Origin of the sequence: Streptococcus agalactiae (assembly GCF_949788565.1) — a bacterium.
Classification (GTDB): Bacteria; Bacillota; Bacilli; order Lactobacillales; family Streptococcaceae; genus Streptococcus; species Streptococcus agalactiae.
The window spans coordinates 635687-693357 of sequence record NZ_OX460931.1 but is presented as its reverse complement, the minus strand read 5'-3'; the positions used below and the strand labels follow the sequence as shown (position 1 = coordinate 693357).

Annotated in this window: 54 protein-coding genes, 1 pseudogene and 1 riboswitch (2 of these 56 running past the window's edge); of the genes and pseudogenes, 10 read left to right on the top strand and 45 right to left on the bottom strand. The window is 35.1% G+C overall.

The genetic code is table 11. From position 1 onward, the window contains the following. From QOR44_RS03705 to ppc, 17 genes are all read right to left on the bottom strand, one after another. Nucleotides 1-660: the 5' portion of a MetQ/NlpA family ABC transporter substrate-binding protein gene (locus QOR44_RS03705; protein WP_000735512.1), read on the bottom strand. It extends 171 nt beyond the left edge of the window; 660 of the gene's 831 nt are visible here — the first part of the coding sequence; it begins with the start codon at nt 658-660; the stop codon falls past the left edge of the window. Between the two features lie 15 nt (nt 661-675). After that, nucleotides 676-1338: a methionine ABC transporter permease gene (locus QOR44_RS03700; RefSeq protein WP_000565394.1), complete on the bottom strand. Its 663-nt coding sequence runs from the start codon at nt 1336-1338 to the stop codon at nt 676-678. Then, a complete protein-coding gene (locus QOR44_RS03695; RefSeq protein ID WP_000582850.1) occupies nt 1331-2065 on the bottom strand; it encodes an ATP-binding cassette domain-containing protein in 735 nt (244 codons plus the stop codon). Before QOR44_RS03695 ends, QOR44_RS03700 begins: the two co-directional genes overlap by 8 nt. 192 nt (nt 2066-2257) lie before the next feature. Next, the gene (locus QOR44_RS03690; RefSeq protein WP_000510899.1) at nt 2258-2638 is read right to left on the bottom strand and encodes a PH domain-containing protein; all 381 of its coding nucleotides are present in this window, start codon (nt 2636-2638) and stop codon (nt 2258-2260) included. Nucleotides 2639-2723: 85 nt separating this feature from the next. Next, entirely contained in the window at nt 2724-4268 is a 1545-nt protein-coding gene (locus tag QOR44_RS03685) for a peptide chain release factor 3 (protein ID WP_000174824.1), read from the bottom strand. Between the two features lie 176 nt (nt 4269-4444). Then, the gene (locus QOR44_RS03680) at nt 4445-5983 is read right to left on the bottom strand and encodes an LPXTG cell wall anchor domain-containing protein (RefSeq protein WP_001043080.1); all 1539 of its coding nucleotides are present in this window, start codon (nt 5981-5983) and stop codon (nt 4445-4447) included. Between the two features lie 178 nt (nt 5984-6161). After that, entirely contained in the window at nt 6162-6848 is a 687-nt protein-coding gene (locus QOR44_RS03675; RefSeq protein ID WP_000569011.1) for a YwaF family protein, read from the bottom strand. 128 nt (nt 6849-6976) lie between these two features. After that, a complete protein-coding gene (locus QOR44_RS03670; protein WP_000793484.1) occupies nt 6977-8197 on the bottom strand; it encodes an L-lactate MFS transporter in 1221 nt (406 codons plus the stop codon). Nucleotides 8198-8382: 185 nt separating this feature from the next. Further along, nucleotides 8383-9750: a UDP-N-acetylmuramoyl-tripeptide--D-alanyl-D-alanine ligase gene (locus QOR44_RS03665; protein ID WP_000777520.1), complete on the bottom strand. Its 1368-nt coding sequence runs from the start codon at nt 9748-9750 to the stop codon at nt 8383-8385. A gap of 146 nt (nt 9751-9896) precedes the next feature. Next, nucleotides 9897-10943, bottom strand: coding sequence for a D-alanine--D-alanine ligase (locus QOR44_RS03660; protein ID WP_000032516.1), 1047 nt, complete (start codon nt 10941-10943; stop codon nt 9897-9899). 140 nt (nt 10944-11083) lie between these two features. Next, nucleotides 11084-11680: a recombination mediator RecR gene (gene recR / locus QOR44_RS03655; protein ID WP_000966735.1), complete on the bottom strand. Its 597-nt coding sequence runs from the start codon at nt 11678-11680 to the stop codon at nt 11084-11086. Nucleotides 11681-11694: 14 nt separating this feature from the next. Further along, a complete protein-coding gene (gene pbp2b / locus QOR44_RS03650; protein WP_000934656.1) occupies nt 11695-13740 on the bottom strand; it encodes a penicillin-binding protein PBP2B in 2046 nt (681 codons plus the stop codon). A 128-nt stretch (nt 13741-13868) separates the two neighbouring features. Further along, a complete protein-coding gene (locus QOR44_RS03645; protein ID WP_000240135.1) occupies nt 13869-14561 on the bottom strand; it encodes a phosphoglycerate mutase in 693 nt (230 codons plus the stop codon). Nucleotides 14562-14737: 176 nt separating this feature from the next. Next, on the bottom strand, nt 14738-15496 hold the full coding sequence (gene tpiA / locus QOR44_RS03640; protein WP_000087883.1) for a triose-phosphate isomerase: 759 nt from the start codon (nt 15494-15496) through the stop codon (nt 14738-14740). A 180-nt stretch (nt 15497-15676) separates the two neighbouring features. Continuing rightward, nucleotides 15677-16873 carry an elongation factor Tu gene (tuf, locus tag QOR44_RS03635; RefSeq protein ID WP_001040730.1) on the bottom strand — a complete coding sequence of 399 codons (1197 nt, stop codon included), beginning with the start codon at nt 16871-16873 and terminating at the stop codon, nt 15677-15679. Nucleotides 16874-17224: 351 nt separating this feature from the next. Next, on the bottom strand, nt 17225-18493 hold the full coding sequence (gene ftsW / locus QOR44_RS03630) for a cell division peptidoglycan polymerase FtsW (protein ID WP_000687014.1): 1269 nt from the start codon (nt 18491-18493) through the stop codon (nt 17225-17227). A 105-nt stretch (nt 18494-18598) separates the two neighbouring features. Continuing rightward, nucleotides 18599-21394, bottom strand: a complete 2796-nt coding sequence (gene ppc, locus QOR44_RS03625; RefSeq protein ID WP_000019271.1) for a phosphoenolpyruvate carboxylase — start codon at nt 21392-21394, stop codon at nt 18599-18601. 208 nt (nt 21395-21602) lie between these two features. On the opposite strand from ppc, the gene pepF reads away from it, so the two are divergent. Next, nucleotides 21603-23402, top strand: coding sequence for an oligoendopeptidase F (gene pepF, locus QOR44_RS03620; RefSeq protein ID WP_000421049.1), 1800 nt, complete (start codon nt 21603-21605; stop codon nt 23400-23402). Between the two features lie 58 nt (nt 23403-23460). Here pepF and QOR44_RS03615 read toward each other — a convergent pair whose 3' ends face one another. Beyond that, complete coding sequence (locus QOR44_RS03615; RefSeq protein WP_000759944.1) at nt 23461-23850, bottom strand: DUF4430 domain-containing protein; 390 nt, start codon at nt 23848-23850, stop codon at nt 23461-23463. Beyond that, a complete protein-coding gene (locus tag QOR44_RS03610; RefSeq protein WP_000594802.1) occupies nt 23834-24358 on the bottom strand; it encodes an ECF transporter S component in 525 nt (174 codons plus the stop codon). Before QOR44_RS03610 ends, QOR44_RS03615 begins: the two co-directional genes overlap by 17 nt. A 156-nt stretch (nt 24359-24514) precedes the next feature. Between QOR44_RS03610 and QOR44_RS03605 the strand changes: the two genes are divergently transcribed. Next, a complete protein-coding gene (locus QOR44_RS03605; RefSeq protein WP_001254338.1) occupies nt 24515-25363 on the top strand; it encodes a glycoside hydrolase family 25 protein in 849 nt (282 codons plus the stop codon). 32 nt (nt 25364-25395) lie between these two features. On the opposite strand, the gene QOR44_RS03600 is transcribed toward QOR44_RS03605, so the two are convergent. Further along, nucleotides 25396-26013, bottom strand: a complete 618-nt coding sequence (locus tag QOR44_RS03600) for an SDR family oxidoreductase (RefSeq protein WP_000404302.1) — start codon at nt 26011-26013, stop codon at nt 25396-25398. A gap of 294 nt (nt 26014-26307) precedes the next feature. Between QOR44_RS03600 and QOR44_RS03595 the strand changes: the two genes are divergently transcribed. Together QOR44_RS03595 and QOR44_RS03590 are read left to right on the top strand one after the other, a co-directional pair. Beyond that, entirely contained in the window at nt 26308-26781 is a 474-nt protein-coding gene (locus QOR44_RS03595) for an aminoacyl-tRNA deacylase (protein WP_000038843.1), read from the top strand. A 21-nt stretch (nt 26782-26802) separates the two neighbouring features. Then, the gene (locus QOR44_RS03590; RefSeq protein ID WP_000675283.1) at nt 26803-27444 is read left to right on the top strand and encodes a histidine phosphatase family protein; all 642 of its coding nucleotides are present in this window, start codon (nt 26803-26805) and stop codon (nt 27442-27444) included. Nucleotides 27445-27479: 35 nt separating this feature from the next. Here QOR44_RS03590 and QOR44_RS03585 read toward each other — a convergent pair whose 3' ends face one another. Continuing rightward, the gene (locus tag QOR44_RS03585) at nt 27480-28382 is read right to left on the bottom strand and encodes an HAD family hydrolase (protein WP_000633102.1); all 903 of its coding nucleotides are present in this window, start codon (nt 28380-28382) and stop codon (nt 27480-27482) included. Between the two features lie 174 nt (nt 28383-28556). Here QOR44_RS03585 and lysS point away from each other — a divergent pair, with 174 nt between their 5' ends. Further along, on the top strand, nt 28557-30047 hold the full coding sequence (gene lysS, locus QOR44_RS03580; protein WP_000070708.1) for a lysine--tRNA ligase: 1491 nt from the start codon (nt 28557-28559) through the stop codon (nt 30045-30047). Between the two features lie 74 nt (nt 30048-30121). Here the strand turns inward: lysS and ribH are convergent, their stop codons facing one another. From ribH to ribD, 4 genes and pseudogenes are all read right to left on the bottom strand, one after another. After that, nucleotides 30122-30592, bottom strand: a complete 471-nt coding sequence (ribH, locus tag QOR44_RS03575) for a 6,7-dimethyl-8-ribityllumazine synthase (RefSeq protein ID WP_000152414.1) — start codon at nt 30590-30592, stop codon at nt 30122-30124. A gap of 14 nt (nt 30593-30606) precedes the next feature. Continuing rightward, nucleotides 30607-31800 (bottom strand): bifunctional 3,4-dihydroxy-2-butanone-4-phosphate synthase/GTP cyclohydrolase II, encoded by a 1194-nt coding sequence (locus QOR44_RS03570; RefSeq protein WP_000885818.1) that lies wholly within the window; start codon nt 31798-31800, stop codon nt 30607-30609. Nucleotides 31801-31817: 17 nt separating this feature from the next. Beyond that, entirely contained in the window at nt 31818-32468 is a 651-nt protein-coding gene (locus QOR44_RS03565) for a riboflavin synthase (RefSeq protein WP_016480625.1), read from the bottom strand. Then, nucleotides 32449-33379 (bottom strand): annotated as a pseudogene (ribD, locus tag QOR44_RS03560) (bifunctional diaminohydroxyphosphoribosylaminopyrimidine deaminase/5-amino-6-(5-phosphoribosylamino)uracil reductase RibD). The gene QOR44_RS03565 and the pseudogene ribD overlap by 20 nt, the downstream one beginning before the upstream one ends. A 193-nt stretch (nt 33380-33572) precedes the next feature. Continuing rightward, nucleotides 33573-33687: riboswitch (FMN riboswitch) on the bottom strand. A 419-nt stretch (nt 33688-34106) separates the two neighbouring features. Here ribD and QOR44_RS03555 point away from each other — a divergent pair. Continuing rightward, a complete protein-coding gene (locus QOR44_RS03555; RefSeq protein WP_001073014.1) occupies nt 34107-35447 on the top strand; it encodes an Nramp family divalent metal transporter in 1341 nt (446 codons plus the stop codon). Between the two features lie 100 nt (nt 35448-35547). Here the strand turns inward: QOR44_RS03555 and QOR44_RS03550 are convergent, their stop codons facing one another. From QOR44_RS03550 to QOR44_RS03535, 4 genes are all read right to left on the bottom strand, one after another. Further along, entirely contained in the window at nt 35548-36345 is a 798-nt protein-coding gene (locus QOR44_RS03550) for a TspO-related membrane protein (protein ID WP_000618022.1), read from the bottom strand. Between the two features lie 123 nt (nt 36346-36468). Then, nucleotides 36469-36681 carry a YdbC family protein gene (locus QOR44_RS03545; protein WP_001288869.1) on the bottom strand — a complete coding sequence of 71 codons (213 nt, stop codon included), beginning with the start codon at nt 36679-36681 and terminating at the stop codon, nt 36469-36471. A gap of 126 nt (nt 36682-36807) precedes the next feature. Then, nucleotides 36808-38094, bottom strand: coding sequence for a peptidase U32 family protein (locus QOR44_RS03540; protein WP_000073153.1), 1287 nt, complete (start codon nt 38092-38094; stop codon nt 36808-36810). 129 nt (nt 38095-38223) lie between these two features. Then, the gene (locus QOR44_RS03535) at nt 38224-39150 is read right to left on the bottom strand and encodes a peptidase U32 family protein (protein WP_017647155.1); all 927 of its coding nucleotides are present in this window, start codon (nt 39148-39150) and stop codon (nt 38224-38226) included. Nucleotides 39151-39476: 326 nt separating this feature from the next. Here QOR44_RS03535 and QOR44_RS03530 point away from each other — a divergent pair, with 326 nt between their 5' ends. Then, nucleotides 39477-39752 (top strand): DUF3270 domain-containing protein, encoded by a 276-nt coding sequence (locus QOR44_RS03530; protein WP_000097986.1) that lies wholly within the window; start codon nt 39477-39479, stop codon nt 39750-39752. A 40-nt stretch (nt 39753-39792) separates the two neighbouring features. Here QOR44_RS03530 and QOR44_RS03525 read toward each other — a convergent pair whose 3' ends face one another. From QOR44_RS03525 to QOR44_RS03490, 8 genes are all read right to left on the bottom strand, one after another. After that, a complete protein-coding gene (locus tag QOR44_RS03525) occupies nt 39793-40224 on the bottom strand; it encodes a YtxH domain-containing protein (RefSeq protein ID WP_000039971.1) in 432 nt (143 codons plus the stop codon). Further along, a complete protein-coding gene (locus tag QOR44_RS03520; RefSeq protein ID WP_000569599.1) occupies nt 40221-40619 on the bottom strand; it encodes a DUF948 domain-containing protein in 399 nt (132 codons plus the stop codon). Before QOR44_RS03520 ends, QOR44_RS03525 begins: the two co-directional genes overlap by 4 nt. Nucleotides 40620-40633: 14 nt before the next feature. After that, nucleotides 40634-41407, bottom strand: a complete 774-nt coding sequence (lgt, locus tag QOR44_RS03515; protein WP_000609727.1) for a prolipoprotein diacylglyceryl transferase — start codon at nt 41405-41407, stop codon at nt 40634-40636. Continuing rightward, on the bottom strand, nt 41400-42335 hold the full coding sequence (gene hprK, locus QOR44_RS03510; protein ID WP_000301753.1) for an HPr(Ser) kinase/phosphatase: 936 nt from the start codon (nt 42333-42335) through the stop codon (nt 41400-41402). Before hprK ends, lgt begins: the two co-directional genes overlap by 8 nt. A gap of 227 nt (nt 42336-42562) precedes the next feature. Continuing rightward, entirely contained in the window at nt 42563-42826 is a 264-nt protein-coding gene (locus tag QOR44_RS03505) for a PspC domain-containing protein (protein ID WP_000842478.1), read from the bottom strand. An 80-nt stretch (nt 42827-42906) separates the two neighbouring features. Next, nucleotides 42907-43365 carry a SprT family protein gene (locus tag QOR44_RS03500; protein WP_000366646.1) on the bottom strand — a complete coding sequence of 153 codons (459 nt, stop codon included), beginning with the start codon at nt 43363-43365 and terminating at the stop codon, nt 42907-42909. Further along, entirely contained in the window at nt 43328-45490 is a 2163-nt protein-coding gene (locus QOR44_RS03495) for a Tex family protein (protein ID WP_141444571.1), read from the bottom strand. Before QOR44_RS03495 ends, QOR44_RS03500 begins: the two co-directional genes overlap by 38 nt. Before the next feature lie 103 nt (nt 45491-45593). Next, nucleotides 45594-46637 (bottom strand): LLM class flavin-dependent oxidoreductase, encoded by a 1044-nt coding sequence (locus tag QOR44_RS03490; RefSeq protein ID WP_000571059.1) that lies wholly within the window; start codon nt 46635-46637, stop codon nt 45594-45596. 132 nt (nt 46638-46769) lie between these two features. Here QOR44_RS03490 and QOR44_RS03485 point away from each other — a divergent pair, with 132 nt between their 5' ends. The 3 genes from QOR44_RS03485 to QOR44_RS03475 are packed head-to-tail and all read left to right on the top strand — an operon-like array spanning nt 46770 to nt 48618. After that, on the top strand, nt 46770-46898 hold the full coding sequence (locus QOR44_RS03485) for an SPJ_0845 family protein (protein ID WP_001018624.1): 129 nt from the start codon (nt 46770-46772) through the stop codon (nt 46896-46898). A 5-nt stretch (nt 46899-46903) separates the two neighbouring features. Next, on the top strand, nt 46904-47806 hold the full coding sequence (locus tag QOR44_RS03480) for a permease (protein WP_000350891.1): 903 nt from the start codon (nt 46904-46906) through the stop codon (nt 47804-47806). After that, nucleotides 47806-48618: a TIGR03943 family putative permease subunit gene (locus QOR44_RS03475; protein ID WP_000617815.1), complete on the top strand. Its 813-nt coding sequence runs from the start codon at nt 47806-47808 to the stop codon at nt 48616-48618. Before QOR44_RS03480 ends, QOR44_RS03475 begins: the two co-directional genes overlap by 1 nt. A 36-nt stretch (nt 48619-48654) precedes the next feature. Here the strand turns inward: QOR44_RS03475 and ftsY are convergent, their stop codons facing one another. The 8 genes from ftsY to vicK form a co-directional block, all read right to left on the bottom strand. Beyond that, nucleotides 48655-50265 carry a signal recognition particle-docking protein FtsY gene (gene ftsY, locus QOR44_RS03470; RefSeq protein ID WP_000522267.1) on the bottom strand — a complete coding sequence of 537 codons (1611 nt, stop codon included), beginning with the start codon at nt 50263-50265 and terminating at the stop codon, nt 48655-48657. After that, entirely contained in the window at nt 50265-51089 is an 825-nt protein-coding gene (locus QOR44_RS03465; protein WP_001280060.1) for a Cof-type HAD-IIB family hydrolase, read from the bottom strand. The genes ftsY and QOR44_RS03465 overlap by 1 nt, the downstream gene beginning before the upstream one ends. Further along, complete coding sequence (locus QOR44_RS03460; RefSeq protein WP_000594101.1) at nt 51089-51886, bottom strand: Cof-type HAD-IIB family hydrolase; 798 nt, start codon at nt 51884-51886, stop codon at nt 51089-51091. Before QOR44_RS03460 ends, QOR44_RS03465 begins: the two co-directional genes overlap by 1 nt. Nucleotides 51887-51976: 90 nt before the next feature. Next, entirely contained in the window at nt 51977-55516 is a 3540-nt protein-coding gene (gene smc, locus QOR44_RS03455) for a chromosome segregation protein SMC (RefSeq protein ID WP_000478794.1), read from the bottom strand. Between the two features lie 7 nt (nt 55517-55523). Beyond that, nucleotides 55524-56210, bottom strand: a complete 687-nt coding sequence (rnc, locus tag QOR44_RS03450) for a ribonuclease III (protein ID WP_000661526.1) — start codon at nt 56208-56210, stop codon at nt 55524-55526. A 175-nt stretch (nt 56211-56385) separates the two neighbouring features. Then, nucleotides 56386-56754: a YbaN family protein gene (locus QOR44_RS03445; protein ID WP_000719384.1), complete on the bottom strand. Its 369-nt coding sequence runs from the start codon at nt 56752-56754 to the stop codon at nt 56386-56388. A gap of 2 nt (nt 56755-56756) precedes the next feature. Further along, nucleotides 56757-57566 carry an MBL fold metallo-hydrolase gene (locus QOR44_RS03440; protein WP_001289497.1) on the bottom strand — a complete coding sequence of 270 codons (810 nt, stop codon included), beginning with the start codon at nt 57564-57566 and terminating at the stop codon, nt 56757-56759. A 3-nt stretch (nt 57567-57569) separates the two neighbouring features. Then, nucleotides 57570-57671, bottom strand: partial view of a cell wall metabolism sensor histidine kinase VicK gene (gene vicK / locus QOR44_RS03435; protein ID WP_001065469.1) — the end only. 1248 nt of this gene lie beyond the right edge of the window; the window shows 102 of its 1350 coding nt (coding positions 1249-1350); its start codon lies off the right edge, out of view — the gene reads right to left on this strand; it ends in the stop codon at nt 57570-57572.

Below are 57671 nucleotides of genomic sequence, written 5' to 3'. Positions count from 1 at the left end.
ATCCCTTTTAGGAACTAGATTGATTTTTGTCACATATCCAGGGAAATTAAAGACAAGGTCATATTCAAAATAGGCCTGATTGAGGTTAAGTAATGCTACAGGTTCAATTCGTAATTTTTTAGGGTTAGTAATAATATCTTCGATAGCCTTGGTCTTTTTGGACGTATTCTTTAAGGTGATAAGTTTCTTTTCTTGCAATAATAGCAGAGCTCTAGTCATATTGGCAGGATCAGACGGAATCGCTACCTTAGCACCGTCTTTAAGCTCGGCAATATTTTTCAAATGTTGACCATAAAAACCAGCCAATGAATGATAAATTGGTGTAATTGACACTAGATGACCATCATTTTCCTTATTAAAGATACTCATGAAAAATTCATGTTGTAAAAGGTTAGCATCATGTTCTTTGTTTTCTAAAGCAATGTTAGCCTGAATATAGTCAGAGACCATGACAACCTTTAAAGTATATCCTTTTTCTTTTACATTATCTTTAACCAAATCTAAAAAGGTAGATGTAGGTTTGCTGTAAGTTGCAACAGTAATCACCTTTTCTTTACTATTCTTATCTTTAATTTGCTTAGACGACATTGCTTGCTTAGTACATGCCACTAAACATAAAGACATCATGATTAGACATGTTAGGGAAAGTAATTTTTTCATAGTTCCTCTTTTCTTTTATTTTCTTGAGTAGCGGTTTGCTATAAAATAGCCCAAACTCTGTAAGATAAACACATATATTATAAATAAGACAATAATCAAGTACATAACTGGGTAGTCATACTCTTGATAGCCAAAACGATAGGCATATTCACCCAAACCTCCTGCACCAATAACTCCCATTATTGTCGAGTAGCCAAGAATACTTATAGCCGTTGCAGTAAATGATAAAACAAGGTCAATCTTGATGGAGGGGATTAAAAAATAATAAATTATCTGTCTCTTGTTAGCCCCTAGACTGAGAGCTCGATCTACAACAACTTGAGGTATATTTAATAAAGCTTGTTCCACATAACGTGCATACAAACTGACTGAAACCAAAGTAAGAGGTAAGATTGCCGCTATCGTTCCAAATGAGGTCCCAAAAATTAATCGATTGAGAGGGATTAAGATAAAAATAAAAATAAGGAAAGGGACACTCCGTAACGTACCTAAAAATAAATTTAGTAGTTGATAGGCTAAAGAATGTTTAATCAAGTAAGACTTTCTCAATGAAAACAATAAAATACCTGTTGGAAAAGCAATTAGAAAACAAAGAATCAAGGTTAACCCTAACATTAAATTGGTTTCCCAAAATGATTTTAAGATACCTTCGCCATGTTTTTCAATAATGTCAATCATGTAACAAAAACTCCTTTACTTGATCTACGTAGTTTGACTTTAATTGATTCAGAGTTGCTTTCACTGGAACAACAGTATCTACAATAGTCTGGTGATCCAAAATCATTACACGATCACAATATTGTTTTAAAAGAGATAGGTGATGAGCAATCATCAAGATAGAGATACCATATTTTTCACGAAGATCAGACAACAAGTTAAATATCTCTTTTTCACTATTAGTATCTAAGGCAGAGCTGATCTCATCACATAGAATAAGTTTCGGTTTTTGCAAAACAGCCATAGCGATTGCAACTTTTTGTTGTTGCCCACCACTCAAACTATGGCATTTCACCTGTTTTAAATCCATCAAACCTAAAAAATCTAAGATATCATTAATTGCGTCATGATTTACTTTTTGATGATTTAATTTATAAACTAAAGCTAGATGATAATATACACTTTCTCCTGCTAACAAATTATGATTTTGAAAAATATAAGCAATATCTTTACGCATCTGACGTAACTTATTATCAGAAAAAGACTTCACTTCTTTTCCTTGATAATAAATATTTCCTTTATCATAAGGGATTAAGCCATTAATCATCTTCAAAATAGTACTCTTTCCAGTACCATTAGAACCAATCAGACCAACTATCTCGCCTTCTTCTATATTAAAAGAAATATCATCTAATCTAAACTGTGATTTTGGAAAAATTTTCCCAACACTCTTTAATTCTATTATCATTATTTAATACTCCTCAAAAAAATATCTTATCAAAAAAATATAGCGTTTTCAAAATATATGCTTGAGGCCTACTATACTTCAAAATAAAAGCAGTGATAAAAATCACTACTTTTATTTTGAAAATGAGAATTTAGCACTATTAAAAGTTATAATTAAAACAAATAACTCTTAGTATCAACATTGCTAAATTGTTTATTTTAAAACAGCTGTCGCCAAAGCTTTCTGTATACTCACTATGTTACGGTCGTTCTTAAACTGAAGTACTTCTGCTGGTTCTATTGCTGATGATATCCAAATCTTTAACTCAGCATCTAAATCAAAATGACCACTAGTTTCCACTGTAAAACGTGATATAGAAGCATAAGGTATAGAATTATAAGAAACCTTTTTACCTGTCACCCCCTGTTTATCGACTAAAATTAAACGATAATTAGTAAAAACAATCAAATCACGAATTAAAGTATAAGCTAAATCAACCTGTTCATCTGGAATCAGAATATCCGATAACTGATTCTCGACTTTATCGGTATCCATTTGTGAAGCATTTCCTATTAATCCCGAAAAAATTCCCATGTTAATCTCCAATCTTTTCTATGTATTATAACTATTTTAGTCTAAAAAACTTAAAAAGTCACTCAAATTTGAGTGACTTTAAATTTTACATTTTTTCTTCAAGCTTCACATCAGGATACTTATCAGCAAACCAGCGAAGTGCAAAATCATTTTCAAATAGGAAAACTGGTTGGTCAAAACGATCTTTTGCCAAAATATTTCGGCTTGAGGACATGCGTTCGTCTAAATCGTCTGAGTTAATCCAACGTACAGTCTTTTTACCCATTGGTGTCATAACAACTTCAGCATTGTATTCACCTTCCATACGATGTTTAAAAACTTCAAACTGAAGTTGACCCACAGCACCCAGCATGTATTCGCCTGTCTGATAATTCTTATAAAGCTGAATCGCTCCTTCTTGTACTAATTGCTCAATACCTTTGTGGAATGATTTCTGCTTCATAACATTTTTTGCTGATACTTTCATAAATAATTCTGGGGTAAAAGTTGGTAATGGTTCAAATTCAAATTTATTTTTCCCAACCGTTAAGGTATCCCCAACTTGATAAGTTCCTGTATCATAAACCCCGATAATATCCCCAGCAACAGCATTCGTCACATTTTCTCGTGATTCTGCCATAAATTGAGTAACATTGGAGAGCTTAGCACCTTTACCAGTACGTGTCAAATTAACTCCCATACCGCGCTCAAATTCACCAGAAACAATACGAACAAAAGCAATACGGTCGCGATGACGTGGGTCCATGTTAGCTTGAATTTTAAAGACAAAACCTGAAAAATCTTTAGCTAAGGGGTCAATAACATTACCTTCTGTAGTCTTGTGACCATGAGGTTCTGGAGCAAACTCCAAGAAAGTATCAAGAAAAGTCTGAACTCCAAAGTTCGTAAGGGCAGAGCCAAAGAATACTGGAGTTAGGTCACCATCAAGAATAGCTTGTTCTGAAAAGTCATTACCTGCTTCTTGAAGAAGTTCAATATCTTCTTTGACTTGTTCATAAAATGGATTATTGGCAAACAGCTGATCGCCGTCTTCAATACTTGCAAAACGCTCGTCTCCCTTATAGAGTTCTAAACGTTTATTATGTAAATCATAAAGCCCTTCAAATGATTTCCCCATACCAATTGGCCAATTCATTGGATAAGAAGCAATACCTAGTACTTCTTCTAACTCTTCAAGCAAATCCAATGGCTCACGTCCATCACGGTCCAATTTATTAATAAACGTAAAAACCGGAATATTACGATGCTTAACAACTTCAAAAAGTTTTTTAGTTTGAGCCTCAATACCTTTAGCCGAATCTACAACCATGACAGCTGCATCCACAGCCATTAAAGTCCGGTATGTATCTTCCGAGAAATCCTCATGTCCAGGTGTATCCAAAATATTAACACGTTTATCCGCGTAATCAAATTGCATGACAGATGAAGTAACAGAGATACCACGTTGCTTTTCAATATCCATCCAGTCGGACTTTGCAAAAGTACCTGATTTTTTCCCTTTTACTGTCCCTGCTTCTCTAATTTCACCACCAAAATATAATAGTTGCTCAGTAATAGTCGTCTTACCAGCATCCGGGTGAGAGATGATGGCAAAAGTACGGCGTTTTTTGATTTCGTCTTGTAATGTCATATTCAATCCTTAGCTTTTATCCATTTCCTAGTATTATTTTCAGTAGTCTCAACTGAAACAATAATCTTGTCTATAACTTTATTATTATAGCGAATTTAACAACATTCTTCAAGTTCAATCTATTTCCGAAGAAAGAAGAGAAGCCTGTGTCTAAAGACCCAAGCTTCTAAAATAAATTATTTTGATCGTGATTTTTTAAGGAAGCCTAACATAATCGCTAACCCTGTTACAATAAAACCAACCAAAGTTAAAATACTAATGGCTTGATCACCAGTTTTAGGCAATTTTTTAGCTAAGGCTGTCATAGCTTTTGGCTTAGCACCTATAGCCTTAACACTTGACTTCAAACTAGAAGATTGACTTTTCGTGAACTTCTTAGGAGAATCGTCCTTTTTATTTTTAATTGGTGCTGTTGGTTTCGAAGTAGGTGGTACTGGTTTTGGAGTATCTAAGAGTTCCTTTTCCTTCTCTTGGTTCATTTCTTTATCCAATTTATCAGGAGTAACAGGTTTTTCTTTCTTAATTTGTTTATCTGTTAGAAAAACACTGACATCACTACCAACAAGGGCAGTTTTAGACATCTCAATACCATTTACAAAAATATTGTATAACGTTCCTGCCATTAATTTATTGGCGAACCTTGCTTTGCCATCTTTTTCAGTCAAACCTTTTGCAACAATTGTCCCATTTGAATTAGTTAATGTCACTTCTTGGTTTGCTATAGTATTTCCATTAGCATCGTAAACAGTTACAACCGCTGCTTCTGCACTAAATTGAGGTGCTTTGGTACCTTTACCATCTACATAGAATGCAGCCGCTTTATGAGAGCCTGCTACATCAGTTCGAAGAGTATAGCCCTTTGATTTTCCATCAATTGAAACACTGATATTTCTTGATAATGGTAGGTTGGTAAAGATAGCTTGTCCATTATCATTCGTTTTTAAAGAAGCAAGCGCTACTGCTTTACCATCAGTAATATCAGTCAACGTTACTTCTTTTCCCTTAACAACAAGTCCATCTTTATCTAAAGCAGTGACTGTAAAGGTAAAATAATCTTTTTTAGGTGCAACATTAACATATGCACTTCTTGATTCTCCAGGTACAATATCACCAATTTTTTTCCCATCAACAAAATATTGGTAGAATGTTCCATCTAGTAAACGATCAGTAAAGCGAGTTAATCCATTGTCACCAGAAACCAAGCTAGCAATCTCACGACCAGCTTGTGTTTTTAAGGTAACTGTCCTGCCTGAAACAGGTTCAGCATTTTGGTCTCTCACTGTAATGTCTATGGTTTTTTTTGAATACGTTGGCTCATTTGTCCCTACTCCTGTTGCTGTAAAACTAGCTGCTTTACTAGAGCCTGCTACGTCAGTTCGAATAGTATATCCTTTTACTTGTCCATCAACAGACACACTAAGGTTACGTTTTATAGGGAGATTATTAAAAATAGCTTGTCCGGCATCATTCGTTTTCACACTTGCAATAATTTTAGGCTGACCACTTGTCACCTCTGACAAAGTTACCAATTTTCCCGGCAAGACACGCGTCTGACTATCTACAACGGTTGCTACAAAACGGAAACCTTGTTGTGCACTTGCTGCCATTACTGGTGTCTCAGCTTTAACGTTCACAGGTAATTGAGACGTTAATACAATACCTGATAATGCCGCTACAGTTACCAAACCTAATTTGGTATTGAATGATTTATTCATTACTATTTTCCTCCAGAAAAAATATATTTCAAAAATAATTAACCGGTTAAGTTTTTATTACGTACTATATCTTAGCAGATTAATAATTAGCGGTCAATCATAAAAATAGCTAAAAATGAAAAACATTATCCAGCTATTTATTTTTTAATAGCTAGATAATATAATAATATTAAAATAATTAAGATTCTTCTGTTTTAAGACTAGCTCTCATTCTCACTTTTTGGAAAATTTGTTTAACAAATAGGACGAGAAAACTTAATAGAGTTGTCACTATCAAAAGGTTTAAAAAGGGATTTGTTATTCCTAGTATTGGTGTCTTCATCATAAAGCCATAATTTCCCCCAGTCAAGAGGTTAATAAAAATCAAAGACAGATTAATGAGAAGCGTTAGTTGTATAATCAATTTTGGATTTAATTTGTCCAAATTGGACTGTGTCATCAGATGTAGTAAACTAAGGACAAATAAAGCAAAATGTCCAATAAAGAAGAAAATATTAGTCACATGTAGAAACTGGTAAGGGTAAAAGTCTGGGTGAATCATTGCCAATACTCCACCTACTACTCCTAACAATGCGAAATAATCCTTTAATATTCTAGGCCTCGCTAAGAGAACGACAAACATGCCTATTCGACAATGGTAAAGGGGAAGACTTTCAGATAAAGGCAATTTTGCCCAGAAAAACCAAGTATAAATCGTAATTAACTGAAGTCCTAAAAGGATACTCCAAATAGTTTTATACAAAGGCTTATCTCTATTAACCAAAGTCAGCCACATCAGAAAAGGTAAGACAGATAAAATCAAACTATGGATAAGTAAAGGCATCTGCGGAATCTCTGTTCTGATATTAGAAAAGAATTCTATCATTTTAGTATTATCTTTCTATCATTTTTTTACTAGATACTTAGTATATCAAATTATTTGCTATAAGACAAAACTATTTTTCAAAGAAAAAACTCTTTGGCAAAACCAAAGAATTTTAAATTAGATATATACTACACAACTTTAGTTGTTAATTTTCTTAAATATAGAGATAACAATAATCCGAATAAGAATAAAAAACCAAAAACCATTAATGTTAATTGATAGGAATTTCCCCATGAATATGTCTTTGATAACAATAGGGGCCCAAACAAACCTGCTATTGCCCATGCTGTTAAACTATAACCATGTAAAGTAGCTAATTCCTTTGTTCCAAAAATATCACTTAGATAAGCAGGTAATAAGGAAAAACCTGCACCATAACAAGTCATTAAAATAGACATCGCTATTGCAAATACAATAGCATTGAATGACAAAAATAAACTAGAAGTCATAATAAAGTTCACAATAAATAATATTATAAAGGTCAACGGGCGTCCAATGTAGTCAGAGAGACTTGCCCATAACAGACGTCCAAAACCGTTAAATATCCCTAGTACCCCTACTAATAAGGCTGCAGATTCTGCGGAATAGCCTGCTAAATCTTGTGCCATTGGTGAAGCTGCTGATATTAAACCTAAGCCACACGAAATATTAATAAACAAGGTCAACCAAATGATGTAAAAGGTTTTTGATTTTATAGCAACGTTTGCTTTTAATCCAGTGATAATTTGTGAATTCATAGCATTCTTTTTACCATCGTGAGTCAAAATAGTTATTTTTTCCTGAGGTGGTTGTTTAATAAATTGTGAGGCAATCATCATGACAAAAAAATATACTAATCCCAAAATATAAAATGTTTTACCTACACCAATCCTAATCATTAAGGATTGTGCAAGTGGACTTGTTACTAAAGAAGCAAAGCCAAATCCCATAATAGCGAATCCTGTTGCTAGTCCCCTCCTATCAGGAAACCATTTAATAATAGTCGATACTGGAGTAATATAACCTGAACCAAGTCCGATTCCTCCTAAAATACCGTATGCAACATACAGTAACCATAACTGCTGAGTTTCAATGGCTAAGCCTGTTAACACATTCCCTGCTCCATATAAAATAGCAGAAATCATTCCCATTATCCTAGGACCAAAACGCTCTACTAAGTGTCCCATAAAAGCTGCAGACATTCCTAGACAAAAAATAGCCAAACTAAAAGCGAATGAAACTGATGAAATATCCCAACCAGTCTCTGAGATGATTGGGTTACGAAACACACTCCAAGCATAAGTTGATCCTAGCATTAAATGTAAAACGACTCCAGAAACCGCAACTACATAACGATTTAAATTTTTCAAATAATCCTCCTAAAAACGAACTTAAGTTTTATTTTTAAAAATATAGTTCGTAATAAACAGATTATCAAAAAACTGAATATATCACCAGTTTTCTGCTTAGCATATCTATTTCCTCAATAAAACTGAATATTATTCGTGATTAAAAAACAAAAAAGTTAGGGTAACTTGTTACCCTAACCCCTCTATTATCCTACTTCAAGAATATCAACTATTTTAGAAAGATTCATTGAGTTAGAACCTTTTAATAATATTTGATCTTTCTCCTTAAGAGTATCTTTTACTTTTGCAAGCAATTGATCAAACTGATCCACTTCTTGATTCTTTTTAAAGAAATACACTTTACCAATTGGGAACATCTGGCTTGCTAATTGAGCCAACCCCTCAATATCCTGGCCATAACAAATCAAAGTATCAATAGAGTCAGGTCTGATACTCATAATCATTTGATTATGTAAATCCACAGATTGTTCTCCCAGTTCTTTCATATCAGCTAAAAGAGCAATCTTCTTTCCACCATCATTATTGGGAATAGCTGAAAAGGTTTCTAGTATCAATCGCATAGCCGTTGGGTTAGCATTGTAAACATCTGATAAAATATCTGCTCCATTGGCTGATTTCTTCCATTCGGTGCGATTACGAGTTAGTTGAAGATTTTCTAGAGCATCCACTATATCTTCTTCTGCTACTGCTAATAATTTTCCAACATAGGCAGCGATCATCGCATTAGTTGCATTGTACTTACCAGGTACTGGTATACGTAATTGGTGCTCCAAAGCATTAGTTTTAAAAGTTAAGGAATGTTTTTCTTCTTTGAGTTCTGTCACCTGCAATTCTTGGTCATGACCAAAACGAATAGTCATCTGGTTTGCTGGAAGATATGGATCAATAATTGGATCTCCCGGTGCAATTAATATGCCATCTGAACTCATACCATCTGTGATTTGCATTTTCCCTTCTGCAATCTTTTCTCGACTACCAAAAAATTCTAAGTGTGCTTCACCAATCAAAGTAACAACAGCAATACGTGGTTTTGCAATTTCAGATAACACATGGATATCTCCAAGATGATCCTGTCCCATCTCCAAAACAATTTTTTCGGTATCTTCTGGCATGTGTAGCACAGTATATGGTAAGCCAATCTCGTTATTGTAGTTTCCTTGTGTTTTATAGGTCTTGTATGTGGTTGATAAGATTGCAGCTATCATATCTTTAGTTGTTGTCTTACCATTTGAGCCAGTTACTGCAATAACATCAACGTTCATCTTTTCAATATAATACTGTGCCAAGACTTGAAATGCTTTAAGTGCATCAGACACTAAAAGATAAGGATGACCTTCTATTTCCTTCTCTGAAATGGTTGCTATTGCTCCATTATCAAAAGCCATCTCTATAAACTCATGTCCATCTCTTGCTCCTTTTAAGGGAAGAAATAAGTCACCTTCACTGATATTACGACTATCAAATTCAATATTTCCCAGGGGAACGTCTTCAAACTCTGATACTTGATTTTTAGCGCCAACTACTTTAGCAACTTCATGCAAACTAAGCTTCATATCATTTCCTTTTCTATTATTTAGCAACAATGTTGTAGATAGTATGCTATCCCTTATAAACGAATATACTCCTAAATTATAACACACTTTCATAACATATCATAGATTTGAAAAAGCTCAACTAAGAAAGACTTAGTTGAACTTTTTTAAATTAAATGACTCTCACGTTTTTCAAACATTTCTTTAGCTAACATAACTAACTTTTCAATCAAATCACTATAAGTTAGCCCCATATTTTCCCAAAGCAGAGGATACATTGACCACTGAGTAAAACCGGGCATTGTATTCAGTTCGTTTAAGAAGATTTGTCCATCTTTCGTCAAAAAGAAATCACAGCGTGATAAACCACAAGCCCCGATTGCTTTAAAAGCTTTACTTGCATATTGACGCATTGCTTCCATAGTTGCTTCATCAACTTTAGCTGGAATATCCATAGTAATTTTATTATCAATATATTTGGCGTCATAGTCATAGAAATCGACGTCTTTAACAACTTCGCCAGGAAAAGTTGTCTTAACATCATTATTGCCTAAAATACCTACTTCAATTTCACGAGCTGTCACGCCTTGTTCAATCAAAATACGGCTATCATACTTGAGAGCTAAGTCAATTGCAGAGCGAAGTGAGGATTCATCTGTCGCTTTTGAAATACCTACTGATGACCCCATATTAGCCGGTTTTACAAAAATTGGGAAACTTAAAGTTTCTAAAGAGAGTTTAATCGCATGTTCCAAATCATCACCCTCAAAATAAGTTTGATATGCAACCTGAGGTACACCTACTGTTGCAAGGACTTGTTTTGTTGTAATTTTATCCATAGCCACGCTTGAAGATAGAATATTAGTCCCAACATAAGGCATCCTTAAAACTTCTAAAAATCCTTGGATAGAACCATCTTCCCCCATTGGTCCATGTAAAACGGGGAAAACAATTGCATTATCATCATAGATATCACTTGGACGAACCATTTTGTCTAAATCAACAGTTTGGTTTGTCATTAACTTTTCACCTGAAGATGGCATTTCATCAAATTCTTGTGTTTTAATAAATTGACCTACTTGCGTGATAAAATAAGTTTTAACAAAAAATTTATCATAATTAATAGCACGCATGACGCTTTCTGCAGACAGTACAGATACTTCACGTTCCGCAGAGCGACCACCGTAAAGCAAGATCAATGTTTCTTTTGACATATTTCTTCTCTTTTCTATCTAATCTAAGATTGACCTTTTAATAATACCATATTTTAACTTAACTTTCAAAAATCAATCCACTTAAAGTTAGTATTGTAAAAGAAAAAGTTAGGAGATTCCCAACCTTTTCTTTATAACAATTATAACTCTGTACGATTTTCGATTGCTCGAAGCAAGGTTACTTCATCTGCATATTCGATATCTGAACCAACAGCTAAACCTCTCGCTAATCGTGTCACTTTGATACCAGCTGGTTTTAAGACTCGTGAAATATACATTGATGTAGCTTCACCATCAGCAGTCGCATTGGTAGCAACAATAACTTCTGTCACCTGACCATCCATCAATCGAGTAATTAAACTTTTCAAATTAATGTCATCAGGGCTAATACCATTCATAGGTGAAATTAAGCCATGTAAGACATGATACAAACCATTATACTCTTGAATTTTTTCCATAGCTGACACATCTTTGCTATCTTCAACAACCAAGATAACAGACTGGTCACGCGTCTTATCTGTACAAATTAAGCAAGGATCATCATCAGTCAAATTACCACAAACAGAACAATAGGTTAATTCCCGCTTAGCAGCTAATAAATTCTTAGCAAATTCATTAACATCTTCATCACTCATACCAATAGTGTAAAAAGCTAAACGTGTTGCTGTTTTAGTACCTATACCCGGTAATTTTGAAAAGCTGTCAATCAATTTAGCAATTGGTGTTGGGTAAAGCATTCAAATGTCCTCTCTTATTGTCCTGTGAACTGTGAAATATATTGATCAATCATATCTCGTGCAACTAATTGATGGGATTTTGTTGTATCAGTTGTAACATGCGGATACATTACTGCTACTGCTATTTTACGATTAGTATCGTAGGCAATAGCGTTTAAGTTGTAGGTAGAAACTGTTTGTCCATTTACATTTTTAGCAAATGTTTCAGCGGTACCAGTTTTACCACTAATGGTTGTCACATTCCCCCTCATTGACGTACCAGTTGCATAGCCACTTCCACTATTGACAACGTTATAAAAACCTTCTTGAATAATGGCTAACTCTTGATCTGAGATAGCTATCTTATTTAGTGTTTTAGGAGTGATTGAACGAACCAATTGAGCGAACTTATTAGAATCATTCCCTTCATAGATATCTGAAACCACGTGAGGTGCTAAACGATTCCCATTATTCGCAATAGTTGAGATATACTGACCAAGTTGCATTGGTGTATAGGCATCATACTGACCAAATGATTCCATCAGAGTTGTTCCTAAGCTGTATTTTCCAGGTACATAACCTTCTGATTCAGGTAAATCTAATCCTGTAGAAACCCCTAAACCATATTCGCCGTAAGTTTTCCTTAGTTTAGCCATTGCTTCTTGATAGCCTCGATCAGTTAAAGCATCTCCTGTATTATAGTCTTGTCCCATTAAACGAAGTGCTACTTGAACCATATAAGTATTAGATGAATACTCTAGCGCTTGTGCCGCAGATATTGGAGTCAAACCTCGTGTAAACCATGACCGTATATTAGCAATTTCTTGGTCATAAAGTACTTCATTTCCTCTAAGAACTTTATTTTCCCATCCTGATGATAGCGTCGCACCTTTCACAACAGATCCTGGCGTGAAATTCTTAGCAATAGTGCCTAGGCTATCATCAACTAAATTCCCATGATCATTTTTAAGACCAGCCATTGCTAACACTTTACCAGTTGAAGGTTCTATAGCAACTGCATACATCCCTTCTGAAAAACTAGCGCGCCCACTAGATAATTCACTGCCATAGTATTGTTTCAAGATACTTTCTACTTTGTTTTGGTAATTAAGATCAATCGTTAATTTAAGATTTCTTCCTGACTTACCTTCTTGCGTAATATTATCTGAAACAACTTTACCTTTTTTATTAACAACTACTTTGCGAATTTGTCTGATTCCTTGTAAGTCATCTTCATATTGTTTTTCAAGGTAAGAAGTTCCCACTCGGTCATTCAGTGAATAACCTTTTTTCAAATATTTTTTAACTTCTTCTCTTGGTAAACCTGCCTTTTCTGTAGAAATAGTACCTAATATATCCGATAAAGAAGTTCCTTTTTTACGACGATGCCAATTACTTGTTACAGAAATTCCTAACAGTTCCTTCTTATCAGCATCCAGTTTCTTGATTTGATCATCACTTAATTCGCCTGTACTTAATTTCACTGAACCAAACGTTGGTGTCGCATTCATTTGGTTAAATAGGGCAACCACTTTTAACTCATCTTCGGAATAGTTAATAGCGCTCACTGGAACTGCAGCAACTGCATTTGCATATACGGTTGCTTCAGCTAGATGGTTACCAAATTTATCGTAACGTTTAGCATCTGGTAAACTTTCAACAACTTTTTTGTAGTTGGCTTTATCTGCTAAATAATAATCTCTCTTTGCTCTATCGCTTGAAGCAACTTCGGTTAAGGTAATGTAATGTGATAATTTATTCGCTAACTCTTTGATAGACTGAGATGAAATATTGTTTCCTCTAGAAAACGCCACAGTAGGACGTTCATCATTTTCAACCAAGGCAACTCCCTTAGCATCAAAAATCTGACCTCTCGCTTTTGATTCTTTCACTGTATAACTCGTAAGAGCTGTCAGTTTCTTCATGTAAAATGATTGTTGCCCAATCTGCATTTGCTCTAAACGAAGGATTAGAACAGTAAATAATAAAACAATAATAAAAAATAGAAGATTTAATCGTCTAGGTATACTAGCATTTTGCTTTTTTACAGTGAGACGATACCTTTTTTTACGATTCAACATTAACTCCTTGCTATAAAAACTCTGACTACTATTGTATCATAAAAATGGTTTTTTACAGACACTCAAAATGTTATAAATAATAAAAAATTCAAGCCAACTTGGCCTGAATTTTTTATATAAAGATTAGATTATTTACCTAAGTAATATTCTGAAACAAGGTTTAATTTTTCATCAAATTCGAAAACAAGTGGTGGGAAGTTAGGAATTTCAACGTCCATGATTTCATCATCTGACAATTGTTTGATATGTTTTACAAGAGCACGGATTGAGTTACCGTGTGCACCAACAAACACATTTTTACCATCTTTAAGAGCAGGAGCAATTTTATCTTCCCAGAAAGGAAGAGCACGCTCTAAAGTAACTTTTAGGTTTTCTGCATCTGGAATAACAGAATCATCTAGTGAAGCATAGCGACGATCAGTATGTGCTGAATGTTCATCATCTTTAGCCATATCTGGAGGCAATACATCATATGAACGACGCCAAATATGAACTTGCTCATCACCAAATTGTTCAGCTGCTTCTGCTTTATTTTTTCCTGTCAATCCACCGTAATGACGTTCGTTCAAGCGCCATGATTTTTCAACTGGTACCCAAAGTTGATCAGCTGCTTCAAGGGCAAGGTTAGTTGTTTTGATGGCACGTTTAAGAACTGATGTAAAAGCAAGGTCGAACTCAATACCTGCTGCTTGAATTAATTTCCCAGCATCAATAGCTTGTTGTGTACCTTTTTCTGAAAGATCTACATCAGCCCATCCAGTGAAAAGGTTAGCTTTATTCCACTCAGATTCACCGTGGCGTGCGAATACTAATTTTACCATTAGAAAATTTCTCCTTTAATTTTGGCTATACCAATATTTACTTTAACTATTCTACAAAAAATAGCCATAAAAATCTAGTCTGATTACTAGTTCAATAATCAAAAATAGCTTATTATTAACTATCTATAAGAAAAGGCATATCACCTAGAGTGCTATGCCTTTAGATATCCTGTGATTTATTTAACAAAATCTAATAAGGCAAGGAAGCTTTCTGCTTCAAGTGAAGCTCCACCTACAAGGGCACCGTCAACGTCTGGGCAAGCCATGTATTCTGCAACGTTTTCGGGTTTAACTGAACCACCGTATTGAACGCGAACTTTGTCAGCAACTGCTTGACCGAAGTCTGCTGCAACAACGTCACGAACTGCTTTACACATGTTTTGTGCATCGTCTTGAGTAGCTGATTTACCAGTACCAATAGCCCAGATTGGTTCGTAAGCGATAACAAGTGATGATACTTGCTCTTCTGACAAACCTGCAAGAGCTGCTGAAACTTGAGCACCTACGAATTCAACCGCTTTACCAGCTTCGTAAGTTTCAAGAGACTCACCGCAACAAATGATTGGAGTCAAACCATTAGCAAAGATAGCTTTTGCTTTTTTGTTGATATCTTGGTCAGTTTCATGGAAATAATCACGACGTTCTGAGTGACCGATAACAACGTAGTCTGTACCCATTTCAGCCAATACTTTAGGGCTGTTTTCACCAGTGAATGCACCTGAATTCTCAAAATAGCTATTTTGAGCAGCGATTTTCAATTCTGAACCTTTAGCTGCTTCAAGAACTGTTGATAAAGTAAGTGCTGGAGCAGCAATCCCTGCTTCAACAAGTTCTGATGATGGTAATTTAGAAGCTACTGCTTCGATGAATGCTTTTGCTTCTTCTGGATTTTTATTCATTTTCCAGTTACCAGCGATAAATGGTTTACGTGACATTACACATACCTCTTCTTTTTTTATTTACTAATCTATCATACCATAAATTATAGTTAATTAAAAGTTTCACGAGTCTAGTAAAACGCTTTAATTATAGATACTAAAAAAGAGTCCCTGAGGACTCTTCACAATTTGAGCTGTCTGACTCTAACTGCCGTTTGGGAACTTAATTAAGTTAAATTAAGCTTCGATTTCTGAAACGATACCTGAACCAACAGTACGTCCACCTTCACGGATTGAGAAAGTAGTACCTTGTTCTACGGCGATTGGGTGAATCAATTCAACTTCGATAGTAACGTTATCACCAGGCATAACCATTTCTGTTCCTGCTGGAAGTTCGATTGAACCTGTTACGTCAGTTGTACGGAAGTAGAATTGTGGACGGTAGTTGTTGAAGAATGGAGTATGACGTCCACCTTCTTCTTTAGAAAGGATGTAAACTTCACCTTTAAATTTAGTGTGTGGGTTGATTGAACCTGGTTTAGCAAGAACTTGACCACGTTCGATTTCATCACGTTGAACACCACGAAGAAGAACACCAACGTTGTCCCCTGCAAGACCTTCGTCAAGTTGTTTACGGAACATTTCAACACCAGTAACAACTGCTTTTTGGATATCTTCTTTAATACCAACGATTTCAACTTCGTCGTTGACACGAACAGTACCACGGTCGATACGTCCTGAAGCAACTGTACCACGTCCAGTGATTGAGAATACATCTTCGACTGGAAGAAGTAAAGGTTTGTCAGTATCACGTTCTGGTTCTGGAATGTACTCATCAACAGTGCTCATCAATTCCATGATGATGTCTTCGTATTTTTCATCGCCTTCAAGTGCTTTAAGAGCTGAACCTTGGATAACTGGAAGGTCATCACCTGGGAAGTCGTATTCTGAAAGAAGGTCACGAATTTCCATTTCAACCAATTCAAGCAATTCTTCATCATCAACAAGGTCAACTTTGTTCATGAATACGATAAGGTGTTTAACACCAACTTGACGTGAAAGAAGGATGTGCTCACGAGTTTGTGGCATTGGTCCATCAGTTGAAGCAACTACAAGGATAGCTCCGTCCATTTGAGCAGCACCAGTGATCATGTTTTTAACGTAGTCCGCGTGTCCTGGAGCGTCGATGTGGGCATAGTGACGTTTTTCAGTTTCGTACTCAACGTGTGCAGTGTTGATTGTGATTCCGCGTTCGCGCTCTTCTGGAGCAGCATCGATAGAAGCGTAATCTTTTGGTTGGTTAACTGAAGTAGGCAAGCGACGTGCCAATACAGTTGTGATAGCTGCTGTTAAAGTAGTTTTACCGTGGTCAACGTGTCCGATTGTACCAATGTTAACGTGTGGTTTACTACGATCGTATTTTTCTTTTGCCATTTTAGGAAAAGCCTCCAATAAAATATATTTTATAGATAGACGGTAGGCAATACAGTCTAACTTTACTTATCTATTTTAACAAAATCCTCTAAAAAAGCAAGTATTTTATGCTTTTTTGCTTATTTCTTTATTTCCTTAAAATTCGGGTAAGATTGATTGAGGCATTTGTTATCTCTTATATGTATTTTTTAGTAGTTATCATATAATCATATTGTTAAATACATCCTAATTTATAGTATTAGAATATTAATAGATACTTCTTTTCTTCAAATATCTTCTCTCTATTAATTAGAGTTTAAATTTCAAAAAATACAAAAATCGAGATTTTTATCTCGATTTTTGTTTGGATGATTATTTAAAGGCATCAAGGTTGATTATTTTTTCATTTTTTTCTTGTGGCTTATATTGCTCTTCTGCTTCTTTCATTATGAGTTCCTTTTTCTCGTTAGCATCAATATTAAGCACGAATCCGATAGCTACAGAAAGTACCAAGAGGCTGTTCCCTCCTTGGGATAAGAAAGGAAATGTCACTCCAGTTGAGGGGATTAACCCAGAAATACCACCAATGTTAACAAAAACTTGCATCAATAGCATTGCTCCAATACCAAGAGCGATCATTGAGTTGAAAGGATCTTTAGCCTTTATACCTACGTGCATAATACGTAAAATTAAGAAGAAAACCAAAGCTAAAATAAACCCTGCACCAATAACTCCTAATTCCTCAATAACAATTGAAAAGACAAAGTCTGTTGTTGCTTCTGGTAAGTACCCTAATTTTTCAATAGAATTCCCAAGTCCTCGACCAAACCAGCCACCGTTGCTCATTGCATAATATGAATTAGCCAACTGGTGTCCTGAATCTGTTAAATCTTTAAATGGGTCAAAAAAAGCATTAAATCGCTTAGCTACATAACCAAAGACAGGGACTTTAGCCATTGTCTCAACTCCAACAACTGCAATAGTTCCGATAAATAAAGTTGACCCCACGACGATTAGACCAAGTAAAGCTGAAAACCATCGATAACCAATACCACTAATACAGTACATAATAATGACCGTTAGAACAATTATCGAACCATTTCCTAAATCAGGTTGTGCAATTACCAAACCAATCATAAATAAAGAATAAAATCGCCAATCTTTTAGGTCGCTTAGTGATCTCGGAAGCCATCTCCCTTTTGTCAAAGCTTGATAATCATATATTTCTATCTTTTTTTGCCTTCGAGCAAAAGTAAACGCTAAATACCATACAATGATAACTTTTAAATATTCAGCAGGTTGAAAACTAATAGGACCAATAACAATCCAACCATGTGCTCCATTAACTTCTTGTGTGAAAAAGCGCGCTATTAGTAGCAAAAATACTTCTACCAATACTGCCATAGTCAACACTTTAGAATTTTTCAAAAAATTTAGTTTCAGTTTATAGATAAAGATAATTGCAACCAAACTGACTGCCCAAAAGACACCCTGGTTGATTACTGAACGAAAAGGGTTAGCTCCAAGCTGAATTAGAGTTGCACTAGTTGTCGAATAAATTACAATTAAGCCTAGAATAGACAATATCAAATAGGGAATGAGGATGGAATAATTCAGAAGATGCCTTTTATCAATTTTCATATTGTATTATTTCCTTTAATATATCAAAAAATTACCATTATGCATTATATCATCTTTCGAAGTAAAGTAAAAGGGAGAATAGCAATGATCCTCCCTCTATCAATATTAACCTGAATTTCGTAAACCTGTTGCAATACCATTAATAGTAATATGAATCAACTTCTCATAGTCTTCATCTAGTTGGTTACTACGAAGACGTTTAATCAATTCAATTTGAACATAATTCAAAACATTGAAATATGGCAAACGATAATCTAAACTTGCATGTAACATTGGGTTTTCTTCTAATAAATTATCATGCTGTTCAATAGCTAAAATCATATCTTTAGTTAACTGCCATTCATTAAGGATGATATTAAAAACATCTCGAACTTCTTTACTTCCAGCTAACTGAGCATACTGAAGCGCAATATTCATATTTGATTTTGATAAAACCATATCTACATTAGATAAAAGAGAATTAAAGAATGGCCATTTTTGATACATGGTTTGTAATTTTGCTAAGTTTGCCTCATCTTGTTCAATAAAGTGCTTGAAGGCTGATCCAACACCATACCAACCCGGAAACATAATACGATTTTGTGACCATGAAAATACCCATGGAATTGCACGTAAACCCGAAATTTCTGTAATTGTTTTACGTGCTGCTGGCCGAGAACCAATATTTAAACTTGATACCTCTTTAATTGGACTTGCTTCAAAGAAATAGTCATAGAAATAAGGATTATCAAAAACTAAATTTCTATAAACAGCATTACTTTCAGCCACAATATCATCCATTGTCTCACGGAAATTATCAATTTCATTAGGGTTAGTAATCATACGTGTTACCATGCGGTCTATGGAAGCTGAAATAAGCATTTCAAGGTTATAATAGGCTGCATCTTGATTACCATATTTATTCTCAATGATTTCACCTTGCTCTGTTAGGCGAATTCGATCTTTGATTGAACCAAAAGGTTGTGATGTGATGGCTTCATAAGATGGACCACCACCACGACCAACAGTCCCACCACGACCGTGGAAAAATGTGATTTTAATACCGTTTTCTTCACCTATTTTTGTTAGCTCATTTTGAGCTTTATATAGAGTCCAACCAGATGATAAATAGCCACCATCTTTATTACTATCTGAATAACCTAGCATTATTTCTTGATAATTGTTGTTAGTAGCAATCCATTTTTTAACTAATCCATAATGTAGATACTGGGTCATAATATCACGTGAATTATCCAAATCTTCGATGGTTTCAAATAACGGTACAATCTGAATGCGGGCTTGATTGGCATCAATTAGTCCAACTTCTTTTAACATGATAGCTAACTCAAACATATCCGAAACGCTCTCTGTGTGAGAAATGATATGCTGTTTTATAATGTCTTCACCCAATTGATCTTTTAACTCACGTGCTGTTTGGAAAATAGCCAATTCTTTTTGAAGTAACTCGGATTTAGGAGCATGCGTAGAAGATAATGTTCTAGGATCTTCTGTTAATTCTTTTAAGAGAAGTTGACATTTTTCTTCTTCTGAAAGAGAACTGTAATCATCTACAATATTGGCAGACTTCAATAATTCTGCTACACAAGCTTCATTAATACTAGAATCTTGACGCATATCAATAGTAGCTAAATAAAATCCAAAGATATCTACTGCTTGAATAAGACAAGCTAATTCGCCATCAACAAGAGAATCTTGTCCATGTTGAACTAAAGATTGCTCCACAAGTAACAAATCTTGTTTAAACTCCTCAGCAGTAGAGTATGCTGGTAGTTCTTCTGTCTGTATGTCAGAAGCTACTTGAGCGATATGTGATTTTATATACCTTCCTATAATATCAGAAGATTCTTGGCGACTAACAAATTTCTCTTTTGGGGAAGAACCAACTTTTAAATTTAGTAGGGTTTGTACTAGTTTATCTTGGATAAAATTGAAAGCTTTACGGTAAGGTTCATTTTCCCTATATACCGAATTATCTTGTGACTGGTTTGCCAATGTAACAAGTTCGGGAGAGACTTCAGTTAGACTTATTGAAAGTGACATATTACGATAAAGTTCATTTAGCTGCTCAATATAATGGTTAATAATCACTTCACTTTGTACCATAGCTGATAATCTTAGTGTCTCAGCAGTTACAAAGGGATTGCCATCTCTATCACCACCAATCCACATCCCCATAGTCAGAGGCTTAGGATTCTCTAAGTGAATACCTTTTTTAGCTGCCAGTGCCTTATATTCTGCTGTTAATTTGGTAACTGCTTTAATAAGAGAACGGTTGTAATATTCCATTACATTGGTTATCTCATTTTTGACTTTCAATTTTTTCTCGCGAATAGTGTCTGTTTGCATGATAATGCCGATGTAACGACGCAAGTCAGCATACCATTTTTCTTGATTCACGATTCCTGCCTTGACATCTCTGTATTTACGTAATAAATCATGAATCTTAGACGTTAATTCGAGCACCGTTTTACGCTGCACCTGAGTAGGATGAGCTGTTAGCACAGGCACAACATTGACATGTTCAAGAATATCTTTAGCATTTTCATGGCCAGCTACAACATCAATAGTCGTTGATAACTTTCCTAGGTAATCTTGGTTAAGATTATTTTTATAATTAATTTCATATGCTAAATCAACGTCTTCTGAAATATTAATTAAGAGCGGCAAAATAGAGAAGTAACGAGAAACAATAACCATCTCCTCGTTGCTTAAAGCCGAAATAGTTTCCTTCAGACCAGTATAATCGTCAGTTGATGATAATGAAACTATTTTTTCAATCTTGTCAAATGATTCACTACCAATCAATTTTTGCGTTGCTTCATCCAAAAGCTGCTTCAGTAAACCGACCTCTTCGGTAATGATTTCTTTATTGCTACTACTTTCTAATTTCGGGTGGGACAAACCATCACTTCCTCTCTTAAATCTCACTACTATGATACCATTTTAAAGTAAAAAGTAAACCATTCTAGGATTTTTAGATAGAATTTTCAGATTTTTACTTATTTATGACAGTAATCAGTTTTTCTTGTTCGACTTTTTTGATATACTGAGGATAATTGAGATTAACTGATTAGTTGTTAATTAACAACTATTATTAAAGGAGTATCGCATGGAACTTAAAAAACGCTCTGAATTCCCTGAAAATGAACTTTGGGATCTGACTGCTCTCTACAAAGATCGTCAAGATTTTTTACTGGCGATTGAAAAAGCTCTTGAGGATATCAAGGTTTTCAAAAAAAATTACGAGGGAAAACTTAATTGTGTTGAGGATTTTACTAGTGCCCTTATGGAAATCGAGCATATTTATATCCAGATGAGTCACATTGATACCTATGCTTTTATGCCTCAAACTACTGACTTTAGCAACGAAGAGTTTGCACAAATTTCTCAAGCAGGATCAGACTTCGCAACTAAAGCTAATGTACTACTTTCTTTCTTTAATACTGCCCTAGCAAATGCAGATATAAAGATTTTAGATTCTTTAGAAAATAACCCTCATTTCAAAGCAACTATTCGCCAAGCTAAAATTCAAAAGCAACACTTATTAAGTCCAGAAGTCGAAAAAGCTTTGACAAACTTAAATGAAGTCCTAAATACACCATATGATATTTATACTAAAATGCGTGCTGGCGATTTTGATATGGAAGATTTTGAAGTTGACGGAAAAACCTACAAAAATAGTTTTGTAACTTATGAAAATTACTTTCAAAATCACGAAAATGCAGAGATACGTGAAAAATCCTTCCGTTCATTCTCGAAAGGTCTACGTAAGCACCAAAATGCTGCAGCTGCGGCTTATCTTGCAAAAGTCAAATCTGAAAAGTTAATTGCTGATATGCGTGGTTACGATAGTGTTTTTGATTATCTTCTTTCCGAACAAGAAGTTGACCGTTCAATGTTTGACAGACAAATTGATCTTATCATGGATGAATTTGGTCCAGTAGCTCAGCGATTCCTCAAACATATCGCCGATGTTAATGGTATTGAAAAGATGACTTTTGCAGATTGGAAATTAGACATTGATAACGAACTTAATCCCGAAGTAAGTATCAATGATGCTTATGACTTAGTAATGAAATCAGTTGCTCCTTTAGGAAAAGAATATTCCCAAGAGGTTGAGCGCTATCAAAAAGAGCGTTGGGTTGATTTTGCAGCTAACGCCAATAAAGATTCTGGAGGATATGCTGCGGATCCTTACAAAGTTCATCCCTATGTACTCATGAGCTGGACGGGGCGTATGAGCGATGTCTACACACTTATTCATGAGATTGGACATTCTGGTCAATTTATCTTCTCAGATAATCACCAAAGTTTTTTCAATACTCACATGTCCACTTACTATGTTGAAGCTCCATCTACTTTTAACGAACTTTTACTTAGTGACTACTTAGAAAACCAATTTGATACAGCACGTCAAAAACGCTTTGCTCTTGCACATCGCTTAACTGATACTTACTTCCACAATTTCATTACTCACTTACTTGAAGCTGCTTTCCAACGTAAAGTTTACACTCTAATTGAGGAGGGAGGAACTTTTGGAGCAGAACAATTAAATACTATTATGAAGGAAGTATTAACACAATTCTGGGGAGATGCTATTGAAATAGATGACGATGCTGCTTTGACATGGATGAGACAAGCTCATTACTACATGGGGCTCTATAGCTATACTTACTCTGCTGGTTTAGTAATCTCGACAGCCGGCTATCTCAATCTCAAAAATAATCCAAACGGAGCAAAAGAGTGGTTAGCATTCTTGAAATCTGGTGGGAGCCGTACCCCTTTAGAAACAGCTCTATTAATCGGTGCTGATATTTCTACTGATAAGCCTCTACGCGATACTATTAATTTCTTATCTAACACTGTAGATCAAATTATTAATTATAGTAATCTTATTAAGCAAGGCTAAACTACAGCCTTTCAAAAACATAAAAACAAGTTGGAGATATCTCCAACTTGTTTTTATCTTATTTTTTGTAAACTTCCTGATAAAATTCAATTTTGTCATTCTTTTTAACTTTAATTTGGTTTGCTGCCTTAGGAGCTAATTTATTATTGACCTTGAACATCCAATAAAGCCCTTTGGTTTCATCTTGGCTGATGCCATCAATTGAAGTAATGAAACCATCTTTTTCTTTAACTTTATAGTTAGCTTTAAGCACATCCAAAACAGTGTCACCTTTATGGTAAACAACCTTTTCACTTAACACGTTCGTATCTTCTTTAACCACCAATTCAACCTTACCAACTTCTAACGTTGAGCTAGTTGTTGTCTTATTCGATGTAGATGGTTGCCCGCAAGCTACTAAAGTTGTAGCGAATACTGTTAGCAAGAATAATTTAATGTATTTTTTCATTCCTAAATCTCCTTAAAATCGGTAACAAAAGAGGATAAAATAAACAAGTTGATAAAGCGTGTGCCATATTAAAACTAAGTCCTGCTAATACATAAGTCCACCAAGGCATATGATATAACCAAGCAAAACAGGTATCAATAATGACGCCATAAACAACCCCTAACCCTCCTGCAAAGAAAGTTTGAAGTACTACCTCCGTTATTTTACCAAAACATACAGCTTTTGTCAGCGGATATATCAGAAATTTCCACAAGCATAAAATTAAAGTGAAGGAAATGATTTGCAAAAAGACCCATGGCCCAAAGTCCATTAAAAAAGAAGAAACTAGCATTGTTATAGTTACAGTAGCTACACCTTCTTTTAAATCGAATAAGACAACTGTAATCAAAAAAATGGCAGTAATTGGCTGAATGTTAGGCAGAGGTGCAAAAGCATATCTCAACACAACACACAAAGCAGATAATATAGCGACTCTAGTCAATTTAGTTAAAGTTGAATTCTTTATCATATCTTTAATTATACCTCAAAACTATGACTGCCGCTTAAAAGTCTTTTTTATTACAATTTCATTTCTAATGTTACATAAACGACCTCTTTTTTTAAAAGAACGTAAATAAGCCTGTAAACTTTGATTTTTTAAACCTTTTAAGTTACAATATCAATAATGAGAAGAAGAATTAAACCTATTGTTGTTGCGGTTTTTTTCAGTTTATTTGGACTTTTATTAATTATTGGTCATTTACATTCGACAAATACTTTGAAAAAAGAATTAGTTGAAGCTAAAAAGACAATTCCATCCGTAAAAGCTTCAAAAGTACCGCAAAAATCAACATCATCGAAAGATAAAGAGTTTGTTCTTAAACCGATTATCGATGTCTCTGGTTGGCAACTTCCTAAGGAGATTGATTACGATACGCTTTCAAAAAATATTTCAGGTGTTGTTATTCGTGTCTTTGGTGGATCAAAGATATCTAAGACTAATAACGCTGCTTATACAACTGGAATCGATAAATCGTTTAAGACCCATATCAAAGAATTTCAAAAGCGAAATATCCCAGTAGCTGTCTACAGTTATGCACTTGGTTCAAGTGTTAAAGAAATGAAAGAAGAGGCTCAGATATTTTATAAGAATGCAGCTCCTTACAAACCAACTTTTTATTGGATTGACGTAGAAGAGGAGACAATGTCTAACATGAATAAAGGTGTCCAAGCATTCCGAAAAGAATTAAAAAGACTTGGTGCTAAAAATGTTGGTATCTACATCGGTACTTACTTTATGACTGAGCAAGGGATCTCTGTAAAAGGATTTGACGCTGTTTGGATTCCAACTTATGGTAGCGATTCTGGATACTATGAAGCAGCTCCGCAAACTGAACTTAAATACGATTTACACCAATACACCTCTCAAGGTTATCTACCAGGATTCAATCAACCGCTTGATTTAAATCAAATTGCAGTTAATAAAGACAAGAAGAAAACTTATGAGAAACTTTTTGGAAAAGTAAAAGATTAAAAGCTACTGTTAACAGTAGCTTTTTTGATAAACTATTTATTATTTAATTCTTCAATAGAAAGGATTTTTTGAGTTGGTTTTTTCCAAAGCGTAGTAACGATTGCTTCTGCCACTATCACAACCTTAGTTGGAAAGACCTTTTGTACAACAATACCTAAGAAAGGCAGATGACTAAGTAACTTTATACACTTGGCTTGGAAAATCGAGAGAGGTCGCTCTTCACCATACATCAAACCTGGTCTTACAAAAAGATAATCCAGACCGCTTGCTTTGATTATCTGCTCTACCTTCCTTTTACTTCTAATGTAAGCTGAATAGCCGCTGTTGGCTGAAATGTAAACTAACTTTGGTATTTGATTTTTGTGACAGAGTGCTACTGCTTTTTGGGTTGCTTTAACGTTAAGCTCATCTAGTTGATTGGGCTTAATCGCTCCAATACAGTCAATTAATATATCAAAAGTTCTGTCTTCTAAATGAATCTTATCAGCTTCTGTAATATCTCCCTTAATGTAGGTTAATCTAGGATCCTTAAATATATCACCTTTACCTTCATGTCTTGATAAGTAAGCCACCTTATGCCCTTTTGTAAGCGCTGCTTTTATTATCTGCTTTCCTAAAAAACCACTACCACCTGCAATCAGTATTTCCATAGTTCCCTCTCCTTCATTTTGTAAATTTAGTATAGAAATTTTTATATGCCTTGTCAAAGTAATCGTTTAATACCTGATCACGGTATGATTTCAAGTCATTACATCAGGACACTTCATATTTAGCTATTTATAAAACTTCTAATTTAACATTCCAAATAGTACTGTTGCGATATTTATTATCATTATTCCCTGAAATGGTATTCAAGCTTATTTCTAAGAGTCAGTAGAAATTTACTATAATCATCTTTAAATGTTATAATAAATATGAAACAAACTTATTAGTTAAGGGTCATTATGAGTAAAAAGAATAAAATCAAAAAAACTTTAGTTGATCAAATTTTAGATAAAGCAAAAATCGAACATGATAGTCTACAATTGGATGCTTTACAGGGAGATTTACCCAACGGTATTCAAAAACAAGATATCTTTAAGACATTAGCGCTAATCGGTGATAAAACCGGTCCCATAATAGGTATCTTACCTCTCACCGAGCATTTATCCGAAAAAAAATTAGCTAAGATTTCAGGAAACAAAAAGGTACAAATGATACCTCAAAAAGATCTCCAGAAAATAACAGGTTATATTCACGGAGCAAATAATCCAATTGGAATTCGCCAAAAACATAATTACCCTATTTTTATCGATACTATCGCTTTAGAAAAACAAGAACTCATTGTCTCTGCAGGAGAAATTGGACGTTCTATTCGTATTAATAGTGAGGTTCTTGCAGATTTCGTAAATGCTAAATTTGCCGATATAAAGGAATAATAATTAGGATTGGAGAAAAATATGAAATTTTATCTTGTTAGACACGGAAAAACACAATGGAATTTAGAGGGGCGTTTCCAAGGAGCTAACGGAGACTCACCTCTCCTTGAAGAAGCTATTGAAGAATTAGAAGAACTTGGACAATACCTATCATCTATTCATTTTGATGCTGTTTATTCTAGCGACTTAGGTCGTGCTAGAGATACTGTTAATATCCTCAATGATGCTAATTCATGCCCAAAAGAAATCCACTATACTCCTCAACTTCGTGAATGGGCATTGGGAACTTTAGAAGGTTGTAAAATTGCAACTATGCAAGCTATCTATCCTCGTCAAATGACCGCATTTTATCAAAATCCCTTACAATTTAAACATGACATGTTCGGTGCAGAATCTCTTTATCAGACAACGCATCGTGTAGAGAGTTTCTTACGTTCTCTAGCTTCAAAAAATTACGACAAGGTCCTTATTGTAGGACATGGAGCAAACCTAACTGCGTCTATTCGTTCCTTACTGGGTTATCAATATGGTAGTTTACACTACAAAGATAAACTTGATAATGCCAGCCTCACAATCATAGAAACTCATGATTTTAAAGACTTCAACTGTCTGATTTGGAACGATAAATCTTATTTAAGGCAAGAGGTCAAAATGACACACTAAAATAATCCACTAGATTCATCTAGTGGATTATTTAATTATCTAGCATACTTCATGCGTAATACTTTTTCTTGTTTTGCAGTTAGGCGCAATAAAATAACAACTTTATCAACGCTCATATTACTCTCAAGCAGACGCTCTGCTGCCATCATTAAACCATTATTAAGTCCCATTTCAAGGACTGGATTACTTTTATCGTTGATATCAAAAATAAATTTATTATCAGGTAAGTCAAACAACACTTTAACAGCACCGAATAATTGCTCAAAGTTATCAATAGCAACATCATAAACTGGTTTAATTCCCGGTTTTAAAGAACGTCCTCTATGGTTGAACCACATAGAATGCCAACCACCATTAAATGCACCCATAATATCATTATCATATGAATCACCCACATAAAGTGTAGTTGAAGGGTTCATATCAAATTGCTCTGCTGCTAAATTAAAAATCTCCTTTTCAGGCTTTTGAAAACCAGTTGCTTGACTAACTATAACACGTTTTGGATCAACATAGTCGTAAAGTCCCAATTTTTTTACTTTTTTCAATTGATGTTCCGTAGGACCATTTGTAATAATTCCCATTGGTACATTTTTTGATTTCAAAAAGTCAAGTGTCATACGCATCTCATCAAGCATTGTAATATTTTCAAGTTCATGTTCGTATATTTCTTGAAAATAAATACCAGTAGCTTCGTCAATTTCACGATAACCAAACTCTAAAAGCGTTTCTTTGCATCGCCAGAAACGAAAATATTCTGTTGTCCATTCACCAGCCATTACTCGTGGAAAGCCAATATCTGAATAATGACGAAATCGAATATAAGCTTGGTTAATAGCGCTCATATCAAAATCAGGAAAGCATTTCTCCACAGCAATACGGTAAGGTGCTTGTTGATCGTAAATCGTATCATCAACATCAAAAACAATTGAAGTAATCATGATTATCCTTTTCTTTCTGAATTTTCAATTGTTAATTATACCTTTTTCTACCCTTATTTTCAAATGGTGAAAAGTCTATTAAAAATGAGAATAACACCAGAAACTCATAAAATAAATTATGAATTATCAGTGTTTTTGTGGTACAATAGGATGAATACTAACTTGGAGGAAATTATGTCTAACCAACATATTGAAGAATTAAATGACCAACAGATTGTTCGTCGTGAAAAAATGGCTGCTTTGACTGAACAAGGCATTGACCCTTTTGGTAAACGATTTGAACGTACAGCAACATCTGGTCAATTAAATGAAAAATACGCTGACAAATCAAAAGAAGACTTGCACGACATTGAAGAAACTGCTACAATCGCTGGTCGTTTAATGACTAAGCGCGGTAAGGGGAAAGTTGGCTTTGCGCATATCCAAGATCGCGAAGGTCAAATTCAAATTTATGTCCGTAAAGATTCTGTTGGCGAAGAAAACTACGAAATCTTTAAAAAAGCTGATTTAGGTGACTTCCTTGGTGTTGAAGGGCAAGTAATGCGTACAGATATGGGAGAACTTTCTATCAAGGCTACTCATATTACTCACCTTTCAAAAGCACTCCGTCCACTTCCTGAAAAATTCCACGGCCTAACTGATATTGAAACAATCTATCGTAAACGTCATCTTGATTTAATCTCAAATCGTGACAGCTTTGACCGTTTTGTAACTCGCTCAAAAATCATTTCAGAAATTCGTCGCTTTATGGATAGCAATGGTTTCTTAGAGGTTGAAACACCTGTTCTCCATAATGAAGCTGGTGGTGCTTCTGCTCGCCCATTTATCACACACCACAACGCACAAGACATTGACATGGTTCTTCGTATCGCAACTGAATTGCATCTAAAACGTCTCATTGTAGGTGGTATGGAGCGTGTTTATGAAATCGGACGTATTTTCCGTAATGAAGGGATGGATGCAACCCACAATCCAGAGTTCACATCTATTGAAGCCTACCAAGCCTATGCTGACTACCAGGATATTATGGACTTGACAGAAGGTATTATCCAGCATGTTACAAAAACTGTAAAAGGTGATGGACCAATCAATTATCAAGGCACAGAAATTAAAATTAATGAACCATTCAAACGTGTTCATATGGTTGATGCGGTTAAAGAAATCACTGGTATTGACTTCTGGAAAGAAATGACTCTTGAAGAAGCACAAGCTTTGGCACAAGAAAAAAATGTTCCTCTTGAAAAACATTTCACAACAGTTGGTCACATCATTAATGCCTTCTTCGAAGAATTTGTTGAAGACACTTTAATTCAACCAACTTTTGTCTTTGGTCATCCAGTCGAAGTGTCTCCACTTGCTAAGAAAAATGATACAGACCCTCGTTTTACAGACCGTTTCGAACTCTTTATCATGACTAAAGAATACGCTAATGCTTTTACAGAATTAAATGACCCAATTGATCAGCTATCTCGCTTTGAAGCACAAGCATCTGCTAAAGAACTTGGCGATGATGAAGCAACTGGAGTTGATTACGATTATGTTGAAGCACTTGAATATGGTATGCCACCTACTGGTGGACTAGGTATTGGTATCGACCGTCTCTGTATGCTGTTAACTGATACAACAACTATCCGAGACGTCCTACTTTTCCCTACAATGAAATAAGAATATATTAAAACCCATCCTTATTTAAGGTGGGTTTTAATATTACCTCTACTGAACTTTGTTAGGTTTCTGATTTATCGCTCACGCAATTTTTTATCAAGGTTCACCATTTCAATAGCCGAAAGAGCACAATCATAACCTTTATTTCCTGCTTTTGTTCCTGCCCTCTCAATAGCTTGTTCGATATTATCCGTTGTTAGAACACCAAAGATATGAGGGATATCTGACTGGCTATTTAAATGACCAATACCTTTTGTCACCTCATTACAAACATAATCATAATGATCAGTGCTGCCTTTAATGACTACCCCAAGACAGATAATAGCATCATAATCTTTATATAATGCCATTTTTCTAGCCATATAGGGGATTTCAAAAGCACCGGGTACCCATACAATATCTATATCTTCTTCTGAAACACCATGTCTCAACAGTCCATCTACTGCTCCTGATAATAATTTAGATGTAATCAATTCATTGAAACGTGAGACTACGATTCCTATTTTCATTTCGTTTGCCACTAATTGTCCTTCAATAATTGTCATTTTTTCTTCCTCCTTTAATCTAAAAGATGTCCCATTTTTTCTTTTTTAGTTTTTAAATAATTAAGGTCATAAGCTGTTGCTGCCACCTGTAATGGCACTCTGTTTTTGACGCAAATTCCTTCTGCTTCAAGTTGTTGGATTTTATCTGGATTATTGGTTAGTAAGTTTATAGAATTTATACCTAAATCTTTTAAAAGTTGAGCACTAACTCCATAGTCTCTCTCATCTCCTTCAAAACCTAAAGCCAAATTAGCTTCTAAAGTATCTAAGCCTTCTTCTTGCAAATGATAAGCTTTTAACTTATTAATCAAACCAATTCCTCGACCTTCCTGTCTCATATAAAGAAGGACGCCACGACCTTCAGCCTCTATTTGTTGGAGGGCATTAGCCAGTTGTTCCCCACAATCACATCTCAAGGAATGAAAGACATCACCTGTCAAACATTCTGAGTGTAAACGACATAAAACATCTTCACCACTACTAATATCCCCTTTAACAAGGGCAACATGTTCCTTATTTGCCACAACTTCGCTATATCCATAAGCCGTAAAATGACCGAATTGCGTTGGTAGCTGAATCTCAATTTCTCTAACCACCCCTCCCTCTTCTTGACGTCTATAGTCTTGCAATTGTTTTATGGTAGCGATAGCTAAATCGTGCTTTTGAGCAAATGCTAATAACTCATCCTTTCTCATCATACTACCATCTTCAGCCATTATTTCACAACAAAGTCCACATTCCTTTAATCCAGCTAAACGACATAGGTCAACGGTTGCTTCAGTATGTCCATTTCTAGCTAAAACACCTCCTTCCTTGGCTAACAAGGGAAATAAGTGCCCAGGACGTCTAAAGTCTTTAGCTTTGCTACTATCGTTAGCAACCATCTTAGCTGTCAAAGCTCTATCTTCCGCAGAAATCCCAGTACTAGTTGATAGATGATCAATGGATATGGTAAAAGCTGTTTCATGATTATCAGTATTATGGCTAGCCATTTGAGCTAATTCTAACTTTTCAGCATAGTAATTAGACAGAGGTAAGCAAATTAATCCTTTCCCAAATTTAGCCATAAAATTAATCGACTCTTTTGTCACCATTTCAGCCGCACAAATAAGGTCCCCTTCATTCTCTCTATTTTCGTCATCCATCAAAACTACCATTTTCCCTGATTTGATGTCTTGTAAAAGTTTTTTTATTGGACTAAAGGCCATTAGCTTTCTCCTCTCTCTTAGTAGCCATTTTCTGATAAAAAAGACCAATCCATTACCGATGAAGTGTGATTAGTTCTATTAGTCGGTGCTAAAAATTTCTCAGCATATTTGCCTAAAACATCCACTTCGATATTTAATAAATCCCCAACCTTTTTTAAGGATAGATTAGTTTGAGCCATCGTGTGGGGAATGACCGAAACTTCAAAAGAATGCTCTGTAAATGATACCACCGTTAGGCTAATCCCATCTAGAGCCACCGAACCTTTCTCTATAATATAAGACATAATACTGGGCGGAGCATCAATTGAAAATCTAACAGCAATATCATCTTTTTGGATTTTTTCTATTTTTCCAACCCCATCTACATGTCCAAGAACAAAATGCCCCCCTAGCCTTGAGTCACTTCTGAGTGCTAATTCTAAGTTAACTTTAGAATGAAGTCGTAAAGCAGCTAAACTTGTTCGCATCATACTTTCTGGCATGACGTCTGCCATAAAAGCTTTTTCACTTTTGTCAAGAACCGTCAAACAAACACCATTAACAGCTACGCTATCCCCTTTTCTTAATAAAGGGACTAGTTTGGGAGCATCAATACTTAATTGTTGGGACTTTATGCCATTCCGAATACGACTGACTTGACCCATTTCCTCAATAATTCCTGTAAACATAATGTTCTACCTTTCCTTCAATAACAACATCAGAATCCATACGACTAAGTTCAATATCTTTTACTCTGAAAGCTTGGTTAAGCCAATCCAAGCCTTCTCCAGAAATAGCTGTTTTTGCTTTCAGACCTCCTATTATTTTGGGTGCAATAAAAACAATTAGTCTGTTAACAATACCAGCTTCTAAAGCTGAAAAATGTAAACTACTTCCTCCTTCAATAAGAAGGCTATCAATCCCTTCTTGTCCTAAAATAGTCATTAATACTTTCAAATCCAGCTTTCCATCTTTTCTTGGGACCTTAATCAAACGGCAACCCATTTCTTTTAATGTTTGTTGCTGAGCAAGATTATCTGAACATGTTGCAATCCATGTTGGTATTGTTTTAGCGCTCATTTGATATCCACTTAGAATCGCCCGTCTTTGTAGCTATCTTCCCATCTAAAGTCATAGCATATTTCAAATAAACAAAAGGCTGCTTATAGGTCATGTGAAAAATAAATCTTTCATTCAGAGCATCGCATTTTTCTCTTAAGATACCAACTTCAACATTTAAACCTTCTTTTCTTAACAAGGCAATCCCTTTTCCTGAAACTAAAGGATTTGGATCTAAACTTCCAACTACTACTTTTTTGATACCAGATTTAATAAGAGCTTCAGTACAAGGTGGTTGCTTACCCACATGACAGCATGGTTCTAAAGTCACGTACAGAGTACTTCCAGAGATATCCTCATCAGCATTTTTAATAGCCTGTCTTTCCGCATGTAAATCTCCAAATCGTTTATGATAACCTTTGGAAATTATACGATCATCTTTAACAATAACAGCACCTACTAATGGGTTGGGAGCAACGAACCCCATACCTTTCTCAGCCTCTTTCAAGGCTAATGCCATGTAGTCTTCTTTTTTCATCATTTCCTTTTTCCTTCTAAAATAAAAACCCTTAGCTTCTAAAATAGAAAACTAAGGGGAGGGATGAGAAGTCGTTGATTATACTAATTAGCATTATATTTTAGGTAGCACAAAAAAACTAAAGACTCCCTATAGAAAACTATAGGGAGTCTCTCATTAATCCAGCACAAATAAACTGCAAGTAGCAGACAATCACTGAATTCTTCTCTCATCCAGACTTTACTGTCGGTACTGGAATCACACCAGTTCATGCTCGAAAGCTCGCGGACTATACCGCCGGTTAGGATTTTCACCTGACCCCGAAGAAATTCTATTTGACAGTTATTTTACTAAACTCATTTTTATTTGTCAATAAAAATAATGTGTTTTTTATTATAAAATAATAATTAAGTAGCTCATCTATTCTTATCTTTACAAGACAGTATATCTATACCATAAAGCAATCTTTCGAACTAATCAAACAAGAATCGATAGTATTATTGGATTATATTTCTTAAAAAATTCACTACAGATATAGTTTACTCCACTTAAATAACTTAGGTAAATCTACGGAACTAAAAATAATCGATAGAAATCTGTTATTTTGTTATTTCAAATGTAACTGTTAAGAAAATAGTTCTCTAATACTAAACAGCACCTCAATCGATTATTAAGTAGCGTTAATTTTTAATTGTTTTTCTATTTTCTATTTGTTATAATGGCTTGAGATTACTAGAAAGTATAGTATTACATGAATCAAAATCATTCCGTCAAAAGATCCTTATCCGAAGTTAATCAGAGCGTTGAGGTTCCTCACAATAGCTCTTTTTGGAACACTTTAAGAGCTTTTCTTGGACCTGGAGCTTTGGTTGCAGTTGGTTATATGGATCCAGGTAACTGGATTACTAGCGTTATTGGTGGAGCTACCTATCGTTACTTACTATTGTTTGTTGTTTTAGTATCTTCTTTGATGGCGATGCAATTACAACAAATGGCTGGCAAGCTTGGTATTGTTACACGACAGGACTTAGCACAAGCAACAGCTTCTCGACTCCCAAAACCGCTTCGTTACCTGCTATTTATTATCATTGAGTTAGCCCTTATCGCTACTGATTTAGCAGAAGTCATTGGCTCTGCCATTGCTCTTCACTTATTATTTGGCTGGCCCTTGTTACTGTCTATCATGATTACTATTTTGGATGTATTCTTACTTTTACTCTTAATGAAGTTAGGCGTCCAAAAAATTGAAGCCTTTGTTTCTGTTCTCATATTGACAATTTTGATAATCTTTACATATTTAGTTGTTTTATCACAACCTGATTTAGATGCTATGTTCAAAGGATTTTTACCACACCATGAGCTTTTTAACATATCACATGAAGGAAAAAATAGTCCTTTAACCCTCGCTCTTGGCATTATCGGCGCAACAGTCATGCCACATAATCTTTATTTACATTCTTCTTTATCTCAGACTAGACGCGTGGATTATCATAATAAATCTTCAATAAAAAAAGCTGTACGTTTCATGACCTTAGATTCTAACATTCAGCTATCACTTGCATTTGTCGTGAATTCGCTACTATTAGTCTTAGGAGCTAGTCTATTTTATGGGCATGCTAATGATATCAGTGCCTTTTCTCAAATGTATCTTGCCTTATCTGATAAAACTATTACTGGTGCAGTAGCCAGTTCTTTCCTTTCTACCCTTTTTGCAGTTGCCCTACTAGCAAGTGGTCAAAATTCAACGATTACAGGTACTTTAACAGGACAAATCGTTATGGAAGGTTTCCTTCACTTCAAATTACCTCAATGGTTAATAAGGCTTTGTACTAGATTATTAACTCTTCTTCCAATTTTTGTTATCGCCCTACTAGTTGGAGGCGAAGAAAATACGTTAGATCAGCTAATCGTCTATTCACAAGTTTTTCTTTCCTTAGCTTTACCATTTTCAATCTTTCCATTGATTTATTTCACGTCGCAAAAATCAATTATGGGAGAGCATGCTAATGCTAAATGGAATACCTATTTAGCATACCTTGTCGCCATCATTTTAACATTACTCAATTTGAAATTAATCATGGATTTACTTTAATACAATACAAAAAAGCCCCACTAATGAACTGAACCTCTATCATGAGACATACATCTAATGATAGAGGAAAGTACATAATGATGGAGCTTTTTGTATTTCTTTAAAGAACCCGTGAGTAAGGACTAGTACGTTTTTGCTTGTACCTCTCCTTGACATTATAATAACCGATGATGAAAAACGATACGCCAAGGATAATTGCTGCAATCAAAGATAAAATTTGGATACTAAAATATAGGTGTTGAAAATTTCCTTCTAAATGTGCTTTAAAAACCATCAACCAAGCCCAAAAAACGGATAAGATTAAGTAAGCATTTTGTAATACCCTAGCCAGGTAAAGACTTAAAACAGTTATAAAAATCAAGGCAATGATAGCTATATATACCTTTGGTAATGGGTAATTAAAATCAATTTTAACTAAGTAGACCGCTAAATTGACCAATGACGCAACTAGCAACCATCCTGCATGAATTCCAAATGTTATTCTAAGCAGTAATTTTGATTTATTTTTACTTAGTATCTTGATAATGATAACCAGAAGAATACAGTAAGCAAAAATTATTATTGTTGATAGGCCAATCAAATTACTCGTAAAAAATACAGTCCATATATTATTAACTAATAGAAGACCCAAAAAGTATGAAAAAATGCTAGCAAAGTTATCTTGGTAAGATTGACTCTTACTGAATATAGCTCTTAATATTACTAAAAAGGTCAATAAATAGATGACTGACCAAATTGAAAAGGCTAATGGTACTGGTGTCAAGAGCGTTTGATAACGATCAGACAGACTCTTCTGACTGTTCCCTGTTAACAAACCTGTTGCGGATAAATAATTCACTATTATTGTTAAGATAAAGACTAACAATAACATCTTACTTTTAAATGAATGTCTAATCATAGAGGCCTCCTTTTACCTCCATTATAATTCTTTTAGTTTAAAAATTCTATTTTTTTAATCAACATATTTACTGAATACTCGCTTGTCTCGACAAAAAAAGTGGTTTTTGAAACCACTTTTTATTTATTTACGAAAAGCATCTAAAATGACTTTAAATTCTTCATTAGATAAAGTGATACCTTTACCCATTTTTGTATGATCTGGACTCCATGTACGCAAATCAAATTTAGCTGGCGCTCCGTTGAAGCTCACACGATTCAACTCTTTTGTCCAACCTTTTTCATTTTCAGATAGGACCAATAACTTCTCAACAATTTCAAATGTAAATTCTGACATTTTATACCTCCACTTATACTATTCGTTATTTTTATAGCTTTTTGTTCTATTTAAATGAACTTCTTCTATTTTAACAATTTTTAGTAATATTGACCATGTAAAATGACAAAATAGTTATAAAAGTATCTAAGCTCTTATAGTCTTGCTAGTACCATCATTTTGATAAAGGTTCACTAATCCTTCTTTACAAGCACGAATCATATCCCCTTTTTTTACTGGATTTGGTAATGTTATGGTTAATAATTCCATCGGATTTGGAGCACGGTCTATTTTATTTCCTTCAGCATCGCGCAGACCTTCAATAAAACATTCAAAGTGACGGAAGCCAGGACCATAGAATTCTACGCGATCTCCTTCCATAATAACATTACGCTGACGAATTGTAGCCTCCATTTTAGCATTGTCAAATGAAACCACTTCCCCAACAAATTTGTATTGAGGAATTTTACGACGAGCTCCAAAGAGTTGTTCGTTTTCAGTTGGTGTATGGTAGTAAAAACCTGTTGCTAATTCGCGTTGTGCAACCTTCCAAAGTTCATCAATCAAGTCTTCTTTAATAGCTTCAAAAGCTTCTGGACTTTCCATATAGGCATCTACAGCAGCTTTATAGCAATTAGTTACTGTAGAAACATAATGAATGGATTTCATACGTCCTTCTATTTTTAAACTATCTACGCCATTTTCAATCATATCTGGAATATGCTCAATCATACACATATCCACTGCTGACATTGAGAAAGGTTCTGGAATCTCGCCTTTTAACGATTGACGTTCTTGTCCAAATGGCATATCGTAGAGGTCATATTTCCAACGACATGACTGAGAGCAACCGCCACGATTAGCATCACGATGGCTCATATGGTTTGATAGAACACATCGTCCTGAGTATGAAATACACATCGCGCCATGAACAAATGCTTCTATCTCAACATCTGTCCTCTTCCTGATTTCAGCCAATTCTGCCATAGTAACCTCACGTGCTAATACGACACGAGTAAGCCCCATCTCTTTCCAAAATTCAAAAGTTTCATGGTTCGTGGAAGAGGCTTGAGTTGACAAATGAATTTCTAAACCTGGTGCTTCTGTAGCACAAATAACAATAAGAGCAGGATCTGAAACAATGACTGCATCTAGTCCCATATCACGTAATTCACGAAACCACGGACCTGCCCCAAGCTCATTACCTTCATGAGTAACCATATTAGCCGCTACATAAACTTTAGCATCTCTCGCATGAGCATAGTTTATTCCCTCTTGTAACTCTTCCATAGAAAAGTTACCAGCTCTACTTCGAAGACCATACGCTTGACCTCCAACAAATACAGCATCTGCTCCATAATCAATAGCAACTTTTAATTTTTCTAGTGTTCCTGCAGGTGATAAAACCTCAGGGCGTTTTTTTACATTAGACATCTTATATTTCCTTCTATTTTCAAGATAAAAGAATTATTTTCTATCTTAATTAACATACCAATCGATATGCAGTTCTTAGTGTAATTGGCTACGCTTTGAAATAGAAAACTTTCACGTAGCAAGTAAATCTTATTTTACTGTTGATGGGTCAAACTCATAAAATCCAGTATCTAAACCACGTCCTTTAGGGTGCAGCTTTCTAATTCGTTCATCAAACAAGAAAGCCTGATCCTGAGTGAATGTTCCATTTTCAATCAAACGAGCTGTTTCGACAAAAATTTCAGCAATAGCAACAAAATTATCTCCTGGACAATAAATACCATCTAATTTCCAGTGAGTAAAGTGATGTTCAACTAGTTCAGTCACTTTAGTCATCATATTGATATCATTGTTAATAAAAATATGAGTCCCATGCTTATCTTCGTAAATAGAATAGTGACTTTCTGGATCACCTGGTTCTGCTAAAAAAAGACCACGCTCACGTGTTTTTTCATCAGTGATATGAGTAAAATTATAATAGTTTTGCAATAACGGACGCTTAGAGTGATGAATTACAGAAGCCCCATAAACTAAAATCTCAGCAGGAAATTCAAGGTTCTCAGACATCTTAAAAAGTTCCTCAGAAGGTATTTCACGTGCTAAAACCGTTTCTACTGCTCCATGTTGTCCCCAAAAATTAACTTGACGACTTGATGTAACGAAGACAGAAGTGTCGTAGATAAGTTTGAAGTTATAACCATCACGCTTGTTGATATAAAATACTCCTGCATCACCAACTACCAAATAATCCACATTAATTTCTTTCATCAACTCCAAAAATGGTTTGATATTATCCATCATCTCTTGATGCATGAGTGCATTACAAGCTACTGTCAATTCTTTACCAGCATCATGTACTAATTTAGCGATTTCACGCAATTCATCGTCTGAAAATGAATGTGGTAAACGAAGACCGTAATTTTCTTCCCCTACATAGATGCGGTCAATTCCTATTGCTAGCAATTGCTTTACTTGTTCAATAGATTCAGCTGTCGCTGTCAAAATTATTTTTTCCATAATTAGTATTATAACAAACTTTCAGCATTTTTAAGCATATTTCTTGACAAGAATAAATAAAAAATATTCTTTTCGAAAATTATATCACTTTAGAGGTTAAGCACTATCAGATAAGAAAAAATATAGTATTGAAATACTATATTTTTTCCTTTCCAATTTAAAAAAGTAAGGAAAGTAGTAAAAAATACTTTTAGTATTCTACTACTAATATGGGCAATGTTTTTGTTTTTTTGAGAAAAAACCTTTATTTTAACTCATAGTATCAAAAAACTAGTGACAAACTCTATTATTTGTGATATGATATGCTAGTATCAAAGGAGAAAGCTATGTCATCACCACTTAAGCAAGAGCAAACTCACGAAAGCAAAACAGAGCAAGCTCAACCAAAATTTCAAGTATTTCAAGAATTTGATCACAGTGCTAAGTTGCGTGAGCTAGTCTTTTTTGCTCGTATCGCTCTCTTCAGTATAACCACTGTGCTAATCTCTTTCTTATTACTAGCACTAAGTGTAACACCTGTCTGGAGTTTCTTACTAGCGATGCTGGCAAGTCTAGCAGTTACATCTGCAGTCTCTTCATTCATTTGGTCACTCAGACAATAAAAATCTCATAAAAAAGAAGCTACTTATAGTAGCTTCTTTTTTATTTTTCTTTATCTTCTGTGTTTTCTTTATAATCAATGACAATATCTTCTACTTTTGTTTCAGGAGCCTTATCTTCTTTTTTAGCAGTATCCTCGTCTGAGAATTTTGATTTAGCTTGATTGACAAAATCATTAGCAAAGTCAACTACTTCTCCGCTTTTTTCCTTAACGGCTGAGACGATATCCTCTGTTGTCAATTCACCTGATTCAAATTTACCTTTATAATCTTTAAAAGTATCAACAGCTAAATTTGAATATTCACTTGCTTTATCTTTAGCTATTTGATGATATTCTTCTGGATTTTCTTTATATTCTCCATAGAATTTTTCTGCATTTTTCCTTAGCTCTTTTCCTTTTTTTGTTGTTAAAAAATAAGCTGCTGCTGCACCTGATGCAGCACTGATAACTAAAGTTTTAAATAATTTACTCATTTTTTGTCTCCTTTTTTACGAAAAATTTTTGAAGCCGCTTTTCCAATAGCTAAAGCTGACCCTGCCTTAGTAACACTTGAGGTTGCACTACTTGCTTTTTGTCCAATGTGTCTTGCCTGTAGGTTTAAATCAGATACAGATTCTGATAAGTCAGCAATGGCTACAAAAAGAGGATCAATAGTAGATACTTTACCATTAACATCATCAACTAAAACATTAGCTTTGGCTAAAATTTCATTAGTTTGGTAAAGAGTCACGTTAACATCGCTTGTTAATACTTTAATAGTTTGCTTGGTTTCCTCAATCGTTTCTGATACTTTTTTCAGAACGAAAAGTATTCCTAAAACTAAAACAACAAACGCAATGGCAATAATTAATACAGCAATTTCTATCATAATACCTCCTCTGTTTAATAATATGAAATATGTTGTTCACGACGACGATAAATAATCATGACAATTCCGATAATAACTAAAATAACTGATAACCATTGTGACACGCGCAAACCCGCCAAATAAAGGCTATCTGTCCTCATCCCTTCAATAATGAACCGTCCACATCCATACCAAACTAAATAAAAACATGCCACTTCACCTTGTTTTAAAGTGCGCGGTCGATGACGAATAGACATGATGATGACAAAACCTAGGAAGTTCCAAAGAGACTCATATAAAAATGTAGGTACTCGGTAAGCTCCATCGATATACATTTGATTTTTTATAAAGTTTGGTAAGTAATTCAGATTTTTTACTGCCCTACCGTATGCTTCTTGATTAATAAAATTCCCCCATCTACCTATGGCTTGGGCAATCATCACTCCTGGAGCAGCAATATCCAGAAAATCAATGGGATTAATCAAGCGACGATATGAAAAAATCACAAGGAGAATGGCTCCGGTAATTAACCCTCCGTAAATAGCAATACCACCGTTCCAAATGGCGATAATCTCTACTGGGTGCTTAGAGTAATAAGCCCATTCGAAGATAACATAATAAATACGAGCTCCAACAATGGATAGTGGAAAAGCCATGAGAATGAAATCTAGAATATCATCCGACTTAATGTTCTTACGAGGGGCCTCTTTCATTGCTAAGTAAACTGCTAACAACATACCAGACACTATGCAAATAGCATACCAGCGAATAGAAAAGGGGCCTAATTGTATTGCTACTGGATTAATCATCATTGACCTCGTTCTGACTAATCAAATGTGTTAAACGATCCTCAAAAGTCTGGGTAGCATCAAACCCCATTTGTTTAGCTCTGTGATTCATAGCCGCTGCTTCAATAACTACTGACACGTTTCGGCCTGTTTTAACAGGAATACGTATCCGAGGAACCTTAACTCCAGATAATTCGATCTCTTCATTGCCATTTCCGAGTCTATCAAAAACTTTTCCAGTTTCAAAGTTTTCAAGGTATATAGCTAATTGCACTTGCGATGAATCTTTAACCGCACTAGCTCCATATAGGCTCATAATATCAATGATTCCCACACCTCTAATTTCAAGTAAATGACGTAATATCTCAGCAGGCTCTCCCCAAAGCGTCTCTTCGTCTTTAGCATAAACATCAACACGGTCATCTGCTACCAAACGATGTCCTCGCTTAACTAGCTCTAGTCCTGTCTCACTCTTACCAATACCGGAATCTCCTTGAATCAGAACACCCATACCATAGATATCCATCAAGACACCATGAACACTTGTCCTCTCAGCTAAGCAAGAATCTAAATACCAAGAAACTTCACCTGATAAACGACTTGTAGGGGCCTTACTTTGAAGAATAGCAATACCAGTATCTTTAGCCGCCTCATACATCTCTTCTGGAATTTCTAAATCACGTGCTACAACAATAGCTGGTGTTTCTTTTTGGAACATTTCACGTAACACTTGATAACGATTATGTCCTGTCATAGCCATTAAATATGACCACTCTTTCATACCAACAAGTTGCAAACGCTCTGGTGCATAATAATCAAAATACCCTGTCATTTCTAGACCAGGACGTGAAATGTCAGCTGTTGTAATCCGCTTAGATAATAGATGTTCATCACCATAGATGACATTTAACTTTAAGCGGTCAACTAACATTTGAACAGTAACTGCCATACTTACTCCTTCTTATAAAAGTGAATATCCCTATTGCTATACCCTACAATTTAAAGTTGAGCAAAGGTACTAAACACTTTCATTAATTTACACCCACATTATATCATACTTTTTACTAAAAGTAAGCGCTAACGCGTTTTTCTGAAAAAAAGAAGATATTTTGAAAAAGTGGTCTAAATAAAGCTAAGAAAAAAGGAGATTCATCTAGCAAATCTCCTTTATATGAATTACCAGAACCAACCGTCATCATCAACAGGTTCAGCATCTTTACGTCTTCTGGGACCTTGTCTTCTTGTTTCAATAATATCTTCTTTATAGGGTAAGAAAACAGCTAATAAAATATATAGCAAAAGACCAAATTTGGTAAAATACAAAATCAGTGCAATCAACACCCGTGAAAGAGCTAAATCCCAGTTATACTTATCAGCTAGACCGGCGACAACACCGCAGACCAACTTACCTTTTCGTTGTTTGTAGAAGCTTGATTTCATACCTATCCTTCTTTCTATCTACTCTATATTTTAATTATAACTACTTTGACAGTAAAATTAAATAGGCCTTACGACTGATTTTAAAAACTCTCTATCAAGCGACCATGACAATAACCACAAGCAAACTTGCGTAAATTAACACGTCTCCTACGTCGGTATACTTGACCGCAAGATTGGCAAGAGTAATGATGATAATTCACTTTAACAGCCGTAACTCTAGGGGTATATCGTAAGCCATCGACTTTTTCTAGTAACTCTTTAAAAGCTTTATCCCTATGTTGATATCCTTTACCTTGTATATAGAGATGATAATGGCAAAGCTCATGTCTTACAATCTTACGAAAAATATCAATACCAAACTCACGATAAATTTTGGGATTAAAGTCAAGGTGTCTATCGTTTGGAAAGAAGCGTCCTCCAGTTGTTCTTAAGCGATTATTCCAATGTGCAGTATGTAAAAACTGACATCCAAAATCTTCTATAGACACCTTCTTAACATAATTAGTCAAGTCCGTCTGGCTTGATAAGACTAAGTCCAATTCTGCTACGCTCCGCATCTACCTCTACAACCCAAACAGTTACAATATCACCAACAGAGAGATATTTGCTTGGATGTTGTAAAGGAGGCATTTTTCTAGTTTTTTTATCGCGTTTTCGCTTAATAAGGCGAGACTGGTGGATTAGACCATCTTCATGAACACCAATATCAACAAAAGCACCAAAATCAACGACGTTTCGAACAGTTCCTTGCAATTCCTGTCCAACTTTTAAATCACTGACATCTAAAACATCATGTCTCAAAACAGGCGCTTCAAAATCATCACGCAAATCACGACCTGGTTTCAAAAGATCTTCTATAATGTCTTTTAATGTTTCTTGACCTACCCCAATACTTTCTGCTGTTGCAATTAAGTCAAGGTTTTGTAACTTCTCTTTAGCAAGATCATCTAATTCTTTGATAGTCAGTTGGTCAAGCAACTTTTTAACAGCTTCATAAGACTCAGGGTGAACACCTGTATTATCCAAGAAATTTTTAGCATTAGGAATACGTAAGAATCCAGCAGCTTGCTCAAAAGCTTTTGCTCCTAATCTGGGCACTTTCTTAATTTCAGCACGTGACTTAATTTGCCCATTCTCTTCACGATATTTAACAATATTTTCAGATATTGTTTTATTTAAACCTGAAACATGAGCTAACAAGGCTGGACTTGCTGTATTAACATTAACACCTACTTGGTTAACTACAGTTTCAACAACAAAATCAAGATTTTCTGCTAATTTTTTTTGGCTAACATCATGTTGATATTGACCCACACCAATAGATTTTGGATCAATTTTGACTAGTTCTGCTAATGGGTCTTGCAGACGTCTTGCAATTGAGATGGCCGAACGTTTTTCAACCGTTAAGTCTGGAAATTCATGACGTGCCAATTCTGAGGCTGAATAAACAGAGGCACCACTTTCGTTAACAATCACATAGGATACGGCTGGAAAATCTTGTAAAACTTCTGCAACAAATGCTTCTGATTCACGACTCGCTGTTCCATTCCCTATAGCAATAATTTCTATATTGAATTCTTTGATAAGTTTTGCTAACTCTATTTTTGATTGTTCGATTTTTGCTTGATTAGCTGGAGGAACTGGATAAATCACTTGTGTTGTCATTAATTTTCCAGTTTGGTCTACTACTGCTAATTTTGCTCCTGTACGAAAGGCAGGGTCAAAACCTAACACCATTTTCCCCTTAAGCGGTGAGACTAACAATAAGTTACGAAGATTCTCTGAAAACAGTGAAATTGCACCATCTTCTGCTCCTTCACTTAGTTCTGTACGGATACGGCGTTCCATAGCTGGAACGATTTTTTTCTTGACAGTCTGTACAATAAGGTCATCTATATATTGGCTAGTTTCTTTAAATCGAACAGCAAAAAAGCGAAACATTTTTTCAAGGTTATGCTCAAAATTAACCTTAAGAACACCCATTTTCTCACCACGATTCAATGCTAAAACTTGATAGCCATGGAGTTTACTTATTTTTTCAGAAAAGTCATAGTAGATTTTGAAGACCTGTTTTTCATCAAGTGACTCATCTTTAACAACTGCAGTGATTGAGCTGTAGTTCCAGATCTCATTATATGTCCATGAACGTAATTTATTATCCTCAGAAAAAGCTTCGATAAGAATATCTACTGCTCCAGAAAGTGCCTTCGTAGTTGTCTCAAAACCATCTGTAAGATAGTTTTGAGCTTCTTCCTCAAGGTTATCCTTATTTTGTAAAATAAGACGTGCTAAAGGAAAAAGACCTGCTTCACGTGCAATCGTAGCTTTCGTACGACGTTTTTCTTTATAAGGTAGGTAGAGTTCCTCAACATCTGCTAGTTTAGTTGCTTCTTCAATAGCCTTTTTGAGTTCTTGAGTCAACTTTCCTTGTTCTTCAATTTTGGCTAAGACCGTAGTTTTACGATCTGAAAGAGCTGTCATACTCTTATCAAGGTCAATAATTGATTTGATTTGAACTTCATCCAAATTACCTGTCATTTCTTTACGATAACGGGCAATAAAAGGAATAGTATTTCCTTCATCTGTTAATTCTAAAACCTTTTCGATTTGTGACGCTTTAATACCTAAATCAATAGCAATTTGTGTAATATTTAAATTTTCCATAACGCTTTTATTATAGCATATTTTTGACTTACGAAGAGTTTTAAAAAGCGATTTCAAGATAGCGTTTTTATAATCTAACAATAAAAAACAGACCAGATCTGCTTTAATTCTTTTCAAAATATTTTCGAACAATTGGTGCTACTTCCTTACCATAAAGTTTGATAGCATTTAGGACGTCTTTGTGAGGCATAGAGCCAACTGGTAGATGTAACATAAAACGGTCTAACTCAAGTGCTTCAACAAGTCCTATAATTTTATGTGCAACCACTTCAGGACTTCCTACAAAAATAGCACCTTCTGGACCTACTGAACGTAAATACTGCTCTTTGGTCATTTCAGACCAATGAGGGCGTCCCTTAGCAATATTATCGACGGTCTGTTTCGTAGGGAAAAAATAACGGTCAATAGCGGTTTGATTATCCTCTTCAATCCATCCCCAAGAGTGAGCAGCAACTTTTAGTTGTTCTGGTTTGTGTCCATTACGACTACCAACTTCTTTATAAATATGGACCAATTGACGAAATGCTTTGGGATTCCCACCAATAGTTGCATAAACAATTGGCAAACCTTGTTCTGCAATACGAATTGTAGAATCAACATTTCCTCCTGTTGCCACCCATATTGGTAACTGTCTCTGTAATGCTCTTGGATAAATTGGTCGCTCATTAACTGTTTGTGTCAAATGACCTTTCCAATCGAGATTTGTCGCTGAGTTAATTGCTAACAACATATCCATTTTTTCATTAAATAAATCATCATAATCCGCTAAATCGTATCCAAACAATGGAAAAGACTCAATAAAGGAACCACGCCCTGCCATAATTTCTGCTCTACCATTTGAAAGTGCGTCAATCGTTGAAAATTGCTGGTAGACGCGAATAGGATCATTGGAAGAGAGAATCGTTACTGCACTAGATAAACGGATATTATTAGTTCTAACCGCTCCTGCTGCTAGGACAATTTCGGGTGCAGAGACCGCAAAATCTTCACGATGGTGCTCTCCAATACCATATACATCTAAACCAACTTGATCAGCTAGTTCAATCTCAGCAACTAATTGGCGAATCCTCTCAGGATGTGAATAGCTTTGGTTTGTTTCTTCAAGGATTGTTGTCTCTCCGAATGTTGTAATACCTAATTCAATCATAATCTTACCTCATCAATCTACTAATAACATTTTATCACTATATAGTATCATTTCCAATCGATTTGTTTTTTTATGTTAAAAATAAGCTAATATAGTATAATAGGTTATTATATAAAGAAAGAGGTGCCATTAATGGCTATTACGCACAAACGTCAAGATGACTTAGAAAGTATGTTCGCTAGTTTTGCTAAAGTACCAAAACCTAAAAAAGTTGATTCTGATTCAAAACCTGAACAGAAAGATGATTCTCAGAAAGATTAAGTTCTATGGATATCTTTAATCAATTACCGGATAGTGTCCTTCAATGGTTTGCCATTTTCATTTCCATTATTATTGAGGCACTTCCTTTTGTTTTGCTTGGAACTATTTTATCAGGAATTATTGAAGTCTTTATAACACCTGATATAGTCAATAAGTTCTTACCGAAAAATAAATTTCTCAGAGTCTTATTTGGAACCTTCGTTGGCTTTGTCTTTCCTTCTTGCGAATGTGGTATCATTCCTATTATTAATCGATTCCTTGAAAAGAAAGTGCCTTCATACACGGCAGTTCCGTTTCTTGCTACTGCCCCTATTATTAATCCTATTGTTTTATTTGCGACCTACTCAGCATTTGGAAATTCCATACGCTTCCTGATATTACGCTTTGTAGGTGCTACCATTGTAGCCATTGCTTTAGGAGTCATGCTTGCCTTTTTAGTAGATGATAATATTCTAAAAGAAGACGCTAAACCTACTCATTTTCATGATTATTCTGATAAGAAGTGGTATCAAAAAATCTTTCTAGCCTTAGCTCATGCCATCGATGAATTTTTTGATACAGGACGCTATCTAGTATTTGGTACTTTAATTGCTTCAGCTATGCAAATTTATTTACCAACTCGAGTTCTTACTACTATCGGACATAGCCCTATCACAGCCATCTTAGTTATGATGTTGCTTGCTTTCATCTTGTCATTGTGTAGTGAAGCTGACGCTTTTATAGGTGCTTCTTTATTATCAACCTTTGGAATCGCGCCAGTGATGGCTTTCCTTTTAATTGGACCCATGATTGATATTAAGAATTTAATGATGATGGTAAATTCTTTTAAAACAAGGTTTATTGTCCAATTCATTAGTGTATCTTCTCTTATTATTATTATCTATTGTTTATTTGTGGGGGTAATATAATGATTCGATTTCTTATTCTTGCTGGTTATTTTGAATTAAGCATGTATTTAAAGTTATCAGGTAAACTAAATCAGTATATTAATACTCATTATACCTATTTGGCCTATATTTCAATGGTCCTATCTTTTATTTTAGCAATTGTACAGCTAATTATTTGGGTTAAAAATATGAAAATGCATAGTCACCTACATGGTAAAATAGCTAAATCAACAAGCCCAATGATTTTAGTATTTCCCGTTTTAGTAGGTTTGTTAGTACCTACAGTTAGTTTAGACTCAACCACAGTCTCTGCCAAGGGATATAATTTCCCTCTAGCAGCCGGCTCTACTGGTACTGTAAGTCAAGATGGGACACGCGTTCAATATTTGAAACCAGATACCAGCACTTATTTTACTTCTTCAGCCTATGAAAAAGAAATGCAAAAAGAGCTTAAAAAATATAAAGGCTCTGGTACATTAACCATCACAACTGAAAATTACATGGAAGTTATGGAACTAATTTATCTCTATCCCGAGCAATTCATGGATCGCCAAATACAATATACTGGGTTTGTTTATAACGAACCCAAACACGAAGGATATCAATTTATTTTCCGCTTTGGAATCATTCATTGTATTGCCGATTCAGGAGTTTATGGTCTACTAACGACTGGAAATCAAAAAAGTTATCCGGACAATACTTGGGTAACTGTTAGAGGTACAATTAAATCCGAGTATAATCAATTGTTACAACAAAACTTACCAGTCTTACACATTGAAGAGTCTCGTCAAGTTTCTAAACCTAATAATCCTTATGTTTATCGTGTCTTTTAATATAAAAAGAACTTTCTAAATGAAAGTTCTTTTTTCTTATAAAATTCCTTCCAGAAGGCCACGCATGAAATCTTCTGAATTAAATTCACCAATATCATCGATTTTTTCGCCGAAACCAATGAATTTAACAGGAATATCTAGTTCTTGACGAATAGCCAGTACCACACCACCCTTAGCAGTACCATCAATTTTAGTCAGAATAAGGCCAGTTAATGGTGTAATTTTCGAGAACTCTTTAGCTTGACTTAAAGCATTTTGTCCTGTAGATGCATCTAAAGCAAGCAAAGTTTCGTGGGGAGCATCTGGTACGACACGCTTAATAATACGTCCAATTTTTTCCAACTCTGCCATAAGGTTTTCTTTATTTTGCAGACGTCCTGCTGTATCAATTAACAAGACATCAACGCCTTGAGCAACGGCTTTTTCCATGCCATCAAAGACAACGCTAGCCGGATCTGCTTTTTCTTCTCCAGTGACAACTGGTACATCAACACGGCGTCCCCATTCTACTAGTTGAGCCACAGCACCTGCACGGAAAGTATCAGCTGCTACTAACATAACTTTTTTCCCTTGAGACTTGTATTGATGAGCTAACTTACCTATAGATGTCGTTTTTCCAACACCATTAACACCTACAAAAAGCATTACGGTTAAACCTTCTTGGAAATTGATAGCCTCATTATAAATACCATCTTTTTCGTAGATTTCAACTAATTTTTCAACGATAACACGTTTTAAATCCTCTGATTTCTTGGCATTCTCTAATTTTGCTTCATAACGAAGATCTTCGGTTAACTGTGTTGCAACATTTACCCCAACGTCAGATAAGATTAACATTTCTTCTAATTCTTCAAAGAACTCTTCGTCAACACGACGGAAGTTAGAAAGGAAAGCATTAAGGCGTGCACTAAAACCTGTGCGTGTTTTTTTCAGGCTACGATTATATTTTTCCTCTTGACTCTCAGCTTTTATAGTGTCTGCCTGTGATTGCGATAAAACTTCCTGTGCCTCAGAAAATTCTGACTCATCTGTTGACAGCGAATTAGACGAGATTTCTTTCTCAATTGCTTTACGTTTAGCATAGTAATCTGCTAAAAAAGCATCAGCCGCAGATGTATCCTCTGACTCTGTTTGTACCTCAGTTTTTCCACTAGACATCTCTTCTTGAAGGGGAGTTTCTGAAAACTGATCTGAAGCCTGACTATCACTTAATTGCTCCTTATCACTAAAAGATGCCTCAGATTTAGCAGAAACATTGTCAGAAAGAGTCGTGGAATCAGGAACTACATTTTCTACCTCAGAAGTATCTGCTACCTTTGTCTTAGCCCTATCTTCTAGTTCTAAAAAACTATCGTCTTCTTTTACAGGAATTTCATCGGTATCTTCTGACTCTAAAGGATGAATTTCAGAGGTAACTGGTTGATGTGATTCTGACAATGCTGTATCTCTTTCTAATTCTAAGAAAGAATCATCTTCTGCAACAGGGACTTCAGAGGTTCGATTCAAAGTTGACTCCTTCGAAAAGTTGCTGCCCTCCTCTTTATCAATAACTGAATCTTCATCTTCTAAAACAACAGATTCTGATGCTTCAATTTCTGGTTCTTTATCTTTTTTCTTATGTCCAAATAGGCGGTCAAATAATCCCATTAATTTTCCTCACTTAAAATATATTTCCCAATTGCTTCGGCGACTCCAGACTCATCGTTATTACAAATAGTTGTCGCTTTTGCTATTGCCTTAGCTTCTGGAATACCATTAGCCATTGCAACTCCTAAGCCTGCCCACTCTAGCATTGATAAATCATTTGCTTCATCTCCCATTGCCATAACTTGACTACTATCTAACCCAAGGTGTTTTGTCAGTAGTTCTAAGCCGACTGCTTTATGAACACCTTTAGGCATCAATTCTAAAATGATATCACGTGATTTAAACATTTCATAGTCAACTTTAAGTCTATCAGGAAGTTTAGCAATTTGTTGATCAAGATATGTAGCATCAATAACACTAACAATTTTATTATAAACTACATCCTTTGGCACTTGCTCTAAATCATCAACTTCTATAAATTCTAAGAGCGGGTTGGCTAAATGATATTGAGAATGGTGTCCCTTGTTAGCGATACTATATACCGTTCCCTCACTTAAGATATCTGTTGGCAAACCCACTTGATACAACTCCTCATGGATATCTTCCACTTCTTGTCGTGTCATTGCAGTTTTAGCTAAGATTTTCCCTGTATTTTGTTGAACTAAACCACCGTTAAAAGTAATGCTGTAATCTTCATCAGATACTAACTCTAGGTCCTCTAACAAATTACCAATTGCTTTTAAAGGACGCCCTGTTGTAATAACAACTTTTATACCTTTTTCTCTAGCTGCTTTTAAGGCCACTTTATTTTCTTCTGAAACTTTCTTATCTGTTGTAAATAAAGTGCCATCTAAATCTAAGGCAAGTATTTTAATATCCGACATTAATCCACCATACTTTCTAAATAAGCCATTACAGCTTGATTATTGTGATGACCTATAATACAATCTGCTATCTCTTTAACTTCTGGTCTAGCATTTTCTGTTGCGATAGCTTTTCCTGACCACTCTAGCATTTCTAAATCATTAATATTGTCACCAAAAGATAAGACTTCTTCTGCTCTAATACCGTATTGTTCACAGAGGTGCTCTAAACCATTTCGTTTATTAACTGAGCTTAGAATAATATCAATGGATTTAAAACCTGTTGTCACTGCTGTGGCATACGGTATAGCTTGATTTACCCACTCCTCAGCTTGTCTAACAGTCTCTTCAGTAAAGTTAGCCGTTACTTTGAAAATAATATCATCAACATCTTCAAAGTGAGAAACTTTTTGCAAATTATCATAATAATGAGTGATGAATTCAATATAATCTGGATTGGCATCACTTAGAATATATGCACCATCCTTGCCAGATAAGACATATTCATTATTCTCCATATAAGGGCTCTTACTCAAATGGTCAATAATATCTAAGTATTGTTCTCGACTCAAGTGCTGTTCATATGCCAAACGATTAAATAAGACTGCTGCACTTCCGTTTTCTGCTATAAAAGCCATCTGATCACGAAAGTCAGCAAATAATTGTTCAAGTGATAATAAGGAACGCCCACTTGCTGCCGTAAAGACAATTCCTTGTTCTTTAAATTTTTTTAGCACATTTGCTAAACGTTTTTTATCATAGGTACCGTTTTCATCTAAGAATGTACCGTCCATATCGGTTGCTACTAATTTTATCATGGAATCTCCTAACTAAAGGGTTTACATTTACTATTGTAACATAAAATAAGGCTGAAAATCCAAAAAACAGAAGGGATCCCCTTCTGTTTTCTAATTGGTCATTTCTTGAGCTTCTTTTAATTTTACAGAAACAATTTTGGAAACGCCTGATTCTTGCATCGTTACCCCATAGATACTATCAGCAGCAGACATAGTCCCTTTTCGGTGAGTAACAACGATAAATTGACTTGATTTATCAAATCGATTAAGATAATCGCCAAATCGCTTAACATTTGCTTCATCTAAAGCGGCCTCAACTTCATCCAAGATGACAAATGGAATTGTCTTAACACGGATAATGGCAAATAATAATGCTAACGCTGATAATGCTTTTTCACCACCTGACATCAAGTTTAAAGACTGGATTTTTTTACCAGGAGGTTGAACCGAAATATCAACCCCAGCTGATAATAAATCACCTTCTGTCAGAATAAGGTCCGCAGAACCTCCACCAAACATCTGTACAAAGGTTTCTTTGAAACTATGACGAATGGCTTCAAATGTCGATTTAAAACGAGTCTTAACTTCATCATCCATATCTGTAATCGTCTCTAGTAATAAATTTTTGGCATGAACTAAGTCGTCTCGCTGTGTGTTAAGGAAGGTCAATCGTTCATGAACTTCTTCAAATTGAGCAATTGCATCAATATTAACAGGTCCTAAAGCTTTAATTTTAGCTTGTAGAGATTTCAATTGTTCACGCGCCATCAAAATATCTTCCAAGACATTTGCTTTTACCTTCGCTTCATCCAATGTCATCTGATAGTCTTCTGATAATTGACGTGAGAATATCATCAATTGTTGAGATAATTGTTCACATTGTGACTCTAATTGAGCTTGCTGACGAATAAGACTTTCATTTTTTTGTCCCTCTTTAGCCAGAGAAGCAGCTAAATCATCTAAAGCAGCTTCACAATCCTCCAATTCAAAACGGAGACTCACAAGCTTTTCTTCGTCATTTTCTCTTCTATTATTTACTTGTAGCAACTGTTTTTCTATACGTGGAAGCTCTTCTTTGTCTAATTGACTGTCCTGATGGCTTAGTAATGTTTGTAAATTACTAATGTCACGTTTTATTTCAGACAAGGTAATCTCTAGACGTGTACAGTTGGCACGTTCAAATTTCTGCTCGTTTAGCAAATCACGTTCTTCTAGCTGTGCCTCTGACAATAATGTTGTTAGATTATTGACTTTTTCTTGAATTGAATCTTTATCTTCCTTAATTTGAGCAATTGAAGTTGTCAACTCTTCTTTTTTAATAGCAAATTGTTCAAGTTCTTTTTCTAAACGATTTTTTTCATTTTCAGAAGTAGTTTGTTCCAACGCCCCGCTGCTTAATTGCAAGCCATTATATAGTTTATTTAAATCAGCAAGCTTTTCTGATAGTTGTTGATACTCTATATCAGCTCTTTGTTCCTCAAGACGAGCTTGTTCTCCATCATTCTTAAGTTGTGCTAAGGTTTCTTGTTTCTCTTTGAGTTGCTCTAACAATGTGGCAACTTCTTTTTCTTGAATTAATTGTTTACTTTGTGCCTGTTTCAATTCTTTTTTTAGATTATCCAATTCAGGCTTGATAAAAACAGTATTATTTTGACGATTTGCTCCCCCTGAGTACGACCCTCCAGGGCGTAACTCTGTTCCATCTAAGGTTACTAAACGTACTTGATAATTCAATTGTCTCGCAGCTACATTAGCATTATCAACCGTATCAAAAATAGCAGTTAACCCTAAGTTATTTTTAAAAATGTTTGACAAGCGTTGATCATAGGTTACCAATTCACTAGCTATTCCTAAAAACCCTTGAGAACTTTGTAATTTTGAGAGATAATGTTGTGCTAATTCTCTTGGTTTTATTGTAGTTAAAGGCAGAAATGTCGCTCTACCTTGGCGGTTTTTCTTTAAAAAAGCAATTGAACGTTTGGCAGCACTCTCGTCTTCAACAATGATGTGTTGGCTGCTACCTCCCAAAGCTATCTCCAATGCTGTTTGGTAATGTTTGTCAAAGCTAAGATGCTCACTAACAGCACCTATGATACCTCCAAGCTGGTCCTTAGCCTGTAGAACTGACTTCACTCCAGCATAGAAATTACTATGATTTTTCAAAATAGATTCTAAACTCGAAATACGTGCTTGCTTTGATTTGATTTCATCTAAATGATCAAATAAAATTGACTGCTGATTCTTATACTCACCTTCTAGATTTTGCAAGGTTTGACCTAAATCTTGGTAGTGAGATAATAACTGACGAACATTCTTCTTTGCAGCCTCAAATCGTTCCAATGCTACCTTTGCGTTACTTTTTAATACTTCTAAATTTTTGCTAACTTCTTGTATTTCTTGAGATTTAGCTTGAGAAGCTTGTTTTTGATTCTCTATATCAGCTAGTAAAGCTGTTAAAGCGTTTGAAGTGTCGGCTTCTTCTTGCATCAAGGTAACAAAGTCTTCTCGAAGTTTTTCAATAATCTGATCCGGATTAGTTGAAAAACGCTCCAAGGAACTTTCTGTACTAACAATTTCTGATCTTATTTGGGCTATTTTTTCCGACAGAGTAGTTAACTCTATATTTTTTTGGGTAATCTGGTCACTACAATCTTTAGCTTTAATTTCTAACTCTGCTAAGCGTTGACCTGCCTCTTCTTTTTTTTCAGCCTTTTGGTTTGACTCTAAACGAATCAGATCAATTTGGCGTTCCAAATCTGACTTTAACTTTGTAACGTCTAAAAGAGCTAACTGTTTAGCCTCAATTTCTTCAGATAAATGGTGACGTTTCTGTTTTAACGATTGATTTTCATCTTCAAGGGACTGACGTTGTTGGTAATAAGTTGCTAACTCTTTTCTTACTGTCAATAGCTTTTCCTCAACAGTAGTTAAATCTGATTGATGTTGTAAAATATCTTCAATCAAAATAGATAAGTGGAGTCCTTGTCGTTCCTCATCTAATACTAAAAAACGCTTGGCAATACTTGCTTGTTTTTCTAATGGTTGAACTTGCATGTCCAATTCATAAATAATATCCTCTAAGCGATCTAAGTTCCCTTGAGTTTGTTCTAATTTGGATTGTGTTTCTTTCTTACGTGTTTTGTATTTCAGAACACCAGCGGCTTCTTCAAATATGGCACGGCGCTCTTCTGGTTTACTATTAAAAATAGCTTCAACGCGTCCTTGGGAAATAATAGAAAAAGAATCTCTTCCTAATCCAGTATCCATAAATAAATCATGAATATCACGTAAGCGAACTTTGCGTCCATCTATTAAATATTCACTATCTCCGTTTCGAAAAATACGACGTTCAACTCGAACTTCGTCAGCTATATTTTCGATAAAATGGTCGCTATTATCTAAAGTAACACTCACTTGCGCATAATTAAGGGGCTTACGATTTTCTGTACCAGCAAATATAACGTCTGGCATCTTACCTCCTCGTAAACTTTTTGCGCTTGATTCTCCCAATGCCCAACGTAAACTCTCTGTGATATTACTTTTACCTGATCCATTTGGACCTACAACAGCAGTAACTCCTTGATCAAATTCTACCTTAGTTTTATCCGCAAAGGACTTAAAGCCTTGCATTTCAATTTCTTTTAAAAACATGATTTCCTCATTGTAACGTTGCTAAAGCATTTTTGGCAGCGTCTTGTTCAGCAGCTTTCTTTGATCGTCCAATTCCTTGGCTCAAATTTTCTTGGTTGACAGATACAGTCACCTCAAATTCCTTTGCATGTGCTGGACCACTTTCATTAGTAACTTGATAATCTATTTTTACATCCCCATGAGATTGAAGTAATTCTTGCAAGCTTGTCTTGTAATCTTTAACACGCTCATAGGTCCCTTTTTCAACGTGAGGGATCATTACCTTGTTAACAAAGGCATGAACCACTTCAACACCTTTATCTAATAATAAAGCTCCTAAAAAAGCCTCAAATAAATCTCCTAAAATAGTGTCACGATTACGTCCACCAGATTTTTCTTCTCCTTTTCCAAGTTTAATATAGTGATCAAAGCCACATAGACGTGAAAAACCTGCAAGACTTTCCTCACGAACAATCATTGAACGTAATTTTGATAAATCACCTTCTGCCTTTTGAGGGTACTTTGTAAAAAGATACTGTGAAATAAGTAATTGTAGAACAGCGTCTCCTAAAAATTCCAAACGTTCATTATGTGAAATGTTTAGGAGGCGATGCTCATTTGCGTATGATGTATGGGTAAAAGCTGTATCTAATAATTCTTGATTAGCAAAAACAATACCATAGTCTTTTTCCAGCTTTGATCTTAATTCTTTCATTTTTTTCTCCTTGATTTCAATCATAGATAAAATATTAAACAAATACCATTATACCACAGTTGACAAATAATCAAACATTTTGGAAGTTAAACCTATCTTCCAAAGAAAACGTTTCCTTAATTACATATTTGAATATTCAACAAAAGACTAGGATACACACCTAGTCTCTTGTTAACTATTCATCAATTTTATCAGGTACTACATAAAAAAGCACATAAGTTCCTACAATAGTTCCAATCAATAATCCCAGTTTGAGCCACATTAGAGGAGCAAAATAGATTGAAATTCCCATCAAGATATAAATTTGCCAAATCATTGACTTTTTACGCGCTGGGGCAATACTTCTGCTTTCAACAAAATCTGCAGCGTAGTATTTATAAACTTTAGTTTGACGCAACCAAATATCAAATTTTTCAGAGCTTCTCGAAAAGCAAAAAGCTGAAAGCAATACTAATGGAGTCGTTGGAACTACCGGCAAGACAATACCTGCAATGCCTATCCCTAAACTAATAAATCCTAAACTAATGTAAAAAATCTTTTTCAATCTTAAATCCTCGTCAGTGGGGTAGCTGAATCAGGTGAAGTATCGTGAACAGAAAAATCTGTGCCCACACCAAAGTCAGCTCTCATTAAATTGTTTTCCATAGTCATGTGAGCAAGTTCCTTAATATTATTTTCCTTACTCAAGTGTCCTAAATAGATGTGTTTAGTACGGTTACCTATAGTGCGAATCATGGTTTCTGAACCATCTTCATTAGATAAATGTCCTTTATCTGATAAAATACGTTGCTTAAGTGTCCAAGGATAAGAACCCGAACGTAGAATCTCAATGTCGTGATTTGACTCGATCAAATAACCATCTGCATTCTCAATCAAGCCTGCCATTCGGTCGCTAACATATCCTGTATCTGTCAACATCACAAAGCTCTTATCATCTTTCATCATACGGTAAAATTGGGGATCCACAGCATCATGACTTACACCAAAGCTCTCAATATCTAAATCCCCGAAAGTTAAGGTTTTACCGCGTCCAAAAACATGCTTTTGACTAACATCAACTTTGCCTAACATGTTACGCTCATCCATAACTTTCCACGTCTGCTCATTGGCATAAATATCAAGGTGATATTTCCTAGCCAATACGCCAACACCTTTAATGTGGTCAGAATGTTCATGGGTAACTAGTATAGCATCTAAATCTTCTGGTTTACGATTAATTTCTGCAAGAAGGCTAGTCACTTTCTTGCCTGTTAAACCAGCGTCAATTAAAAGACGTTTTTGGGGTGTCTCAATATAAAAACAATTTCCAGTTGAACCTGAAGCTAAGATACTATATTTAAATCCTATTTCTGACATGTTTTAATCTTCAACGTCCTCCCATTCTTCATAAGTTACAGCATCTTTATCATAAGGCAAGACTATTGTAAAAGTAGACCCTTTACCATACTCACTCTTAGCCCA

Bases quoted from the DNA above. Each gene is read 5' to 3' on its own strand.
- QOR44_RS03700 (WP_000565394.1), bottom strand. From the start codon at position 1,338: ATGATTGACATTATTGAAAAACATGGCGAAGGTATCTTAAAATCATTT.
- QOR44_RS03695 (WP_000582850.1), bottom strand. From the start codon at position 2,065: ATGATAATAGAATTAAAGAGTGTTGGGAAAATTTTTCCAAAATCACAG.
- QOR44_RS03690 (WP_000510899.1), bottom strand. From the start codon at position 2,638: ATGGGAATTTTTTCGGGATTAATAGGAAATGCTTCACAAATGGATACC.
- QOR44_RS03685 (WP_000174824.1), bottom strand. From the start codon at position 4,268: ATGACATTACAAGACGAAATCAAAAAACGCCGTACTTTTGCCATCATC.
- QOR44_RS03680 (WP_001043080.1), bottom strand. From the start codon at position 5,983: ATGAATAAATCATTCAATACCAAATTAGGTTTGGTAACTGTAGCGGCA.
- QOR44_RS03675 (WP_000569011.1), bottom strand. From the start codon at position 6,848: ATGATAGAATTCTTTTCTAATATCAGAACAGAGATTCCGCAGATGCCT.
- QOR44_RS03665 (WP_000777520.1), bottom strand. From the start codon at position 9,750: ATGAAGCTTAGTTTGCATGAAGTTGCTAAAGTAGTTGGCGCTAAAAAT.
- QOR44_RS03660 (WP_000032516.1), bottom strand. From the start codon at position 10,943: ATGTCAAAAGAAACATTGATCTTGCTTTACGGTGGTCGCTCTGCGGAA.
- recR (WP_000966735.1), bottom strand. From the start codon at position 11,680: ATGCTTTACCCAACACCAATTGCTAAATTGATTGACAGCTTTTCAAAA.
- pbp2b (WP_000934656.1), bottom strand. From the start codon at position 13,740: ATGTTGAATCGTAAAAAAAGGTATCGTCTCACTGTAAAAAAGCAAAAT.
- QOR44_RS03645 (WP_000240135.1), bottom strand. From the start codon at position 14,561: ATGGTAAAATTAGTATTCGCACGCCACGGTGAATCTGAGTGGAATAAA.
- tpiA (WP_000087883.1), bottom strand. From the start codon at position 15,496: ATGTCACGTAAACCATTTATCGCTGGTAACTGGAAAATGAATAAAAAT.
- tuf (WP_001040730.1), bottom strand. From the start codon at position 16,873: ATGGCAAAAGAAAAATACGATCGTAGTAAACCACACGTTAACATTGGT.
- ftsW (WP_000687014.1), bottom strand. From the start codon at position 18,493: ATGAAAATTGATAAAAGGCATCTTCTGAATTATTCCATCCTCATTCCC.
- pepF (WP_000421049.1), top strand. From the start codon at position 21,603: ATGGAACTTAAAAAACGCTCTGAATTCCCTGAAAATGAACTTTGGGAT.
- QOR44_RS03615 (WP_000759944.1), bottom strand. From the start codon at position 23,850: ATGAAAAAATACATTAAATTATTCTTGCTAACAGTATTCGCTACAACT.
- QOR44_RS03610 (WP_000594802.1), bottom strand. From the start codon at position 24,358: ATGATAAAGAATTCAACTTTAACTAAATTGACTAGAGTCGCTATATTA.
- QOR44_RS03605 (WP_001254338.1), top strand. From the start codon at position 24,515: ATGAGAAGAAGAATTAAACCTATTGTTGTTGCGGTTTTTTTCAGTTTA.
- QOR44_RS03600 (WP_000404302.1), bottom strand. From the start codon at position 26,013: ATGGAAATACTGATTGCAGGTGGTAGTGGTTTTTTAGGAAAGCAGATA.
- QOR44_RS03595 (WP_000038843.1), top strand. From the start codon at position 26,308: ATGAGTAAAAAGAATAAAATCAAAAAAACTTTAGTTGATCAAATTTTA.
- QOR44_RS03590 (WP_000675283.1), top strand. From the start codon at position 26,803: ATGAAATTTTATCTTGTTAGACACGGAAAAACACAATGGAATTTAGAG.
- QOR44_RS03585 (WP_000633102.1), bottom strand. From the start codon at position 28,382: ATGATTACTTCAATTGTTTTTGATGTTGATGATACGATTTACGATCAA.
- lysS (WP_000070708.1), top strand. From the start codon at position 28,557: ATGTCTAACCAACATATTGAAGAATTAAATGACCAACAGATTGTTCGT.
- ribH (WP_000152414.1), bottom strand. From the start codon at position 30,592: ATGACAATTATTGAAGGACAATTAGTGGCAAACGAAATGAAAATAGGA.
- QOR44_RS03570 (WP_000885818.1), bottom strand. From the start codon at position 31,800: ATGGCCTTTAGTCCAATAAAAAAACTTTTACAAGACATCAAATCAGGG.
- QOR44_RS03565 (WP_016480625.1), bottom strand. From the start codon at position 32,468: ATGTTTACAGGAATTATTGAGGAAATGGGTCAAGTCAGTCGTATTCGG.
- QOR44_RS03555 (WP_001073014.1), top strand. From the start codon at position 34,107: ATGAATCAAAATCATTCCGTCAAAAGATCCTTATCCGAAGTTAATCAG.
- QOR44_RS03550 (WP_000618022.1), bottom strand. From the start codon at position 36,345: ATGATTAGACATTCATTTAAAAGTAAGATGTTATTGTTAGTCTTTATC.
- QOR44_RS03545 (WP_001288869.1), bottom strand. From the start codon at position 36,681: ATGTCAGAATTTACATTTGAAATTGTTGAGAAGTTATTGGTCCTATCT.
- QOR44_RS03540 (WP_000073153.1), bottom strand. From the start codon at position 38,094: ATGTCTAATGTAAAAAAACGCCCTGAGGTTTTATCACCTGCAGGAACA.
- QOR44_RS03535 (WP_017647155.1), bottom strand. From the start codon at position 39,150: ATGGAAAAAATAATTTTGACAGCGACAGCTGAATCTATTGAACAAGTA.
- QOR44_RS03530 (WP_000097986.1), top strand. From the start codon at position 39,477: ATGTCATCACCACTTAAGCAAGAGCAAACTCACGAAAGCAAAACAGAG.
- QOR44_RS03525 (WP_000039971.1), bottom strand. From the start codon at position 40,224: ATGAGTAAATTATTTAAAACTTTAGTTATCAGTGCTGCATCAGGTGCA.
- QOR44_RS03520 (WP_000569599.1), bottom strand. From the start codon at position 40,619: ATGATAGAAATTGCTGTATTAATTATTGCCATTGCGTTTGTTGTTTTA.
- lgt (WP_000609727.1), bottom strand. From the start codon at position 41,407: ATGATTAATCCAGTAGCAATACAATTAGGCCCCTTTTCTATTCGCTGG.
- hprK (WP_000301753.1), bottom strand. From the start codon at position 42,335: ATGGCAGTTACTGTTCAAATGTTAGTTGACCGCTTAAAGTTAAATGTC.
- QOR44_RS03505 (WP_000842478.1), bottom strand. From the start codon at position 42,826: ATGAAATCAAGCTTCTACAAACAACGAAAAGGTAAGTTGGTCTGCGGT.
- QOR44_RS03495 (WP_141444571.1), bottom strand. From the start codon at position 45,490: ATGGAAAATTTAAATATTACACAAATTGCTATTGATTTAGGTATTAAA.
- QOR44_RS03490 (WP_000571059.1), bottom strand. From the start codon at position 46,637: ATGATTGAATTAGGTATTACAACATTCGGAGAGACAACAATCCTTGAA.
- QOR44_RS03485 (WP_001018624.1), top strand. From the start codon at position 46,770: ATGGCTATTACGCACAAACGTCAAGATGACTTAGAAAGTATGTTCGCT.
- QOR44_RS03480 (WP_000350891.1), top strand. From the start codon at position 46,904: ATGGATATCTTTAATCAATTACCGGATAGTGTCCTTCAATGGTTTGCC.
- QOR44_RS03475 (WP_000617815.1), top strand. From the start codon at position 47,806: ATGATTCGATTTCTTATTCTTGCTGGTTATTTTGAATTAAGCATGTAT.
- ftsY (WP_000522267.1), bottom strand. From the start codon at position 50,265: ATGGGATTATTTGACCGCCTATTTGGACATAAGAAAAAAGATAAAGAA.
- QOR44_RS03465 (WP_001280060.1), bottom strand. From the start codon at position 51,089: ATGTCGGATATTAAAATACTTGCCTTAGATTTAGATGGCACTTTATTT.
- QOR44_RS03460 (WP_000594101.1), bottom strand. From the start codon at position 51,886: ATGATAAAATTAGTAGCAACCGATATGGACGGTACATTCTTAGATGAA.
- smc (WP_000478794.1), bottom strand. From the start codon at position 55,516: ATGTTTTTAAAAGAAATTGAAATGCAAGGCTTTAAGTCCTTTGCGGAT.
- rnc (WP_000661526.1), bottom strand. From the start codon at position 56,210: ATGAAAGAATTAAGATCAAAGCTGGAAAAAGACTATGGTATTGTTTTT.
- QOR44_RS03440 (WP_001289497.1), bottom strand. From the start codon at position 57,566: ATGTCAGAAATAGGATTTAAATATAGTATCTTAGCTTCAGGTTCAACT.